The sequence below is a fragment of the Haloplanus sp. HW8-1 genome, assembly GCF_023703795.1.
Lineage (GTDB): Archaea > Halobacteriota > Halobacteria > Halobacteriales > Haloferacaceae > Haloplanus > Haloplanus pelagicus.
Map to the genome: position 1 here is coordinate 3,349,216 of NZ_CP098518.1, position 57,671 is coordinate 3,406,886.

At 60.5% G+C, this 57,671-nt stretch carries 47 protein-coding genes and 8 pseudogenes (2 of these 55 only partly in view); 27 read left to right on the top strand and 28 right to left on the bottom strand.

Annotation, left to right across the window (positions count from 1 at the left end; all coding sequences use genetic code 11):
• The 3 genes from NBT82_RS17600 to yciH all read left to right on the top strand — a co-directional run.
• Positions 1-761, top strand: the 3' portion of a protein-coding gene (locus tag NBT82_RS17600; protein WP_251329401.1) for a DUF58 domain-containing protein. The gene continues 367 nt to the left of window position 1, outside the view; only the last 761 of its 1,128 coding nucleotides appear in the window; its start codon lies beyond the left edge, outside the window; the stop codon is at positions 759-761.
• Positions 758-2,947 carry a transglutaminase TgpA family protein gene (locus NBT82_RS17605; RefSeq protein WP_251329402.1) on the top strand — a complete coding sequence of 730 codons (2,190 nt, stop codon included), beginning with the start codon at positions 758-760 and terminating at the stop codon, positions 2,945-2,947. Before NBT82_RS17600 ends, NBT82_RS17605 begins: the two co-directional genes overlap by 4 nt.
• Positions 2,948-3,020: 73 nt before the next feature.
• The gene (gene yciH, locus NBT82_RS17610) at positions 3,021-3,314 is read left to right on the top strand and encodes a stress response translation initiation inhibitor YciH (protein WP_049935096.1); all 294 of its coding nucleotides are present in this window, start codon (positions 3,021-3,023) and stop codon (positions 3,312-3,314) included.
• A 48-nt stretch (positions 3,315-3,362) separates the two neighbouring features.
• On the opposite strand, the gene NBT82_RS17615 is transcribed toward yciH, so the two are convergent.
• Positions 3,363-3,731: a rhodanese-like domain-containing protein gene (locus NBT82_RS17615; protein WP_251329403.1), complete on the bottom strand. Its 369-nt coding sequence runs from the start codon at positions 3,729-3,731 to the stop codon at positions 3,363-3,365.
• 139 nt (positions 3,732-3,870) lie between these two features.
• Here NBT82_RS17615 and NBT82_RS17620 point away from each other — a divergent pair, with 139 nt between their 5' ends.
• From NBT82_RS17620 to NBT82_RS17630, 3 genes are all read left to right on the top strand, one after another.
• Positions 3,871-5,643, top strand: a complete 1,773-nt coding sequence (locus NBT82_RS17620) for a methyl-accepting chemotaxis protein (protein WP_251329404.1) — start codon at positions 3,871-3,873, stop codon at positions 5,641-5,643.
• Between the two features lie 254 nt (positions 5,644-5,897).
• Positions 5,898-7,319 carry a sodium:solute symporter family transporter gene (locus NBT82_RS17625; RefSeq protein ID WP_251329405.1) on the top strand — a complete coding sequence of 474 codons (1,422 nt, stop codon included), beginning with the start codon at positions 5,898-5,900 and terminating at the stop codon, positions 7,317-7,319.
• A gap of 210 nt (positions 7,320-7,529) precedes the next feature.
• Positions 7,530-8,309: a 5-formyltetrahydrofolate cyclo-ligase gene (locus tag NBT82_RS17630; RefSeq protein WP_251329406.1), complete on the top strand. Its 780-nt coding sequence runs from the start codon at positions 7,530-7,532 to the stop codon at positions 8,307-8,309.
• Between the two features lie 238 nt (positions 8,310-8,547).
• Here the strand turns inward: NBT82_RS17630 and NBT82_RS17635 are convergent, their stop codons facing one another.
• Positions 8,548-9,747 carry a transposase gene (locus NBT82_RS17635; RefSeq protein WP_251329407.1) on the bottom strand — a complete coding sequence of 400 codons (1,200 nt, stop codon included), beginning with the start codon at positions 9,745-9,747 and terminating at the stop codon, positions 8,548-8,550.
• Between the two features lie 170 nt (positions 9,748-9,917).
• Between NBT82_RS17635 and NBT82_RS17640 the strand changes: the two are divergent.
• From NBT82_RS17640 to NBT82_RS17655, 4 genes and pseudogenes are all read left to right on the top strand, one after another.
• Positions 9,918-10,232 (top strand): annotated as a pseudogene (locus NBT82_RS17640) (ATPase, T2SS/T4P/T4SS family); the annotation flags it as partial.
• 63 nt (positions 10,233-10,295) lie between these two features.
• Positions 10,296-10,670 (top strand): winged helix-turn-helix transcriptional regulator, encoded by a 375-nt coding sequence (locus NBT82_RS17645; RefSeq protein WP_251329408.1) that lies wholly within the window; start codon positions 10,296-10,298, stop codon positions 10,668-10,670.
• Between the two features lie 144 nt (positions 10,671-10,814).
• A complete protein-coding gene (locus NBT82_RS17650; RefSeq protein ID WP_251329409.1) occupies positions 10,815-11,756 on the top strand; it encodes an NmrA/HSCARG family protein in 942 nt (313 codons plus the stop codon).
• Between the two features lie 107 nt (positions 11,757-11,863).
• Positions 11,864-12,457, top strand: coding sequence for a hypothetical protein (locus tag NBT82_RS17655; protein ID WP_251329410.1), 594 nt, complete (start codon positions 11,864-11,866; stop codon positions 12,455-12,457).
• Positions 12,458-12,809: 352 nt separating this feature from the next.
• Here NBT82_RS17655 and NBT82_RS17660 read toward each other — a convergent pair whose 3' ends face one another.
• From NBT82_RS17660 to NBT82_RS17675, 4 genes are all read right to left on the bottom strand, one after another.
• Entirely contained in the window at positions 12,810-13,052 is a 243-nt protein-coding gene (locus NBT82_RS17660) for a hypothetical protein (RefSeq protein WP_251329411.1), read from the bottom strand.
• A gap of 23 nt (positions 13,053-13,075) precedes the next feature.
• Entirely contained in the window at positions 13,076-13,378 is a 303-nt protein-coding gene (locus NBT82_RS17665) for a hypothetical protein (protein ID WP_251329412.1), read from the bottom strand.
• Positions 13,375-13,767 carry a DUF8122 domain-containing protein gene (locus NBT82_RS17670; RefSeq protein WP_251329413.1) on the bottom strand — a complete coding sequence of 131 codons (393 nt, stop codon included), beginning with the start codon at positions 13,765-13,767 and terminating at the stop codon, positions 13,375-13,377. The genes NBT82_RS17665 and NBT82_RS17670 overlap by 4 nt, the downstream gene beginning before the upstream one ends.
• Before the next feature lie 548 nt (positions 13,768-14,315).
• Positions 14,316-14,966 (bottom strand): hypothetical protein, encoded by a 651-nt coding sequence (locus NBT82_RS17675; RefSeq protein WP_251329414.1) that lies wholly within the window; start codon positions 14,964-14,966, stop codon positions 14,316-14,318.
• Positions 14,967-15,750: 784 nt separating this feature from the next.
• Here NBT82_RS17675 and NBT82_RS17680 point away from each other — a divergent pair.
• Positions 15,751-16,635: an NAD(P)H-binding protein gene (locus NBT82_RS17680; RefSeq protein WP_251329415.1), complete on the top strand. Its 885-nt coding sequence runs from the start codon at positions 15,751-15,753 to the stop codon at positions 16,633-16,635.
• Here NBT82_RS17680 and NBT82_RS17685 read toward each other — a convergent pair whose 3' ends face one another.
• Positions 16,636-17,064, bottom strand: coding sequence for a hypothetical protein (locus tag NBT82_RS17685; RefSeq protein ID WP_251329416.1), 429 nt, complete (start codon positions 17,062-17,064; stop codon positions 16,636-16,638).
• 61 nt (positions 17,065-17,125) lie between these two features.
• Between NBT82_RS17685 and NBT82_RS17690 the strand changes: the two are divergent.
• Positions 17,126-17,596 (top strand): annotated as a pseudogene (locus NBT82_RS17690) (ATPase, T2SS/T4P/T4SS family); the annotation flags it as partial.
• A 535-nt stretch (positions 17,597-18,131) separates the two neighbouring features.
• Here NBT82_RS17690 and NBT82_RS17695 read toward each other — a convergent pair.
• Complete coding sequence (locus NBT82_RS17695) at positions 18,132-18,950, bottom strand: IS5 family transposase (RefSeq protein WP_251329417.1); 819 nt, start codon at positions 18,948-18,950, stop codon at positions 18,132-18,134.
• 276 nt (positions 18,951-19,226) lie between these two features.
• On the opposite strand from NBT82_RS17695, the pseudogene NBT82_RS17700 reads away from it, so the two are divergent.
• Positions 19,227-19,866 (top strand): annotated as a pseudogene (locus NBT82_RS17700) (IS6 family transposase).
• 22 nt (positions 19,867-19,888) lie between these two features.
• On the opposite strand, the pseudogene NBT82_RS17705 reads toward NBT82_RS17700, so the two are convergent.
• From NBT82_RS17705 to NBT82_RS17715, 3 genes and pseudogenes are all read right to left on the bottom strand, one after another.
• A pseudogene (locus tag NBT82_RS17705) lies at positions 19,889-20,527 on the bottom strand (IS6 family transposase).
• Between the two features lie 37 nt (positions 20,528-20,564).
• Complete coding sequence (locus tag NBT82_RS17710; protein WP_345780664.1) at positions 20,565-21,416, bottom strand: transposase; 852 nt, start codon at positions 21,414-21,416, stop codon at positions 20,565-20,567.
• A 224-nt stretch (positions 21,417-21,640) separates the two neighbouring features.
• A complete protein-coding gene (locus NBT82_RS17715) occupies positions 21,641-22,927 on the bottom strand; it encodes an ABC transporter substrate-binding protein (RefSeq protein ID WP_251329418.1) in 1,287 nt (428 codons plus the stop codon).
• A 419-nt stretch (positions 22,928-23,346) separates the two neighbouring features.
• Here NBT82_RS17715 and NBT82_RS17720 point away from each other — a divergent pair, with 419 nt between their 5' ends.
• Entirely contained in the window at positions 23,347-24,792 is a 1,446-nt protein-coding gene (locus tag NBT82_RS17720) for an aldehyde dehydrogenase family protein (protein ID WP_251329419.1), read from the top strand.
• Positions 24,793-25,188: 396 nt separating this feature from the next.
• On the opposite strand, the pseudogene NBT82_RS17725 reads toward NBT82_RS17720, so the two are convergent.
• A pseudogene (locus NBT82_RS17725) lies at positions 25,189-26,075 on the bottom strand (IS1595 family transposase).
• Between the two features lie 139 nt (positions 26,076-26,214).
• On the bottom strand, positions 26,215-26,988 hold the full coding sequence (locus tag NBT82_RS17730; protein ID WP_251329420.1) for an IclR family transcriptional regulator: 774 nt from the start codon (positions 26,986-26,988) through the stop codon (positions 26,215-26,217).
• Between the two features lie 135 nt (positions 26,989-27,123).
• Between NBT82_RS17730 and NBT82_RS20355 the strand changes: the two genes are divergently transcribed.
• Positions 27,124-27,225, top strand: a complete 102-nt coding sequence (locus tag NBT82_RS20355) for a DUF7108 family protein (protein WP_425601759.1) — start codon at positions 27,124-27,126, stop codon at positions 27,223-27,225.
• A gap of 38 nt (positions 27,226-27,263) precedes the next feature.
• Here NBT82_RS20355 and NBT82_RS17735 read toward each other — a convergent pair whose 3' ends face one another.
• Positions 27,264-27,623 carry a PadR family transcriptional regulator gene (locus tag NBT82_RS17735; RefSeq protein ID WP_251329421.1) on the bottom strand — a complete coding sequence of 120 codons (360 nt, stop codon included), beginning with the start codon at positions 27,621-27,623 and terminating at the stop codon, positions 27,264-27,266.
• Between the two features lie 338 nt (positions 27,624-27,961).
• Here NBT82_RS17735 and NBT82_RS17740 point away from each other — a divergent pair, with 338 nt between their 5' ends.
• From NBT82_RS17740 to NBT82_RS17750, 3 genes are all read left to right on the top strand, one after another.
• Complete coding sequence (locus tag NBT82_RS17740) at positions 27,962-29,317, top strand: aspartate aminotransferase family protein (RefSeq protein ID WP_251329422.1); 1,356 nt, start codon at positions 27,962-27,964, stop codon at positions 29,315-29,317.
• A gap of 179 nt (positions 29,318-29,496) precedes the next feature.
• Entirely contained in the window at positions 29,497-30,675 is a 1,179-nt protein-coding gene (locus tag NBT82_RS17745; protein WP_251329423.1) for an arginase family protein, read from the top strand.
• Between the two features lie 237 nt (positions 30,676-30,912).
• Positions 30,913-32,274: a glutamine synthetase family protein gene (locus tag NBT82_RS17750; RefSeq protein ID WP_251329424.1), complete on the top strand. Its 1,362-nt coding sequence runs from the start codon at positions 30,913-30,915 to the stop codon at positions 32,272-32,274.
• A 904-nt stretch (positions 32,275-33,178) separates the two neighbouring features.
• Here the strand turns inward: NBT82_RS17750 and NBT82_RS17755 are convergent.
• The 8 genes and pseudogenes from NBT82_RS17755 to NBT82_RS17805 form a co-directional block, all read right to left on the bottom strand.
• Positions 33,179-34,222, bottom strand: coding sequence for a dipeptide epimerase (locus NBT82_RS17755; protein WP_251329425.1), 1,044 nt, complete (start codon positions 34,220-34,222; stop codon positions 33,179-33,181).
• Entirely contained in the window at positions 34,219-35,229 is a 1,011-nt protein-coding gene (locus NBT82_RS17760) for an N-acetyltransferase DgcN family protein (RefSeq protein WP_251329426.1), read from the bottom strand. Before NBT82_RS17760 ends, NBT82_RS17755 begins: the two co-directional genes overlap by 4 nt.
• A 277-nt stretch (positions 35,230-35,506) precedes the next feature.
• Positions 35,507-37,151: pseudogene (locus tag NBT82_RS20360) on the bottom strand (IS1634 family transposase).
• A 376-nt stretch (positions 37,152-37,527) separates the two neighbouring features.
• The gene (locus NBT82_RS17780) at positions 37,528-39,879 is read right to left on the bottom strand and encodes a N,N-dimethylformamidase beta subunit family domain-containing protein (protein WP_251329429.1); all 2,352 of its coding nucleotides are present in this window, start codon (positions 39,877-39,879) and stop codon (positions 37,528-37,530) included.
• Complete coding sequence (locus tag NBT82_RS17785) at positions 39,863-40,264, bottom strand: N,N-dimethylformamidase alpha subunit family protein (protein WP_251329430.1); 402 nt, start codon at positions 40,262-40,264, stop codon at positions 39,863-39,865. Before NBT82_RS17785 ends, NBT82_RS17780 begins: the two co-directional genes overlap by 17 nt.
• A 113-nt stretch (positions 40,265-40,377) precedes the next feature.
• A complete protein-coding gene (locus tag NBT82_RS17790; RefSeq protein ID WP_251329431.1) occupies positions 40,378-42,096 on the bottom strand; it encodes an ABC transporter permease subunit in 1,719 nt (572 codons plus the stop codon).
• Positions 42,097-42,099: 3 nt separating this feature from the next.
• Positions 42,100-43,164, bottom strand: a complete 1,065-nt coding sequence (locus tag NBT82_RS20085; protein WP_256476651.1) for an ABC transporter ATP-binding protein — start codon at positions 43,162-43,164, stop codon at positions 42,100-42,102.
• A 232-nt stretch (positions 43,165-43,396) separates the two neighbouring features.
• A pseudogene (locus NBT82_RS17805) lies at positions 43,397-44,236 on the bottom strand (IS5 family transposase).
• Between the two features lie 176 nt (positions 44,237-44,412).
• Here NBT82_RS17805 and NBT82_RS17810 point away from each other — a divergent pair.
• From NBT82_RS17810 to NBT82_RS17820, 3 genes and pseudogenes are all read left to right on the top strand, one after another.
• Positions 44,413-44,601 (top strand): annotated as a pseudogene (locus NBT82_RS17810) (hypothetical protein); the annotation flags it as partial.
• Positions 44,602-45,443: 842 nt separating this feature from the next.
• On the top strand, positions 45,444-46,721 hold the full coding sequence (locus tag NBT82_RS17815; protein WP_251329432.1) for an RNA-guided endonuclease InsQ/TnpB family protein: 1,278 nt from the start codon (positions 45,444-45,446) through the stop codon (positions 46,719-46,721).
• 121 nt (positions 46,722-46,842) lie between these two features.
• Positions 46,843-47,013 (top strand): hypothetical protein, encoded by a 171-nt coding sequence (locus NBT82_RS17820; RefSeq protein ID WP_251329433.1) that lies wholly within the window; start codon positions 46,843-46,845, stop codon positions 47,011-47,013.
• A 149-nt stretch (positions 47,014-47,162) separates the two neighbouring features.
• Here the strand turns inward: NBT82_RS17820 and NBT82_RS17825 are convergent, their stop codons facing one another.
• Positions 47,163-47,681 (bottom strand): DUF4188 domain-containing protein, encoded by a 519-nt coding sequence (locus NBT82_RS17825; protein WP_251329434.1) that lies wholly within the window; start codon positions 47,679-47,681, stop codon positions 47,163-47,165.
• 196 nt (positions 47,682-47,877) lie between these two features.
• Between NBT82_RS17825 and NBT82_RS17830 the strand changes: the two genes are divergently transcribed.
• Together NBT82_RS17830 and NBT82_RS17835 are read left to right on the top strand one after the other, a co-directional pair.
• Positions 47,878-49,266 carry an MFS transporter gene (locus NBT82_RS17830; protein ID WP_251329435.1) on the top strand — a complete coding sequence of 463 codons (1,389 nt, stop codon included), beginning with the start codon at positions 47,878-47,880 and terminating at the stop codon, positions 49,264-49,266.
• A 156-nt stretch (positions 49,267-49,422) separates the two neighbouring features.
• A complete protein-coding gene (locus NBT82_RS17835; protein WP_251329436.1) occupies positions 49,423-50,559 on the top strand; it encodes a site-2 protease family protein in 1,137 nt (378 codons plus the stop codon).
• Between the two features lie 86 nt (positions 50,560-50,645).
• Here NBT82_RS17835 and NBT82_RS17840 read toward each other — a convergent pair whose 3' ends face one another.
• On the bottom strand, positions 50,646-51,926 hold the full coding sequence (locus NBT82_RS17840) for a hypothetical protein (protein ID WP_251329437.1): 1,281 nt from the start codon (positions 51,924-51,926) through the stop codon (positions 50,646-50,648).
• Positions 51,927-52,062: 136 nt separating this feature from the next.
• Between NBT82_RS17840 and NBT82_RS17845 the strand changes: the two genes are divergently transcribed.
• Entirely contained in the window at positions 52,063-53,367 is a 1,305-nt protein-coding gene (locus NBT82_RS17845) for an acetamidase/formamidase family protein (protein WP_251329438.1), read from the top strand.
• Here NBT82_RS17845 and NBT82_RS17850 read toward each other — a convergent pair.
• A complete protein-coding gene (locus tag NBT82_RS17850; RefSeq protein WP_251329439.1) occupies positions 53,364-53,624 on the bottom strand; it encodes a ubiquitin-like small modifier protein 1 in 261 nt (86 codons plus the stop codon). The two genes, NBT82_RS17845 and NBT82_RS17850, sit on opposite strands and share 4 nt — an antisense overlap.
• 104 nt (positions 53,625-53,728) lie before the next feature.
• Between NBT82_RS17850 and NBT82_RS17855 the strand changes: the two genes are divergently transcribed.
• Positions 53,729-53,875, top strand: a complete 147-nt coding sequence (locus NBT82_RS17855; RefSeq protein ID WP_251329440.1) for a hypothetical protein — start codon at positions 53,729-53,731, stop codon at positions 53,873-53,875.
• A gap of 2 nt (positions 53,876-53,877) precedes the next feature.
• On the top strand, positions 53,878-54,084 hold the full coding sequence (locus tag NBT82_RS17860) for a hypothetical protein (RefSeq protein ID WP_251329441.1): 207 nt from the start codon (positions 53,878-53,880) through the stop codon (positions 54,082-54,084).
• Here NBT82_RS17860 and NBT82_RS17865 read toward each other — a convergent pair.
• Both NBT82_RS17865 and NBT82_RS17870 read right to left on the bottom strand, forming a co-directional pair.
• A complete protein-coding gene (locus NBT82_RS17865; RefSeq protein ID WP_251329442.1) occupies positions 54,081-54,863 on the bottom strand; it encodes a metal-sulfur cluster assembly factor in 783 nt (260 codons plus the stop codon). The genes NBT82_RS17860 and NBT82_RS17865 overlap by 4 nt on opposite strands.
• Positions 54,863-55,927: an amidohydrolase family protein gene (locus tag NBT82_RS17870; protein WP_251329443.1), complete on the bottom strand. Its 1,065-nt coding sequence runs from the start codon at positions 55,925-55,927 to the stop codon at positions 54,863-54,865. Before NBT82_RS17870 ends, NBT82_RS17865 begins: the two co-directional genes overlap by 1 nt.
• Positions 55,928-56,027: 100 nt before the next feature.
• Between NBT82_RS17870 and NBT82_RS17875 the strand changes: the two genes are divergently transcribed.
• Positions 56,028-57,071, top strand: a complete 1,044-nt coding sequence (locus NBT82_RS17875) for an NAD(P)-dependent alcohol dehydrogenase (RefSeq protein ID WP_251329444.1) — start codon at positions 56,028-56,030, stop codon at positions 57,069-57,071.
• A gap of 4 nt (positions 57,072-57,075) precedes the next feature.
• On the opposite strand, the gene NBT82_RS17880 is transcribed toward NBT82_RS17875, so the two are convergent.
• On the bottom strand, positions 57,076-57,671 hold the final stretch of the coding sequence (locus NBT82_RS17880; RefSeq protein ID WP_251329445.1) for a receiver/sensor box histidine kinase. It continues 1,156 nt past the right edge of the window; 596 of the gene's 1,752 nt are visible here — the last part of the coding sequence; its start codon lies beyond the right edge, outside the window; its stop codon occupies positions 57,076-57,078.

Sequence of the window (57,671 nt, forward strand, 5' to 3'; positions counted from 1 at the left end):
CAGTGACGGGGCTGATCGGGAGAGAGCCGTTCGCCTACACGGTGACCTACCGCGAACGTGGCGCACACGTGCTCGGCCCCACCACCGTGAGCGCCCGGGACGTTCTCGGCCTCGCGCGGCGCACCTTCGTCCTCGACCGGCGGGACACCGTGCTTGTGTATCCACGGGTGTTCTACCCATCGGCACCCGTCGGCGAGCGGTTGCGGGCGCTGGCGCACCCGGATCGGGGTGTCGAACGCGGCGCCTTCGACCACCTCCGGGAGTACGCCCGCGGCGACTCGCTGCGCGACGTCCACTGGAAGTCGAGCGCCAAGCGTGAAGCTCTCGTCGTCCAGGAGTTCGCCGATGACGGCGACCGGCGGACGGTGACCATGGCGGTCGGTGCCGCATCCGGCCGGGCCGACGCGATGGCGGAGGCGGCCGCCACCGTCGGCTACGCCCTCCTCGACGAGGGGATCTCCGTGTCGCTGACGACCCCCGACGGGCGGCTCAGCCTGACACCGGGGGACGCCAGTCGACTGCTCGCTCACCTCGCCCGCGTCGACGCCGGTGACGTCGGGGCCGACGCCGACGTCGTCGTCCACGCGGACGACGAGGTGACGGTCCGTATCGACGGCACGTTGCAGCCGTTCGATCCCGGTCGGCGTCGGCGGATCGGGAGCGGCGACGGCGACGGATGGGCGGACGGGGACGGGGACGACAGCTCCCAGGGGACGCGCGCCGCCGACCGACCGACGTCGATCACGGAGGTGCGGGCGTGAGCGTCGAGGCCGGCCGCGGCGACGGCGTCCTCCCGGGGTCGTTCGACCCGGACTTTCGGATCGCCGTCTACTGCTCGCTCGCCGTCCTGACCGCCTCGTACGGGCGCGTTCTCTATCACGTGACGGACGTCGTCGGTGGAGCCCAACTCATGCTCGCGACGCTCGTGGGGTCCGTGGCACTGGGGGTGGCGGCTGGGTGGTTCCTCCGAGTCCGGACCGCACTCGTCCTGACCGCCCTCTTTCTCGGCGGCGGGTTCGTGGTGTATTTCCTCTCCGTGCCGGAGAGCCAGCGGGCGCTCCTCTCGGCCGATCGACTGCTCTCCGACACCGCCGCCCTGCTCACCGGGCTGTCGGTCCTTCGGCTGACCCAGGCGAACGTCTGGGCGCTCTCGGTCGCGCCGACGCCGGTGTTCCTCTCGTGGTATCTCGCCGTCAGGCGGCGGTACGTCGGGAGCGTCGCCGTGGGCGGGGCGGCCCTCTCGCTCGTCGTGCTGACCGGCGACGCGGGGACCGTCACGACGCTCGCGGGCGTGGCCGCGGCGGCGGCCGTCGTCGGCTTCGGCACGCTGGATCGACACGGCGGGACGGCCGCACAGGTCGATACGCTGGTGATCCTGCTCGCGGCCATGGTGGTCGTCGCGGCGACGCTGTCCGTGGTGCCGGCGACGCGGGCGGACCCCGTGCTCCCCGACGGCGGCTCGCCATCGGGCGTAACCAGCCTCGTCAACGCCGAGGATCGGCTGGAGGTGATCGGCTCGATCAGCCTCTCGCCGCAGGTGCAGTTCACCGTCGAGAGCCGGGTCGCCGCCTACTGGACGACGTCCACGTACGATCGCTACACGGGGTCAGGGTGGGTGCGGTCCGGTGACACCGAACCGTACGCCGGGCAGTTACGGGGGCCACCCAGCGGTGGGACCGAGGTCGAACAGACGGTGACCGCCGAGACGGAAGTGGGCGCGATGCCGGCGACGTGGCGACCGGTCGCCGTCGAAGGGCTCCCCGCCGACCGCGTCCAGGTGACCGCACAGGGGACGATCCGGCCCACGACGACGCTCGATCCCAACGAGAGCTACACCGTGACGAGCCGACTGAACCGGCCGGACCCCTCCGACCTCCGGGTCACCGGCGACGACTACCCCGACTGGGTGGTCGAGCAGTACACGCAGCTTCCGGCGTCCACCCCGGAGCGCGTCGCGGAACGCACCCGGGCGGTGACGGCGGGGGCCGAGACGCCCTACGAGAAGGCGGTTGCGATCGAGTCGTATCTGGAGTCGAACAAGCGCTACTCGCTGACCGTCGACCGCCCCGAGGGGAGCGTGGCCGACGCCTTCCTGTTCGAGATGGACGCGGGCTACTGCACCTACTACGCCACGGCGATGGTGACGATGCTGCGTACGGAGGGTGTGCCAGCGCGCTTCGTCACGGGGTATACGACCGGGGAGCGGGTCGGCGAGGGGAAGTGGGTGGTCCGTGGTCTCGACTCTCACGCGTGGGTGCAGGTGTACCTCCCCGAGACGGGGTGGGTGCGGTTCGATCCCACACCGGTGTCGGCGCGTGAATCCGCCGAGTTCGAGCGTCTGGTCGACGCTCGCGAGAGCGGTGAGGCCGGCGTCGACACGGAGGGGACGCTCGAATCGACGCCCGTGGCACCCGCCGACGGCACGGAGAGCGGGGACGCCGCAACGACGCCGACCCCGACGCCCATCGGCGGCGAGGAGTCGGTGGGAACGCAGTCCGCTCCCGCCGGCGACACGGAGGCAGTCGCGTCGGCTCCGACTGACGCCGGTCCGGATCTCCCGTCGACGGAGACGCTCGTACTCTGGGGGGTGGTGCTCGTCGGCGTCGGCGCGGCGGTCCGGCGGACCGGGGCCGGCACTCGGGCGGTGCGGGCGGTGTGGCTCCGACGGCGCGGACCGCGTCGCGACCCCGACGCCGCCGCGGTGCGGGCGTTCGAGCGCCTGGTCTACCTGCTCGAATGCCAGGAGCGGCCGCGGCGGACCGGCGAGACGCCGCGGGCGTACGTCGAACGCGTGACGACCGACGACCGCACCCGGCTGATTCTGCGGACGTACGAGCGCGCGCGGTACGGTGACGGCGTCGGCCGGGTGGCGGCGGACGCGGCGACCGACGCCGTCGGCGAACTGGTCCGCGAGCGGACGCTCCCGACCCGGCCGTTCGTCCGCTGATCGACCGCCGGGAGTTCCGTCCCTTGCCGTCCCGACACTGTTTAATAGCCCCGTCCAGTAGCTTTACCCTGTAATGTCGGAAGTCTGCTCGACGTGCGGGCTCCCTGAGGAACTCTGCGTCTGCGAGGACGTCGCCAAGGAGTCTCAGGAGATCAACATCCGCATCGACGAGCGCCGCTACGGAAAGGAGGTAACGATCATCGAGGGGTTCGATCCGAAAGACGTCGACATGGACAGCCTGTCGTCGGATCTGAAGTCCAAGTTCGCCTGCGGCGGGACCGTCGAAGACGGCTCCATCGAACTCCAGGGGAACCATCTCGGCCGCGTGGAGGACTTCCTCCGCGACAAAGGGTTCAACGTCGCGTGATCGGCACCTAGCCCGCCCGTCGAGCCACTTTCTCCGCGGATCGAACGTTCAGAACGGCGAGTCGGGGGTTTCGGCCTCGCCGCCGGCCACCGTCCCGTTCGCCCCGCCCGCGTCGAGCGGACCGTCCCACGCCTCCAGGCCGCCGGCCATGCTCTCGACCCGGGCGTCGCTCGCTCCCGCGTCGGCGACGAACCGTGCGGCCTGCACGCTGGCGTTGCCGTGTGGACAGACGGTGACGATGCGGTCGGCGCCGGCGAACTCCTCGACTCGATCCGGCAACTCACGGAAGGGGACGTTCTCGCTGCCCGGAACGTGTCCCCGGGCGAACTTCCTCGGCGAGCGAATGTCGATCACTCGCAGTCGGTCGTCGCTCTCCAGCAAGTCCCGGAGTTCGTCGGGGGCGATCTCGCCGTCCATACCCCACCGAGGGGCGGCGGGGACGAAAAGACCCGTGGCCCGAGTCGGGTGGCGTACCGCTGTCGGGCGCGTCGGCGTTCCTATCGACTGATAATCGCACGCGTTTTCATGAGGTGGGACGATCCACTAGAAGCTAGCTATGTTGCTGGACCAGTACCGACGGGCACTGTGGGGCACGATGGACCTCCTGGGGATCACGGAGTCCATCGAGCGAAAGATCGTCGCTGCGGTCCTCATCCAGTTCGGCGTCGCGGTCGTGCTGGCGGTCCTCCCGTTCGTCTTGACCGGGACCGTCCGGGTTGCCGTGACGGTCGCGCTCCTCACCGGTGCCGCCGTCGCGTGTGCGAACACGCTGCTCATCGCCCGCCGGGATTTCGTCGGACCGGTGCGGATGCTGGAGGACGCGGCGACGAGGGTCGCCGCCGGGGAGATCGACGAGGCTCACATCGATGCCCACGATCAGGACGACGAGATCGGGGGGCTCGTGGCCGCGTTCGGCGACATGCGAGCGTCGCTCGCGACCGTCTCCTCGCAGGCTGACGCCCTCGCGAGACAGGAGTTCGACGCGCCCGTCCTCGAAGAGTCGGTCCCCGGATCGTTCGGCGACTCCCTCGACCGGATGGCCGACAACCTCCGGACGAACACTCGCGAACTGGAGGCGCTGACCGACCACCTCGAACGGACGGCCGACCGATACAGCGACGTCATGGCCGCGGCGGCCGACAAGGACCTCTCGGTCCGGATGGATCCCGACGAGGAGAGCGCCGCCATGGCCTCGATCGCCCGCTCGTTCAACCGGATGCTCGACGACCTGGAGGAGACGGTCGGCGAGGTGTACGCCTTCGCCGACACGGTCTCCGAGCGCACCGTCGACACCTCGGCCGACCTCGACGAGGTGGCGCGGGCGAGCGAGGACATCAGCGACGCCACCGGTGACATCTCGACCGACGCCGAGGAACAGCGCGACCAGCTCCAGCGCATCGCGGCCGAGATGAGCGATCTGTCGGCGACGATCGAGGAGATCGCGGCCTCGGCCGACAGCGTCGCGGAGGTGGCCACCCGCACCGCCGAGATGGGTGACGAGGGACAGGAGGCGGCCGTCGCGGCCCTCGACCGAATGGACGACATCGAGGCCCACGCGACCGAGACGATGGAGCAGCTCCGCGAACTCGACGACCGCATGACGCGGATGGAGGACATCGTCGCCACCATCTCCGACATCGCCGAGCGGACGAACCTCCTCGCACTCAACGCCTCCATCGAGGCCGCCCACTCCGGGGAGGGCGCGGAGGGCTTCGCCGTCGTCGCCGACGAGGTGAAGTCGCTGGCCGAGGAGGCACAGGCGGAGGCCACGGACGTCCAGGAGATCATCGACGGGGTCCAGAGCCAGACCACGACCACCGTCGAGGGGATGCGGGAGACGACCGACGAGGTCGCAGACGCGGTCGAGACCGTCGAGGCGGCCATCGAGTCGCTCGACCGTATCGCGGAACTCGCCCACGAGACCGACGAGGGTATGCGTGAAATCTCCGACGCGACCGACCAGCAGGCGGCCTCGACCGAGGAAACCGTCTCCATGATCGAGCAGATCGAGACGACGAGCGAGGAGACGGCGGCCGAGGCAACGAGCGTCGCCTCGGCCGCCCGGGCACAGACCGACTCCCTCGGCGAGGTGTCCGAACGCGTCGACAGCCTGGCCACGGAGGCCGACACGCTCCTCGGCCTGCTGGAGGCGTTCGACCTGTCGACGCAGGACGCTGGCGACGCCGACGGCGGGGCCCCAGTCGAGGGGACCGAGACGGACTCCCTCGTCGACGGCGAGGGTGACGGCGTGCCCGGGGCCGAGGTCGACAGCGAGGGTGACGGCGTTCCCGAGGTCGAGGCCGACGGCGGCGTCGCGTCCGACCCCTGATCGCGCGGCGCCGACGGGAACGCCGTGGCTGTCGGCCGTGGGACCGCACACGCGCCGACGAACCACGGAGCGGCAGGTTCCTCGCGATACAGGAGCCTCTGTAAGTCATCGCACACCTGATCGCACACAGTCCGGCGATCAGGTGTGCAAACGGTTCCAAACGCGACTATCGTACGTGATGATCTAGCAGAACCATGCACAGTTTTTGCATGGATGCTAGTTTTCTTGTAGATCGACCGGAATCCACCGACGCGATGGCTACACTCTCGCTTACGATCGGTGTCATGGTACTCACACTCGCGGCCTTCCTCGTCGTCGGGGTGTATTACGGGCGACGGAACCTCGGCGGGGTCGAGGATTTCCTCGCGGCCCGCGGATCGACCGGCGTCTCGCTGGGGCTCGCGACGTTCATCGCCTACGCCGCCGGCTCGGGACTGCTGTTCAGTCCCCCCGAGTCCGGCGCACGGCTCGGCATCGCGGCGGTCATCGGCTACGGTGTCGCCATCGCGACGCCCTTCGCGCTCTATCTGACCGTCGCGCCGAAGATCCGCGAACGGATGCCCCAGGGACACACCGTCGTCGAGTACGCCCGGGCGCGCTACGGGCGACCGATGTACCTACTCACGCTGTTCGTCGCGCTGTTTTACATGTTCATCCTGATGACGGCGAACCTCACGGGCGTCGCGCTGGCCATCGAGGCCATCGCCGGCGTCCCGTTGCTCGTGACGCTCTCCCTCGTCGGGGGCGTCGTGATGCTCTATACGATGCAGGGCGGCCTGCTGTCCAGCATCTTCACGGATCTCGTCCAGACGATCCTCCTCGTCCCGCTGCTGGTCGGCACGGCGGTCGTGGCCGTGTTCCAACTGGGTGGGCCGGCCGAACTCTTCACGCAGATGCAGGCGACCAACCCCACGGCCGTCAGCCTCACCAACCCCGCAGGCGTCCGGTTTGCCGTCTACATCGTCATCGCACTCGTCGGCGCGGAGATGCTCAACCAGTCGCTCTGGCAGCGTGCCCACGCCGCCCGCGACACCCGATCGTTGCGCCGGTCGCTTGCAGGCGCGGCCGTCGCCGTCGTCCCGATGACGATTCTCGCCGGGCTGTACGGCGTCATCGCCAGCGGCCTCGGCATGGACTTTGCCTCCCCGTCCGCGGCGCTCCCGACCGTCGTGCAGGCCACCTTCGGGACGGGCCTGCAACTGGCCTTCGTCGTGCTCATCCTGCTGGTCATCGCGAGCACGCTCGACAACGCCCTGTCGGCCATCGTGAGCATCCTCGCCGTGGACGTCGTGCCGCTGTTCGATGCCGACCGGACGGGCCCGGAACTCCTCCGGCTCTCGCGGATCCTCACCGCCGTCATCGCCGTCGTCGGCGTCGCCATCGCGTCGACCGGACCGAGCGTCCTCTTTCTGTTGCTCCGGGCGGACCTCCTCGCGTCCGCGACGGTCGGCCCCATCCTCATCGGCCTGTACACCTCCCGGCTCGGCGGAACGGCGGCGTTCAGCGCGGCCGTCCTCGGCATCGTCGCCGGGGTTCCGTGGTTCCTCGCGAGCAACTACCTCTACTCCTTTACGAGCGCCCTGCTCGTGAGCAACGTCGTCGCCGTCGGCTGGCTGCTCGCACGCCCGGCCGACTTCTCGTTCGACGAACTGACCGACTTGGAGAGCCTCGAATGACACACCTCGTCACCGACAGTTACGCCATGACCCGCACGCGCCCACCACGACGTCACGGAAGCACCGACCGATCGACCGCCGACCCGACGGGAGGTCGCCGATGACGCCGCTCACGTTCACGATACTGTTCGGGACGTGCGTCGTCGTCTCGACGCTCGCCTGGCTCTATCTCGTTGGAGTTACGGTCCGGGAGTTCGGACTGTCCCGTACATGACGGACGAGCCGTCGATCCGGAACGAGGTTCGCGAACGGGTCTGGTCGCAACTCCGCGAGGTGGCACGCCCCGACTCGCGGTTCGCCTGGGACTTCGGCGAGTTCATCGCCGACTACGAGGGGAGCGACGCGGGTGCCGAGCGACTCCTCGACCTCGCCGACGACCACGACTGCGAGTCGTGGCTCGTGACGCCCGACAACAACCTCGACCCGCTCCGCGAACGCCTGATCGAGCGGCCGACGCCGTTTCTCATGCCGACCTACGGCATCCGACGGGGCTTTCTCTCGCTCGACCCCGCCGACGTGCCCGACGGCGCGGCCGCCTTCGCGTCGGTCCTCGACGGCATGACTCGGTTCGCCGAGCGGGCCCCGCTCGACGCCCTCGAAGCCGACCACCCGCCGCTCGACGTCATGGTCACCGGCGCGAGCTTCGTGACGCCGGACGGCCTCCGGATGGGCAAGGGCCACGGCTTCTTCGATCTGGAGTGGGCGATGCTGCGACAGGTCGGCCTCGCCACCGAGGACACCCTCGTCGTCGCCGCCGTCCACGACGTCCAACTGCTCTCCGAGACGGCGGCCCCCGAGGGGATGGTCGCAGACCACGACACCGTCGTCGACTACGTGGTCACGCCGACCCGCACCCACCGAGTCGAGGGCGACCGGCAGAAACCGTCGGGCATCCACTGGGGGTTGCTCACCGAGTCCGAGATCCGGGCCATCCCGCCGTTGGAGACGCTGTGGAAGCGGGCCGGGCGGCCGGCGACGAAGGAGGTGTGACACACCTCGGGGCGCCGTCGCTCCCTTCGTCAACCGGATCGCCGGTGAGCGCTTCGCCGGGACACCGTTGACTTCGTGGGCTTCGACGTACCGGTGATGCTCTTGGCGATGTGATCCGCCGCCAACAGAGCAAGGAACGAATGCGATATCCGCGCCTGCATGAGGCAGACCATCCCGCACAGCAGGATGTACGGCGCTGGCCGATTGCAGTTTCGGGACGGCGCCACGCGTCTCACTGTCATGATGGACTCGACGTGTGTGGTCCCGTGGCACTATCGCGGGTGCGCCCATCCCGTGGCGAGTCATCGCTGTCCGATTTCCAAAGACAGCTCTCTCCCCGCGGGTCACCGCGACGCGCGATGTTCGCCGCGGCGTTGATGTCCGCCTGAAACGTCGTAATGTGACACTCCTCGTTCTCGCAGCGGAACTCCCCCTGTGAGGGCCGTGTCCCGATTCGATGACAGGCGTGACAGATCTGACTAGTGTACGCCGCTGGGACGTAGGTGACGGGGATACTCGCTTCAGCAGCCTTCTGTTCAATTCGCCGCTGGAGTTGACCGAACGCCCACGAATGCAACCGCCGATTCATGAACGTCCCGTACTCGAGTTCCCGAACCCCGTCGAGGTCCTCCATCACGAGATACGGCTCATCGTGTTGCGCCGCGTAGTCGACTGCCTCTCGACTCGCCTTTTCGATGATGTCATGCAACGCGTTCTCATACTGCCGTGCCTGTCGTTGTTGCCGCCACGGTGCAGCGTCCCGTTCTTGGAGTCGCTGAAGGGTCGTACTCCGCTCTTTTCTAAGCTGTTTCGCACGGCTCCCACTGACGCAGAACGGGTTCGTTGGCGTATCGCGCGTTAGGGCACAGCCCGTGACCAGCGCTGTTTCGCCGACATCTATCCCGATATACGTGGGATCGGTTACGTCCATGATGGTGGAGTTCCACTTTGCGGTCACATGGAGTAGCCAGGCTGACTGTCTTCGGACTAGCTGGAGTTCACCGGCTGTCACGTCCTCTTCATGCAGTAGCCGCTCCCAGAGGTCCCGTTGCTCCGGATTGATCTGGAGTGGATTCCAGAAGTTCGTTCCCCGTCCCGCTTGGGGAACATTCCAACAGAACTCGTGCGTTCGCTCCTCGTCGTGATCGAACTTTGCTGCCCGGTTCGACAGCCGAACCGGATGGTCCTCGGCTAATTCAGTTGCCTCGTACTCGTTCAGGAGACGCGGTACGAACGGTTTGAGTCCATCTTTCGCCTGATACGGCAGTTCGTACGATTTGACGATCTTGTTGACCGCGCTCATCGTCCCTGCTTTTGCGTTGAATGCAGCTTCCAGCGCCTCTTGATACGTCTCTTGGAGCTGCTGGAGTTTCCGCTCTTTGTGGGCTGTTGGCGAGACTAGCTGTGCTTCAAGGGTCCGTACGATGGTTATGGCCATAGATCATCCGGCTGGAAGTGTCGACCGCTGCACCCGATTTGGTCTCGTCATCGTATTTGAGTCTCAGGACTACCGGGTCGTGCGGCCACCTGTGTCGTAACAGCCGGCACCCGTGCCGGCTGTTTCCATAACCAGACCTGCTGCGAACAGGTGGCACGTCGTTCATGGGCTCCATCCGGAAACAGGCCGGCGACGCCATGGCGTCCGTCGACCTGCTCGAACGCGACGCCCTCTCGACGGAACTGGTCACCCTCCTCTGGATGCTGTACGAACACCACGGCGTCGTCCTCTTTTCCGGCCCGACCGGCGTCGGCAAGACGACGCTCATGAACGCCGTTTCCCGAAAAGTCTCTCTAGGTGTACAGTCACTACACCTCCAAAATACTAGTAGTAGGTCTCCAACGCCCATAAGACGATCATCGATATTCCGTCAAAAGCAATGTGCTGACTCGATAGAAACGCTGCTACCCCAAAAACAGGAATAAGCATAGGAATCGACAGAGATGCGGCATAGCTTTTTATCGAGTTGTGTGTTAACATCTAACTATATGAGTTGCGATGACCTCCCCCCAAAACCAGATCCCGACGACGACGTATTCGAAGTTTGTCCGGTTGCTCGGGCGTTCGAGATTGTGGGGTCAAAGTGGCGACTCACCGTCCTCAGAAGTCTCCACCTGTACGGCGAACAACGATTCAGCGAACTGCAAGAAACGACGACGGCTGATTCAACGACCCTCTCTCGCGTGCTTGAGAACCTCGAAGAGCAGAATCTCGTTACCCGACGCTTGGAGGACCGGCCGATTGCAACGTACTACGACTTGACGGAACGAGGGGAATCACTCACCGGCGTCTTTGACGAATTCGAGGAATGGGCATTCGAACACACCGCCGCGGAGATGCCTGCCGTCGATCTACCCGAGTAGGTCGAACTGATCGGTGCTATCCGGTTACAAAATGTTACTTGGTTATACAGCAATAACCGACTCACACACATATCACAAAAATTATAATTCTTCCCGAAGGTAATATCGTCATCGTGGCCACTTCGGCCACGGAAGCTGATAGACATGGCAGAAGCACCAGCGGATACCGAAGACAACAGAGAAAAGACCGTCCTCGTGGTCGGTGCGACAGGAAACCAGGGTGGCGTCATTATCGATCACCTCCTCGCAGCCGAGAGGAAATTCACCGTCTGCGGTCTGACGCGAACGCCGGACAGAGAGGCCGCACAAGCACTCGCAGACCGCGGTGTGGACGTCAGACGGGGTGACCTGAACGACAAGGCGACACTCCGACCCGCTATCGACGGTGTCGATGCTGTCGTCATCGTGACGAACATCTGGACAGCCGGATTCGAGGAATCAGTCCGCCAGGGAAAGAACATCGCCGACGTGACCGTTGAAGGCGGGGTTAGACACATCGTGTTCAGCGGCGCTGGCTACCACGACCAGGACCTCGGAATCACCGCCTTCGAACCAGCTGGAGAAGTCGAGCAGTATATCAGGTCGCTGGACGTGCCCGCGACCTTCCTGCGACCGGTGTGGTTCATGCACAACCTCGAACCCGCCTTCGAGGATATCCTCAATGGCACGCTCGCCCTGCCCATCAAAGAGGGCGTGACTCTCCAAATGATCGACGTTGACGATGTCGGCCGGGCGACCGCGCGGGTTCTCACTGATCCCAACGAGTTCGCCGACGAGGGATTCGACCTTGCAGGTGACGAACACACACTCTCCGAGATGGCCAGGATCCTCTCCGAAGTAACGGGCACTGACGTTCAACCGTTCTCCGTTCCTATCGAGGACGCCAGGGAAGAGATGGGCGACGCGATGGCCGAACTGTTCCAGTGGTTCAACGACGAGGGGTACTCGGTCGATATCGAGAGCACGGAGCGACGGTTCGGGTTCGAGTTCACCAGTTTCCGTGAACACCTTGAGAATAATAATTGGGCTGACAAGCAACAACCGAGCCGGATCCCGGGCCTCGTGAAGGCTATGATGCAAGGCTGATGCCATTATGCAAAACACGACTACAAGGGAACCAGACCTTACGGTCGCTACGGGGGTTCATCGGAACGACATCGACGGCGTCAACTGTTATCTATCCGGGGTGACCGATGGCGTCGATTGACCAGCCAACGTCGCATCGTGAAGAACTCGGGTTGATCGTTGATCTCGCTGACCAACAGTTTGCCATCGTCGCCGTTCTCGTCACGATCGGGGCACCGGTCGTCGCGTACCTGTCGGGCATCGCATCGCTCATGTTCTACGTTCATGTGGCTCTTGGAGCGTTCTGGTTCGGACTCGACTTCTTTTTCAAGTTCGTACTCGGACCCGCTCTCGATGCTGCACCAGAGGATGCTGCCGGATCAGTCAATCACCACCTAATCCCGAAGATAGTCGCGGTGGCTGAACCGCTCAGCGTCGGTGTAATCGGGTCCGGCATCGGCCTCGCATTCATGTTGGGGTATTGGGCTAATCCTTCGATTTGGCTGTGGGGAGCGCTCGTCATCGGAGTGTTGATGCTCATTAACGGCTTCGGGCCACTACACCTCGTCACGACGAGGATGGTGGTTGAGCTCAACAAGGAGGACCCGGATGGCGAGCGACTCGACGCGTTGTTCGGCCAAGCCATGCAGTGGGGGCTCCTCCAGACTGTTCTTATGTTGGCTATCATCGTGATGATGGTCGGCCTCCGTGGCTTGCTCTAATCACACTCGTCTCGATAATGCAAACAGTAGAACGAAGAGGGCTAATGAGGGACAGGACGGCATCATAAGACGAGTCGAATCCGAGGCAATGACCGATCGATTATCTCCCGTGTCTCCGAGTCGGGGAACGCGAATTCAGGTCAGCAACGACCCCTGAAACGACTCGTAATGAAATCTACGCGAATTCAGGATTGATATGCTGAGTAGGTAATAACTGTGGAACGCCCACATACCCTTCTCCCTACGACGACCGATCGGTTTCCGGTGCCTGTATTCTGGCGCGTAGCACGAGACACAATAACGCCGTCAGCTCTGTTGAACCCCCAGCAACTGCTGGGAGCTACACGCTAGCTTACTCCCGCAGCCGCTTCGCGAGGTCATCGATCTCGACATCGCCGGTCTCGACCGATTCAGTCCCGTCTTCCGTTTCAGTTGCCGGCACCGCAACCTCCTCGTCAACGACCGGTGTCTGTCCCTGTCGGTCATGCAGCGTGCGCTCGGCATCCCCGAACGTCCCTGGCATCGACTCACCGATGATGTGTCCGTCTCCGCCTCGGTATCCCCAGCCGTTCGCGTCCGTGTTGTCGTGATGCATGATGTGTGGTTCCTGTTGGTCGCTTACTCTCGCCGCCAGAACTCGTCCGCCCAGGACTTCTCGTAGAGCTTGAGCTGGATCTCCTCGCGCTTCTCGTAGGTGTCGTCGACGCCGCCGAGGTAGTAGCCGACACCCTCCTCAAGCTCGATATCCTCGGTCCAGACGGTGCAGATGACCGGTTCCGATACCGTATCGTCGCCGAGCGCCACGCGCTGATACGGCTGGTGTGAGGCAACGTCTTCGATCCAGTTGACGAACCCCTTCGTCCTGACCCAGCCGTGCGTCCCGTCGAGGTCGCCCAGCTCCACGAACGGCGGTCCGCTCATCGCTGTCCACCGCCTGAGACCAGCGTCACGCCGCCCGTTATCCGCTGGTCGGGGAGCACGGCGTCACACCAGGGACAGGTCCTGCTCGCTCGGAGCGGATCGTAGAGCTCGTCGCACGCCGAACACACGGAGAGCCCTTCCGTGTCGATGCGGCCATCGTTGATGAGCTCCGTCCGGAGCAGGCCGCCTCGGACGACGAACAGCACGTTGTAGGGCGCGTACAGACGCGTGAACCGTGCGTTACACTCGGGGGCGCGAACGGGGATCGCTGCCTTCCATCCCTCTTCGAGGGAGATCTCCGCAGGCGTGCGTTCTTCCCACATCTCGGGGGCATGCGGGCGGTTGATGGGCGGGACGTACGACTCGTCGTGCGTGTAGTGGTCGAACATTATGCAGTGTTGATTCCCTGTCTACCGACGGCGGTACTCAGCCAGATCTCGCGGTATCGCTGGACAGCGTCGCCACTGAGCGTGGGACGCAGACTCTGAGAGAACAGCCGCTATCGACGACTGCTGGTCGTCGAGTCAGTCACGACTCCTCAGAATGAGGACGGTGCTGAGTACTGACCGTCGAAGACTTCGAATACATCGCGCGGGAATTGGCGCGCGTGTTCAGAAGAACGGTCCGCGGACAGTTGGTGACCTCTCCGATGGAAGACTTCCAAAGGATGAGCCCTCGCCGGAAACCCTGCTAAGGGCTTCCTTCGTGCGAGCGTACTATTCTCCGAGAGCCAACACTCGAAGGGGACAGCACTTCTCGAAGTCTTATGACTTCGGGGGTCGCCAATTTCGGCCGCGATAAGGGTCGGCCAGCGGCTTCCCCTTACGGGGAACCACACTGACCGAACCGCCTCAATTACGCATATTGTCGCAAGAAGTAGTTAAAGGGGCGAGTATAGCCTTCAGCGATGCGCTAACGGCAGAAATCAACAGGGAGCCTACTGCAGTGGCTGGTTCTCCCGCTCGAAGTATCCGATTCGCTTGAGTTCCGCTTTGACGAGCTGGGTCACGCTGTAATGGTCATCATCGGAGACGCCATGCTGGGCGCAGAGATCCTGGAACTTCGGATGTTGGCTGAACCGATCCGGGAACCTCTGCTGGCTCGCCTCTGATAGATCCACTTCTGTCGGGTCATTTCCCTGTAAAAAGTGACGCCGCCGCTCACGATCGACGACGATGCCGATCGTACAGAGGGCAACCTTCTCGATCCGCTTTTGTTGGCCGAAGCGGTCGAGGTTCATCTGGCTCATCGCAGCAACGGCCCGTCGCTGCTGGTAGGTGGGAACGTCAAGGGCTGTACAGAGCGACTCCGTGATGCGTTTCTTGTCGCGTGCAGCCTCGCGGGTGCTGTGATTGCCGTCACTATGGTGACGACCCTCGTTCAGTCGGATGAGTTGCTTGATGTTCCCGTTTGCCGTTCCGATCCCGACGCGTGTCTCTCCCAACGGATCGTATCCGGTCGTGTACGCGTCGGGCTGGTGGTCGCGTAGCTGCTGTGCGGACGGAACCAGTTCTGGGTCATCATCGATCTCATGGTCAGTCTCCGTCTCGCTCGTCTCTTCGGTCGCCTGCACGCGTTCTTCGGCCATCGGTATCTCGTCGCTGTCTGGTGGAATTACCGCAGCCCATTTAGTCTTTGAGTCGATTTTGGTCCGGTCTGTACTGCGGCCACCCGTTTAGTCTGGCGACCATGTTCATAATCGGATCTAACGACCGAAAGCCGACGATACGCTGTTTGAACGGGGTTCCATCTGTTTCGTCCCTGCCATACTCGAACCCCACCCCCGCAAGAAGGAATCACACCTTCCGAAAACTCTCACTATGAGCCTGTCGACGCACCGACCACAGCAAGTGGTTCATCCGACGCAGACAGGAACAACACGTCTGCGACGCGGAGATTGCGCGAACCGAGCGACGCGATAGTGACTGCCCCGCTGTTCATCAGAGCGTTCATAATCGGTTGCTGTCGGGCGATTCGGAGGTATAGATGATAGCGACTGCGTACGGGCTGCCTTCGGTGGGAGCGACGATACAGCCGAAATCGGTAGGTTACGCACTGGTTGCTGGGCAGGCAGGGCTGTGTGCGCGTGGTCGTGCGTCAGGCATACTTGCAGGCCGATTGCGGGAGCAGATCTATTCTTGCGGGTCTACAAGCCGATTATGAACAATAAACCGCCGCCGCTGTGCGTCCAAACGACCGTATGCGGCGCCCTCGCCCTGTTCAGCCGACTATGAAACGAGACTTGTCCGCACCAGAACCCACTGCCCATTCTTCATGTGGGGCCTCCGATTCAGGTGACCCCGTTCTGCACGAACAGAATTTCCCAGTAAATCGACCGAACACCCTTCGGGTAGCGTCCCGTATACCCCACAATGCGTGTCCTCGTCGTTGGAGCAACCGGGTTCGTCGGTGGCCGACTCGTCGAGTCGTTGCGCTCGGCCGGCCACGAAGTCGTCGCCTTCTCAAGGAGTGCGGGTCGGTCGAGATTTCCGGACGATGTCGAGCTATTCGAAGGCGACCTTGCCGATCCGGCATCGCTGGAGGGACTCTGTGACGGGATTGACGCGGCCTACTACCTCATTCACTCGCTGACAGCCAAGAATTTCGCGGAGCTGGATCGGACCTACGCCCGCCGGTTCCGGGAGCTGGCGTCGGCGGCCGGCGTCGACCGGGTGGTCTACCTAAGCGGCATTAGCGGCGACGAGCGAAACCTCTCGCCACACCTCGCCTCCCGCCGGGAAGTCGAGTCGGTCCTCGAAGCGGGAAGCTTCGATCTAACCGTCCTCCGGGCGGCGATCATCATCGGTGCCGGCAGCGCGAGCTTCCGCATCGTCGACGACCTCACCGACCGGCTGCCGGTGATGACGGTCCCGAAGTGGGTGAGTACGCCGTGTCAGCCGATCGGTATCGACGACGCCGTCGCCTATCTCATCGGTGTCCTTGACGTTGAGGAGACCCGTGGCGGCATCTACGACATCGGTGCACCGGAAGTGTGGTCCTACAAGTCACTGCTGCAGTTGACTGCCGAGGAGAAAGGCAAACGCGTGTTTATCGTGCCGGTGCCAGTGATGTCTCCGGGCCTCTCTTCGCATTGGCTCCGACTGACAACGGACGTCCAGTACGCCATCGCCCGTCCGCTGGCTGAGAGTATGCGGAACCCCGTGACAGTCGACCCCGAACGAGACCTGCAGTCGGTCGTTCCCATCGAGCAGACGCCGGTCCAGGTGGCGGTCCAGCAAGCGCTTGCGGACGGGTGATCAGGGTTCCTCGGTGGGGACCTCCTGGACAGGTATCTTCTGGACCTGTCGAAGATCCGTGAGGTGGGATGCGGCCGCCGCCGACAGCGGGAACGTCCCGTCGAGGTCCGCCACCGTTCGTCCATGAATCAGTCGGCCAACCGGGGCGCCGCCGGCCGCATAGGCTCGCTTCAGCCCAGCAACCAGCGGGTCAGCAAGCCCCATTCGACTGAGCATCCGTCCGACGGTCTCCGTGCCGACGTGGACAGACTCGCCCTCGACGAGGATGAACGCGAAGGGGTGGGAATCAAACTGTGCTTCGAGGAACGCCTGTATTGGCCCGGCGTCCCAGCGGACGGCCACGATGCCGTCTGCTTGGCGGGTCGCCGCCTCTGCGGCCGCACGAAACACCGAGTTGCTACCGTCGTACACGAGGAGCGACTGTTTCACGTCTCCGTTAGCTGCTTTGGGGATTTGAGTGTTTGCGAGCGGCGCGGTCGTATCGCTTGACCACGGCGTCCTCACCGTTCCCGTCCGCGACCCGCATCTGGAGGACGTGGAGGCCAACCGCGTCGACGAGCGCGTGAAGGTGATCCCGCGGGCGGTCGAACTCCCCGTGGGTCGTGTGCCGACCAACCTCGCGTTCGACGACGAGACGGCCTTCGTCAACGTCGTGACCCAACTCGCGGCGAGCGACGGGACGGAACTGAGCGCGAGTCGGCCGAGCGCGAAGGTGAACCTCGAACCGCCGGGCGTCGCGGAGACCATCCGCTGTGCCGTTGCCCTCCCCGTCATCTCCGAGGACGGCCCTCACGTCTCCATCCGGAAGCAGGCCGGCGACGCCATGACGCCCGTCGACCTGCTCGAACGCGACGCCCTCTCGACGGAACTGGTCACGCTCCTCTGGATGCTGTACGAACACCACGGCGTCGTCCTCTTTTCCGGTCCGACCGGCGTCGGTAAGACGACGCTCATGAACGCCTAAAGTCAACTTCTATTAGTATAGACTGTCTGTGGCGATGATTGCTAAAACAAGGGTAATCCTACAACAAGCAACTACGGTGCTATCAAGAATGCAGACAGCACTCACCTCAATCTACTCGTAGTCCGCTGATTCGTGAAGAATCTGTTTTCCTGCGTTTCAGTGCTTTTAGAGCCAGAATTGAATTTTTCAGATCGCCTTTGAACACCCGCTGAATTTTCGGAATCCATGCGGATCGTATGCGGCTCCCGTTTCCGTCCGGGACTCCGTACAAATCTAAAATGAAGAGGTGATATACTGTGGCCAGCTTTTTGTTCATTCAATGCCTCGTTGAATCGAAAGACTGCGTCGGGGTAGGGTTAATCAATCACAGTTTTACGGTGTCACAGACGGGTTTCGAACTCAGAATATGCAGTAGCCGCTTCTCCCGGCATTGCTGAAGAGTCAGAACTATGGTATTTAGCGTTCTTGTTTCGATGACGACGGCGACGCCTCTCCCGGATACGCCCGGAGAAGGGGGAGCAGGCGGCGAGCCCTAACTCGCCGCCTGCGTTAGGTTATGCACGATACACTTCCGTGTCAGCTCCCGGAACTGGCCATGCCAGCTCCGGGAGCGGAGCTTCTCGCCGTCGTCTTCCTTCAACTGCGAGAAGCCCGTTTCACTCATCCAGCGCTGGTTGTAGTCATTAGCGTCCATTCGGGCGTTGTGAGCCTTCTGCAACGGTGTCTGTTCCCTGTGCTTGATCAACGGGCGCGTTGACTCGGAGCGACACTCTTCACGGAGTTCTCCCCACGAGTAGTTCGCGTCAGCAGACAACACACGCAGGTCTTCCGCGTTCCGGCGGAAGACCTGCATCCCAATATGCCCGTCCCACGCCTTCTGCGTCGTGAAATGAACGTCCTTGATCGCTAAGGAGTTCACATCGGTCAAGATCGTCGTCTTCATCGACTGGAACGAGAAATCAGCGCGGTCGCGGTAGTGGTAGCTGGTTTGATCGCGCTGGAAGCCACTTGCATCAATTGCGGCTTCACCACTCCAGCCCGCCTGCTCCGCCGACGCGCGGAGCAGGCGGCGGAGTTCACGCATTCGGTACTCATCTTCCCACCGACAGAGCGAACTGTAGTGCGGAGCCTCGTCAAGATCGAACACGGCGAGAATACCAGACATCTCGTTAAGGTAGTCTTCAGTTTTGCGGAGGCTCTTCTCCAGTTCGACACGGTACAGAATTAACGCGATCTGGACCCACTCAGCGTACCCGTCCGCGCCATCCGGCGCGGCGGGTACGTCCGGATCGCTAACGTGCTGTTTGGCAAGGTTTCGACACATCCAGGCAAGCCGTCTGAGCGATGCCATATCGCCAGACGGCGTCCATTTCCCGGTTAATCTGGCGGAATATCACCGTGAGAACGTCTGAGGATACCCTTAGTCGGCGGCAAAACAAGGCAAGCTGACAACTATGAGTACTGTCCCCACTGCGGCGAAGAGACGGTTGAACCAGTAGAGTGATCTTCTGGCCCGGAACTTCCCGTCGTTGGGTATCGATCGATCTGTTCATTCCCTCTTAACGCCTGTTCCGGTCATCGTGGTCGCGTTAAGTTAGAGAATGAGGCGGACGAGTTCTGAGTGTCTATGGCAGAATTCGACCGCCTCAACGGATGTATCGAGTGGATAGACTTGTCGTTTGTGGAGCGACGACGGACTCCCGAGTGGGCGATTCAAGTGGGGCATCCGATGTCATCTAGCGGGTATGTCACTTCGGGATGCAAGTCAGTTTCTTGAGGAGTAGGGGGTCCAACGCAGTCATGTTTCGATCCATAAGTGGGTTCACAAGGCCGATCTACAGCCGATTTCGACGGTGACTGCGAATCAACTCGCGGTCGACAAGAAAATGATTCGCCTCCACGGACAGCAGTTTTGGCTGTACGGTGCTGTCGATCCCCAAACAAACGAAATTCTCCACGTCAGTCTCTTTCCGATAGCAACGAAACAGACGACACGGTGGTTTCTAGCCGAGCTTAATCATCGGTATCAGCTCACCGACGTGCTGTTTCTCGTCGATGATGCTGATTATCTTGGTCCAGTTCTGGCCGAAGATGGCTATCGATTTCAGACTCTCGCACATGGAAATCGGAACGCTATCGAACGTATCTTTTGGGAAATAGAACGCCGAAAATCTTCGTTTGCAAATAGTTTCAGCCATGTCGAGCTAGAGACAGCTCAAAACTGGCTCGAAGTCTTCGCCGTCCACCACAACTCACGCCAAAGTTAACGCGATAGAACGATAGGTCGCGTTAACTTTGGCATCGATTCCACCAGACGGCGAGGGCTTGGAGCCACGATTCTGCGGTCGTCGGCTCCGCGTGGCTGAACGTATTTGAAAACGAATATGTTCGTCGTTTTACTTCTCTAAATATACGTTCGACAGCATTCCGATTGCCATGGAGTTCGTATCTGCAATCGAGGCCGTGTCGGTCGAGTGCGGTTTGGAGTCACTGAGCATCGTCGACGAGAAACACGGCGGTTTCGACATCGTGTTTCTCGCGTAACTCGCTCAGGAAGATTTCTGTAAGGCCGGTCGTATACGTGCTAAAGAGCCGAATATGAAGGAATTTGTTTGTTTCAGGGTCGATGGCGACATACAGCCAGTATCGCTGATCGTTGATTTGAATCACGGTTTCGTCGAGCGCAACGTGATTTGGGCTCGCACCGCCGTCGGGCTGTAGATCGGCCTTCTGCACCCAGTTGTGGACGGCTGTTCGAGAGCGTTCGACACCCAACCTCTCAAGAATTGAGATGGTATTCGAAAGTGATAGTCCAGCCACGTGCATCTGAATACCGAGCCGCATCGCGAACTCGGGTGTCCGCTGACGCTCCACAAAATCTAATTCGATCCAGCCGCTATCATCGCTGAGGCGTGTGATTTCTGGCATAGAGCACTACGAAATCATCACGCCTCACTCTTTACGCTTAACTTGACACGACCGAACGATAGGTATCAGCTGTACCTCGCCATCGACGATGCGCAATTCGACGGCCTCTGCCGTTGTGGGATTGACACCGATATTCCGGAGCTCTTCGGGAGTGAAGAACATCGCTGCCCCGATCGGCTCCCCATCGCCGTCGTGAGCGATACGCGCTGTTCGACCGTCTGGGTGCGTGCGGATGATGGCTGGAATCTCGTTGCCCATCACCTACGCCGATTGTCTCCGGTGGTAAATACCGTCCAATTAATTGGGATTGGTGGAATTGGTAGAATTGGCGACCGGAGTAGAATAATTGGTGAATCCGATTCGGAGACGATGACGTTTCCAGCAGCATACGTTTCAGCTTCGTGTCGTGTTCGCGCTCGATACAACAGTGAACGTCCAACACCGCTAACGACTCTGTATCGGTCAGCGTCGCCGCTTTGATCGTCCTGACACTTCGCCCACAGCGCTGGAGGTAGTGCTGTGAAGCTTGTTCCCGTTCGAAAAATGTGCTGTCCAGTGCAACGTGGCCGGATTGCGGGTGTTGCTGCGCGGAGATGCGCAGCAACGCCCGCCAGATGTACATGGCGTAGCGGTCAAACGAGTGGTAGAACGTGGTCGGGTCAGGCGGCGCATCTGGGTTGAGTCCGAGCCGCTCACACACCGCCGGCATGAGGCTCATCCGATCAACGAGTTCGGGGTAGGTGTGCCCCTCCTCCTTGTGAATACAGTGAGCGACGATGTGGGCTTCGCGGGCAAGCCCGCCTGACTCGGGCTTGCCCGCTCGCTTTCCCAACGCTTGTTTGGCTACACGCAGTGCTGTCTCAACGTGGTCGAGAAGCGCGACTGCCATAATCGACTTCTTGACCTCATCTCCTCAAACCATTACGGAGTTATCCCGCTGTCGTCCGCCATTTTCAATAGAGCACAAAAAACGTATCCGAGGGCACTGAGGAAAGCACGATTATGTAAGAAATCTGAAAAATCGAGCCGGAGCCGACCGGACCTGCCGGTAGCTGTCAGGGGCCGTGATCCCCGAACGGTCGGTATCGTGTCTCCAATTCGAGGACGATTTGATCAGCTTCCCGCTGCCGACTGCATTTCGCGCCAGATCGACATCATCTCTTTTTCATCAAACAGTCCCTCGTAGAAGACGCTGCGTTCCAGTGCAGTGTCGAGATATTCCAGATCCAGTACGTTCTTCGTGTTTTCACTGTATTTTTCTCGAACGCCCGCGTGTGGAACCGTGACTGGTGTCTGAACGGACAACTTGTAGGCAACGTCTGGGCTCATCATCATCGCTGCGTAGTTGTCGCTAATCCGTGGGTGGTTGCCCTTTACGAATGCGGTTGTTTCGACCCAAATCACACCCTGCTTGACACCGTCAACCGCCTGGGGCACGTACGTCCTGAAGTTCATTGCGCCTTCGTTTCGTATGATGTTTGCCACCAGGTTGGGGAACCCGATTGCAATATCGAACTCACCGGCTGACATCGACTGTGCCACTGACGGATACGAATCGAGAACCGAGGCGTTCTCGGCCAAGGCGAGCCCTGCTTCCCGAATGTCTTGTATTTCTTGTTCGCTGTGACTCTTGAACGGATTGATGCCCTCCCTCTGCATGACTGCAATCATGTTGAAAAAGAAGGACCCACCGTTCAGGACGACATCGTATTGGTCCGAATACGCGACATCGTACCCTTGGTCTGCAATTTCTGCGTCACCGACGGTATCCCGGTTGGCAATGATACCGAAGTATCCGAACCGTTGCGGGAATCCGTAGAGTTGTCCGTCCTGGTCGAAGGTCCAGTCCTCCTCGTTGACGAAGGTGAACTTGAAATCCGAGTTATCCGGGTGGAAAGCATCGAGCAATGGGTCGAAAATATACGGTTCCCACGTCTCGTAGTCCATCGGGCGAACCAATCCGGCTTCTGCGAACCGTGGCAGCCAGGCATTGTCGACGGTGACGTGGTGCCAGTCGCTCCATTCACCTGACTCAAACCGGTTGAATACCTCCGTATCGCTCAGGTGGAGCTCAACGTTACTCTCCATATTGAACGTGTCTTCGATCGGGCTCTGCACCTCCTCTACCTCGTATCCTGCCCATGTCATATGGTTGATAGTTTCCGAGTTTTCCTCCTCCCAACTGCTCGGTTCGTACAGGATCTCGGATTCGTCCGGAGCCACGACCGGTGACGATTCTTTGTCCATCCAAGGCATCTTCCCGCTGGTCGAGTAGTCCGCCTCGGTCTCTCCGCCATTGTCTCCTCCGTTGCTGCCCAGGCATCCAGATAGCGCGAACGTCGCCGCGCCGAGACCTGCTGCTCTCAAACATGACCGCCTTGTTACATTTTTCTCTGTCATTTTCAATTCTCGATTTACTGTTTCGATTGTGCTACAGTAAGCACTTTATAATCCAATTACAAATAGGTTTTGGTCATATTTGTGGCCAATTGCACATGTCTACAATCGTTAATTAGACATTTATTTGTGTGCCCGTAACTCAGGACGGATCGAGCCGTTCGGACCGTCGGAATTCCATCCCCACCATGGCGGCCAGAGACTCCCTCAGAGCCTCAAGAGGACCGTGGTGTTTTGAGCCACCGAACTGCCCGGCCTGTCGTCAGGCCGGGACTGACGTAGACGGTCCGTATCAGTCACGATGACCTGAAAGCCGCCGAATTATGGCTCCTGGCCTTCGCTTGCTGGCACGATATAATGAACTAAACACTAGCCGTGCAATCGTCGAAAACGTTATACAGACCGGTTCAGTACGAATTTCTGTGCACTATCCACTTTCAATAGGAGGACGACAACGTAGTGTTGATCGTCGGATCGATGTCGAGAATCCGGCCACTGGTGAGATCGTTGGATCGGTTGGCAGCGGTAACCGAAAAGATGCCGTGCAGGCAATCGAGGCTGCAAGGGACGTAGCTCGCACGTGGCAACAAAGCGACCCACACGAGCGCGAACGGGCGCTGCACGCCGTGGCCGATCGGATCGAGAACGACGTCGAAGAAATAGCCCGTCTGTTGAGCAGGGAGACGGGCAAGTGCCTCGGGACAGCCGAAGACGAAATCAGAGAAACTGTCAGCCAGTTTCGGTTCTATGCGGGAGTCACCGACAAAATTAGGGGGAGTACGATACCGACGCCGACCGACCGGTTCAATTACACCCGGCGCGCACCATACGGTGTCACCGCACACATCGTGCCCTGGAATTATCCCGTGCTTATCGGGTCACGAAGCATCGCTACCGCACTCGCTACGGGGAACACAGTCGTCACGAAACCGCCGGGCAGTGCTCCACTGAGTACGATGTGGTACGGCGAGTATCTCGTCGACGAGTTCCCCGACGGGGTAGTCAATATTGTTCCCGGTCCCGGGAACGAGGTGGGGGCCGAACTGACGGAGAACGGTGACGTAGACGCCATCAGTTTCACCGGATCGAACCGTATCGGTCAACGTGTAATAGAGTCGGCGGCCAAAAACATCGTCCCGGCAGATGTAGAACTCGGGGGCAAGTCGCCAGCGATCGTTCTCCCCGACGCCGATCCGACAGAGGCTGGCGTCGGAATCGCGACGGGCATTTTTTCGAACACCGGCCAGAACTGCGTCGCCACCTCCCGGCTCATCGTTCACGAAGAGATCAAACAAGCGGTGGTAGAAGAAATCGTCAGGCAGGCAGAGTCGATCGAACTTGGACCCGGAACCGATCCGAGTACCGGTATGGGACCGGTCATTTCTGCGTCAGCACAGAAGGACATGCAAGCGTACGTTGAGATGGCCAAAGAAAGTGGAGCAACATTACTGACCGGCGGCACGATACCCAACGATCCCGACCTCAGCGATGGGCACTTCTTTCAGCCGACCGTGTTCGACGACGTGGAACCGGACGACCGCATCGCAAACGAAGAGATATTCGGTCCGATACTGTCGGTCATTTCAGTCTCAACGGTCGAAGACGCAATCACTGTCGCCAACGACTCCCGGTACGCTTTGGCAGCGAGCCTCTGGACGGAGCGTCTAGAGGCAACCACCATAGCCGATCGGCTTGATCACGGAGTGGTCGCGGTAAACTCTTTCCCGGTCACGATGCCACAGAGCCCTTTCGGCGGAAACAAGGAGTCGGGTATCGGCAGAGAGGGGGGACTGGAGGGTGTCAGGGCTTTCACCACCGTCGATAGTGTCATCGTAGATCACAGTGAGATGGGAACAGGGTACCGATGATCGGTGCCAACTGCGTTCGCAATGTGCAAACGCCGTTGCTCGCATGCCAACCTGTTCATCGAGTTCAACGATCCATGCCGGCCAACAGTACGAGAGCCGGCCCGGAGCTCGGGAATATCAGTCGGTGAGTGAAACTCTGCACAGGATCCTCCGACGGGAGTTTCCTGACAGAGAAATCGTGCACGGTGTCCCGAGACATGTCGAGAACGTTATATTCAGAGTAATTCCGCCAGCTATCTCGGGCAATCACGATTCAACTCCCACTACAACATCCGCTTCAGTATCGGGAGCTTGCCTTTCTGTCGATACGCTCGTCTGTATATAACGAACAGAATTCGAATTGGTGCACAGTTATGATTTCAATTACAACGCTCTCGTGAATCTCGTTGTTAATTTTCAGAGTGCAGCGTCGAGAGCATGTTTGAGTGCTTCATCTCCCGGCTTTCTGTAGATGTCTCGACGTAAATGAAGCGCTCTGAAGTACAGCGTAAGCCGTGTTTTCGAGATACCTCGATGAGGCGAGAGCCACCGTCGCGCCAGCGACGCGTGGCTCTCGCAGCCATTTACGTGAACATCGCCGTCAACGTACTCACCGTTGCCGTGAACGACGTATTCACGGTCGTAGCTGTCGTCATCTTCGAGTGGATCGTGCGCTCGCAATCCGTCCGTGTAGACGGTCAACGACTCCTCCTCGTGGTCATCCAGCAGGAGTCGAACCGTCGATTCGTCGGTGGATTTCGCTGGCACGATGTACCCCTGGTCCGAGCCGCGATCCACGAGCGTGAAAATCGGTGCATTGTCCTGGTTAAACGAGCCGAGCCTGTGCGTGGACAGCCCACGCGAGCGCGACTCGTGATCGTCGCGCTCGCGGCGCTTCATGCCCGCAGAGACGTACAACTCGTCGATTTCGACCAGGCCAGACAATTGCATCGATGGCGCGTCGAGCGCTCTGGTAAAGCGCTCGACGCGCTCTCTGAGCGTTCTGAAGGACACATCGAGTTCAGCCTCGATCTGGCGAATACTGGTGTTGAACCGCAGAAACACGTAGATCGTGAAGTACCACTCCGTCAGCGAAAGCTTCGAGTGGGCGAAAATCGTGCCGGTCTTGTCGTTGAACGTGCGTCCGCAATCCTTACACAGATACCGTTGATAAACCCGATAGCTGCCGTTCTTGACCGTCCGGTCAGAACGGCAGGGGGGCAGTACACACCATCACGCCAGCGGACCTGCTGCAACAGGTCCGCGGCGACCGATTCCGACACAAATCGGTCTACTGTGAACATATCTGGCACCGCTGGCGCGGTGCGCTTGCCCTCTTCGACTTTCAGCGGCAGCTCTGGCTGTCAACAATCTCCGTCACAAGAGCGCAATCACAAACATATGGTTGTTATTGGAGCGGAGTACTGAATCGATCGGTTGACGCTACTGGCGCTGGTATCGGTCGTAACCCTCGATCACCCGTTCGATTTCCTCAACGAAATCGAACAGCTTTTCGGGAATATTTTGAAAAAACATCTCCTCATCGGCACGGTAAGTTGGCTGTCCGAGACTGACGCCACCGAGGATCCCCCCCTCCGAATCGTGTATGAGCATTCCAATGGCACGGAACCCCTCGTTCAGTTCCTCCTCGCTGACACCGAATCCACGTTCACGCACTTCGTCCAATTCCCGCCAGAGTTCGCCCTCGTCCGTTATCGTCTTCTCCGTTTGTTTCGGTAGACCCCATCGATCAATGATGGCGCGCACCCGGTGGTCGGGGTATTCCGCCAACATTGCTTTGCCGACTGCTGTGGTGTGCATATAATAATAGTCGTATATCGGATCGTTATCAGGACCGACCTCGGTGAGCAAGGAAATGAGACGTCCGTGTTCTTCGACGTTGAAATCTGCTTCGTCGTATGGGTTATCGACAAGATTGTGTAACCGTTCCTCAACGGCCTGATAGCGCCGATCCTGGGATTTTGCCTCGGTTCCGACACACAGAAACTTGAGTCCGAGGTGATACTCATTCTCCTTCTTGACGAGGAATCCGTGATATCTCAACGTCGTAAGATGTTGGTGAACTGTTGACTTGGGCATATCGAACGTCTCGGCCAGTTCCGTTACCCCGACGGGACCGTGGTCCATTAGATAGTCAACGATCTCTAGTGACTTCCCCGTCGTGCTCAGCGTTCGTCCAATGTCGAGATGTGTCATGTGTTGGCCCAGGATGCGCGTAGTTATATACGTTTGTATATTACGAAAAAATGTACCCCGGGAAAGTAAACGCCCCAGCTGTTCCCACTGTTGTCGGATACCCTCGTCGTGGGGTGTTGGCCCCACGGACTGGAGATGGCGGAACTCTTCGTCTGGAACGCGTTCCCGAGCGACGATCAGAAGGCACTCCTCGAGGAGTCAGTCGAACTGATCGTCGAACTGACCGAGATCCGTTGAGTGCAGCCGCTATAACGAGCATATTGCCGTCGGGCGAGCTACCGAAACTGGTCGACGAGGTCCTCGTTGTCGTCGGCGCGGTCCGAATCCACGATGAGCTTGTCGAACGACCACGCGAGCTGGTCGAGTAGTGCCTGGTATCCGTCCTCTGTCAGTGCGTACTGGTTGGTCGGTTTGTCGAGTTCGCTCTTCTTTACCAGCCCCATCTCGACGAGATCGTCGAGGTTGGGATACAGCCGGCCGTAGTTGACGTCGTCGTCGTAGTAGGTCTCCAGTTCGCCTTTGACCACGAGACCGTAGCGAGGCTCCTCGGCAAGTATCGTGAGGATGTTCCGCTGAAACGCTGTTAACTCTCGGGCGATACCCAGCGTCTCGACAACTGTTTGTCCCTCTGACATACAAGAAAGCATTTCACCAGTGTACTCAACGTTTGGCAAAACCGAACGACGGAGTGGTAGATTCTCGGATTCGGTTCCGGGACAGTCGGCAGTAAATATCTATTCCGTACGCGGCGGATCAGGGTCGCTATGGCCTCTGTGTACGCGCTGGGGTGAGACCGTGCTGTTCGAAGTTTTCAACTGCTGCCGTCGAGATATCCGGCGTCTCGACAGTGAAAACTCGATTGGCTTTGTACCTCGGAAGTTTGTCCGTCTCGATCAAAACGAAGGGAAGGTTTATAATATCACGAGCGTAAGGCAGGCACAAGTGGCTGAACAGTAGAGCCACTGGAATAAGCATGAGCGATACTGAGACTGAGAGAGACCTGACCGGAGGCGAGACAGAGAGAGAAATGACCGAAAGCCAAAAGCTCCACGAGGAGGCACATTCAATCTTTCCTGGTGGGGTGTCCCACGACATACGGTGTGACTTTGACCCGTATCCGTTCTACGTTACGAAGGCAACGGACTCCCGAGTGTGGGACGTTGACGGAAACGAATACGTTGATTTCTGGAACAACCACCACGCCAGTGTTCTCGGTCATTCCTACCCGGATATTGTCGAGGCAGTCAAAGAGCAAGCCGAGAAGGGACTCCACTACGGGTTCACAAACGAAAAAGCACTCAGATTAGGCCAAAAAGTCAGGGAATATGTTCCCTCGGTCGAACAGCTACAGTTTTGTGTCACGGGCACCGAGGCGACCATGTACGCAGCGCGGCTCGCCAGAGCACACACGGGCGGTGATTACATCCTCAAGGCGGAAGGGGGATGGCACGGTGGTAATTCGGAGTTCATGGAAGCTGTGCATGTCCCGTTCGACGAACCGACGACGAACGGGCTAGCGCCGGGTGTGGCCGAACATCTCGAGTCATTCCCGGTCAATGATCAAGAGGCCGTTCTAGAATTCCTTGAGGCCCACCGCGGGAATGTCGCAGCGGTTATTCTTGAGCCGATGCTGGGTGGTGGAGGCGGATTGGAGTGTGACGAGGAATTTCTGCAGTTCCTCGAAGACGCAAGCGAGGACTTCGGGTTCGCATTCGTATTGGACGAGGTAGTCACTGGGTTCCGGACGTCGCCAGGTAGCTACCAAGCACGGGTAGGAGTCTCGCCCGACCTCACGACGTTGGGGAAGTTCCTCGGTGGAGGGCTAGCTGTCGGGGCAGTAGGGGGTCGTAGTGAGTTCTTTGAGGCGGCTCGACCAGACATTGAAGTCCCCGCCGAGGAACGTGTGAGTACCGGCGGTGGGACCTTCTCAGCAAATCCATTGATGGCAGCAGCGGGACTTGCCGGACTCGAAGTCGTCGAAACCGAACCCGTCTACGAGTATATAGAGTCACAGGGCGAACGGATCCGCGAGGGTCTGCGACGCATCTTTGACGACCTGGGTGTTGAATGTCGAGTTCTCGGGATGGGTTCGTTCTTTATGCCACATTTCAAACCGGAGACGTCCCTGGATACCGTCTACGATATCGAAGCACGGACCGATCGGAGGGCAATAAAGGAGTTCCACAACCGCGTAACTGATCGTGGGTATGCGATTCTTCCCGGTCACCTGGGTAACGTCTCGTATCAGACATCCGAAAAACAAATAGATGGGTTCCTCCAGACAGCCGAGGCCGTCGGTCGTGAAATGAAAAGTGAGGGCATCTTGTGACCGTCGCTCCCGAATCCCAGCCGCGGTGACCCCGCGAAATCCAACGGTGTAAACAGAGACGACTCGGTTGCTGGGGAGCATATAATAACAGGCCTGTTGCCTGTCGGAGTGGCCGAAAGCGGCGGATTTTATTATAATCTACCGCAACAAATATAAACAGTGGGGATGGTGAGCAACGTATGGACGAAAAAACGGAACTGAGCGTCTACTGTGACGATGTCTGTCTGGAGCATACGATACCGGAGGGTGTCTCCTACAGGGGATCTACAGACATCATTCCGGTGAATTCACCCCATCCGGACCAACCGGACCGGATAAGAAACATCCGGGGAATCATCCAAAACACGCTCTCAGAGTACGCAGTGTGGGAAGATATAACGCCCGCAACTACTGAACAGCTCGGTACTGTCCATGACCCCGACTATATCGAATCGGTAGCCAGGTTCTCCGAACAGGGGGGTGGCTGGTTCACAACTGATGGCACGGGCGGGAACGAAAAGACATACTTGGCAGCAAAACACGCTGCAGGAGGAGCTATTCAGGCAGTACGGCAAGCAATTCAGGGGGATGAGACTGCCGTGCCGTATGCTCTCGCTCGTCCATCGGGCCACCACGCACAGCCCTCGCAGGCGGACGGGTCCTGTTTTTTTAATAATGCAGCAGTCGCAGCGGAGATTGCATTGAACGAAGAATCAGCCGAGAGAGTTGCCATCCTTGACTGGGACGTGCATCACGGTAACGGGACTCAGGAGATTTTTTATGACAGGGACGACGTTCTGTGTATCAGCATTCACAACGGACACGGGTCGTGGAACTCTGTGTCTCACCCCCAGACCGGCCGCCCAGCAGAGTGTGGAACCGGTTCGGGTGAAGGATACAACGTGAACATTCCGGTGCCGTTCGGAACCGGAAATCAGGGTTACGGGTACGTGTTCCACTATCTCGTTGAACCGATCATATCCGAATTTGACCCGGATATACTCATCGTCAGCAGTGGAACCGATGCGGGGTGTATGGACCCACAGGGGCGGAATCTGGTTACGATATCGGGATTCAACCAGCTCGGACGAATCGCAAGACGGTTGGCACGGGAGTATGCCGGGGACAATCTGGCGATCATCCAAGAAGGGGGATACAACCTCAACCAACTCGCATTTGGCACATTGGCTGTACTTGAAGGGGCACTCGGGATTACTCTGGATTTCAGTGATGAACCCGAAGACTGGCACGACGATCCCTTCATGTTTTACGATCATGAGAACCTTGATGGAGTCGTCGAGGCGGTTCATGACGTTGGATCACAGTATGCAAGATATTGGCCACTCGTGTTCTCTTCGAGAGAGACGTCCTGTGGATGACGGCCCCCGGTACTCCGGTCAGGAGTGTGAAATCGGGCGTATGAATGGTCCTGATTATGATGCTGTGTTCGGGCCGGACTGGCACGACTCGGCCCGAAAATATCAAAAACCACTGGACAGGACCTGATCCGCGATGGTACTGTGGCTGTAATTTTTGCGGGTCAAGACCGGGTTTGCCCGGTGGAAATACTGCGTCTAATACAAAAATATAAATATGTATATCGAGACTGTTCGTCCATGGGCGACGATGAAAAACCTCCGATAGTGGAAGGGGAGAATGGAATATTACTACAATTTCACGATCTGAGTGGATTTCCACGAGGTATGTATATCAATGAAGAAGAGTGGGAACAGGCACAGACAGACGGTTTCAGTTTCGGACCTATGGTCACGGAATGGGTGGAGAATTACAATACCAGGGGCGTCGTCGAACCGATGCAATTCACCGCAAACGAGGGCTATATGAACGCGATAGCCGACCCGGACACGCTGGTTTCGGTCCCGTGGCGGGAAGGGAACTGCCGGAAGGCGATATGTGATCTGGAGAATACAAACGGTTCCGATTTCGAACTGTGTTCCCGATCAAAATTGGCGAAAGCAGTCGACAGTTTGGCGGAACTCGGTTACGAAGCGAAGGTCGGATCGGAGATTGAATTCAATCTGCTGACCGAGTTTGAAACTGATCGATTACGGAGGGAAGGAACCGATTACATCGAAGAAGCAGCCACTTCCGATCTGGGTGCTGTCTATCACTTGCGGCCCTTAGAGGAGCGAAGCAAGTACTTGAGTGAACTGAACGCCGTAATGAAACAGATGGGGTATAAAATAGAGGGGCTCCACAAGGAAAGTTCGCCAGGGATGTTCGAAGCACTTCTTCGATATACGGACGCTGTCCACCAAGCTGACGCAGTAGCCACATTCAGATTGTCAGCCCAGGCGATCGGGCGACGTCACGGCCTCACTCCGATTTTTATGCCGATGCCGATGTCGGATTACGAAGGCAACAGCCAGCACTATCATATCAGCCTCTGGCAACACGGTGAGAACGCGTTCTACGATCCGGACGGATCCGAAGACGTAGCGGATGTGGCATACCACTTCATCGGTGGCGTTCTGGAACACGCAAAGGGGATTACAGTTCTATGTGCGCCGACAGTCAATTCCTACAAGAGACTCCAACCCGGGATGTGGGCACCTGTCAACATAAATTACGGACACGATAACGCATCCACCATGATCCGTATTCCCACACCCAGAGAGGAGGGAACCAGGGTGGAAATCCGAATCCCGGACAACTCTGCGAACCCGTACCTATCCCTTGCCGGAATACTCGTAGCCGGTGCTGACGGAATCAAAAACCGGATCGATCCGGGCGAACCGTCCGAGGAAGACGTGTACGAAGCAGAGTCGGATGACTACCGGCAACTCCCGGACTCGCTCGGTGAAGCAGTGGACGCACTGAACGAAGATACGTTCCTGTGTGACTTCCTGGGTGAAGAATTGATCAACCAATTTTCTCGACTTAAGAGGGACGAAGCGAGGCGTTACAACCAAGCAGTTACCGATTGGGACGTCCGGGAGTATATAAATAGAATGTAAGACCCCGTCGGAAAAACATCGATCGATAGCGTGACTGTACTCACCTATAATAAATGTCAATAGTTGTTATTAGCTTAATTCCGTCTATGTATGCAATCTACACGAATGAGCCATGATTTTATTGAATGTAATCAAGATCAGCAGCATCCGCTCCCGAAGGGCCTCTCCGAGTGGGTTGAAGAAGACAGCTTCGAACGGTTCCTTTCCGCAGTACTTCCAAGGTTTAGCTTCAACAAGTGATCTTCCATTGTCGAAGTCATCTATGACGATATGATTCAAGAGACGAGACGTGCTCAGGCGGAAGGAATACAATTTCTCAACAATACTGGACAGCATTCACAACACGGACAGACGGCTCTACATGGGCAAAGTACGAACGGACGTGGCAGAATGCAGCTCGGTACTTCCGGGGCGCAGTGAGCCCAGGAAGTCCCAACACGGTCTCCGACATCGCTGACAAGATGCACGTCGATACCGAACGGCTTTAACGATTCGTCCGAGAAAACCCGTGGGACGATGAAAGTGTTGAGCGAAAGCTTCGGGAAACCGTTCCCGAAGCGATCCAAGGTCGGTACTTCACGAGCAGCGTAATCAATCAGAGGGATTCGTTGGATTGACCACGATAAAGTGTCTGGACCCGGATGTGTTCACCCTACCCGATCCAGACGGTGATCTTTCGGCGGCGGACGTAACTGTACTTCTGCGGTTTAATTTGAACGTGTAGCACGGTTCCCACTCACGGCAGTCGCCTCTATCGGTTATGAGCCGCCTGGGTAAATGAGGTACGCGACAGAGAAGCAAATCCGCTTGAGATCGGCGAGGAAGCCCACGACCAGACCGGCCGGATCGTCGACATCAATCAGACTGTCGACGACCTGTTTATTGACCTCGACTGACGGCAGGACTACTCCGCATGGTGGACCCCGGTTCCCGGCCGCTCGAAGCCAGTGAGATCGATTGCTCCCTCGGGCATCGGCACCCCAGCAAAGCGATCCTCGGCGAGCAACAGCGCCCCGTCGAGGTCGGCGTAATCGAGCAACGGCGCCAGGTGTGCACCCGCCGAAAGCAGGGCGGTTGTGCCGAGCATACAGCCCAGCATGACCGCCAGTCCCTCGGCGCGGGCGGCGTGGATCATCCGGACTGTCTCCCGGATGCCGCCAGCCTTCGTGAGTTTAATCGTGGCGATGTCTGCGATCTCGCCCACCTGAGGGACGTCCGCTAGGCGGACACAGGACTCGTCGGCAGCGACCGGCAGGGCTCCCTGTTCACGGACGAGGGCCATCCCGTCGGGATCGTCGGCTGGGACGGGTTGTTCGACGAACTCGATGCCGTACTCGTCAAGCCACTCGGTGTTCTCAATGGCCTCGCGGGGTGTCCAGGCTTCGTTGGCGTCAACGCGGATGGTCGCCTCGGGGGCTTCCTCCCGGATCGCGGAGACGACCTCTCTATCGCGGTCCGTGCCAAGTTTGACCTTCAGGATGGGGTAGCCCGCCGCGACAGCCTCGGCGGTCTTTTCGCGCATCCGCTCGGTGTCGTCGAGACCGATCGTGAAGGAAGTTGTGACAGACTGTTCGGGATCGAGCCCCAGGTAGCGGTACAGGGGCAAGCCAAGTTGAGTCGCCACCAGGTCGTGCAGGGCGACGTCGACGGCACAGAGGGCTGCGCCGTTGTCGCCGATGGCCGCGCGGCCCTCGCGCTCGATTTGCTGTAGTGCGTGGGGGTCGCCGACCGATTCGACGACTGCGAGCAGGTCCGGCAGGATCGCCTCGACCGTTGCGATGGTCTCGGCGTAGCGCGTCGATGGGGCAGCGGCACCGACGCCCACCCGACCCTGGTCGTCTTCGATGCGGACGAGGACGTTCTCGGCGCTGGATTGCGTGCCCCGCGAGATGGTGAAGTCGTGTTCGAGCGGTAACGAGACGCGCTCGAACTCGCAGGTCAGGCTCACAGCGCGTCCAGCACCTCGTCGGCGTCGAACCGCACCGGATCGGTCGCAGGCGCGTCGATTGCGGCCCCGTACTTCTCGACCGCTTCCCGGGCCTGGTCGTCGCCCTCGATGAATCGGGTATTGAGTGCACCCGCGACGATGTCGGTCTCGTGAAGTGGCGCGGTCAAGCGCTCGTAGAGGTCGACGTACTCGGTGGGGTGAGGGATGGGGAACGACTCGTACTTGCGGATGTTCTCGCGGCCGGCCTCGTGACACAGCACCAGCGAATCGGGCATCGACCCGTGGAGGATGGAAAGCGTCACCCCCGAGTACGCGGGGTGGGTGATTGATCCCTGTCCCTCGACGAAGAGGTAGTCGTGGTCGGCGCGCTCCTCGACCATCCGCTCGACGGCGCCGGCGGTGAAGTCGCTGATGGTGCGGTCGACGACGGTGCCGCTCCCCTCGACCATCACGCCCGTCTGGCCCGTCGGGACCGCGGCGGCGTCCCAGCCACGCTCCCGGGCCGCCTCGAGTAGCGACCACGTCGTCGTCATCTTGCCAGTTGAGCAGTCCGTTCCCACCGTGAGGACGATCTCGGCGTCAACCTCGCGGGCAGTCCCGTCGGCGACGCCCAGATTGGCTGGTGGCTTGCGGACGTCCCACAGCTCGACGCCGTGCTCGTCGGCCAGCCGGGAGAGCTGTTCGTCTTCGGAGAGAAAATAGTGGAGGCCCGCGACGACGTCGGCGCCCTGTTCGATGGCACCGTTGATGTCGGGACGCCAGCTCTCGTCGAGGCCGCCGCCGATGGGTGCAATGCCGATTATCAGCCGGTCGATATCGCCCGGGACGTCCTCGATGCCGGCGACGACCGGCGAATCCTGGACATCCGGGAGGTAGTCGTGAACCCTGTTTCCAGCGGTGTCACGGTCAAGCACCGCTGCGACATCCTGGTCCCCGTACCTGAGGACTCCGGCCGCCGTCTTAGCGTCGTCTGGGAACTTTTCATGTGCAAGGATCGCTACGCGCATATCCGTTTTACTTCAGCAACTGTCTTAATTGTGGTCTTAATTACCGTCGTGGGCTGCATCGAAGATTAAATAGCATCTCAGTGTCTTCACCTCTCACTTTCGAGACCCGGTTGAGCTAGAGTGCATATTTTGTTGACACCGATTCTTTAGAGCCGTGGCCAAGATGAAATAATATCACGAGACACACATTCCACGCCTAGTTCCAGATAGCAATATAAGTTCGGCAATTTCGAAGACTGAAATAAGTAAATCGGCAAAAAGAGGCCGTTTGAAGGACTTACTGTGCTTTATCGACCCCGTAGATCTCCACATCGAGATCAAGCAACTCAAGAACGTGTGACGGAATATCAACATTTTCTGGAAGCACACGCTCGCCGTCGACACGACTGACGAGCATGTTCTCGAACCGCTGGAGGACACGGCGTCCGGTGGACCGATAGGTACTCGGCCCATCGGACAGTTCCATTGGTTCATCTCCGTCCATGAGAGCGAGTCGCGCACGCCGTTCGATCAACGAATACACCAACAAAGCCATGACCAGCACGTATCCTAGCGCTTCGATCCGCTATTCATTCTTCAGGTAGACGGCTCCAACACGCTTTGGATCTTTCACCACCGGAAAGCACTGTTCGACGGTGATCTGCTGTTTGTACTCTTCAAGCACACGCTCATCCGGCCACTCTTGTTTATTTTCGAGGCTCGTAACCAGCACGTAGCAACTCTCTCGTTGTTTGTAAGTGGAGATCGCCGCCGCGTCCCGCTGGACGTCGGCGGCGATTTTGTACTCTGTCTCGTAGGGATCCCACTCCTTCGGCGGCCGACCAGGTTTGTCACGACTCTTTTTTTGCTCGGTCTCAACGACTTCTGCCTCAATCTCGAAACACTGCTCTTGATGATCCGTGAGCCACGTCTCACGCTCCTGTTTTGCGTCTCGCTCACACGCGAAGACGCGGTCTGAAAGTTCTTCAGCCGCGTCTTTGAGTTGTTCTTCGGTGGTATCTAACTCCTTGTCGATGCGCTTCTCGCTCCGTCCATCGATTGTGGACGGTTTCACGACAACGCAGCGCATCTCTTGATCGGAGATCGTCTCGGTGAACGAACGGATTTCGTGAGAGACAGCGTCCTCCTGTTCTGCGACAGGGCCGATGTCACGCCAGTCGCCATTGTCCCACGCGCGGTCGATGAGTTCATCGACCGCCGCGTACATGCCGGGAAGGCGGGAGATGAGAGGCAGTTCCTGCTCGCTTGCTCGGGCGAGGTTCTCAGCAGTGACAGCCTTGCTGTCTGCGACATAGACGATCGATTCGTCAGTGGGCAGGCACTGACGAATCTCAGAGATAACTTCTTTGTTCCAGGTCGTGTCAGCACCGTTTCCGTCAAAAATGTCGTCGACAACAGGAACGCCACGATGTGTCACACCAAGGCCGATGTTGAACAGTTTGAGTTGGCGGTTTCCGTCGCGGCTGTATCCTTTCGCTATATTTAGATTTTCTTGCGTTCCGTCCTGTTCGTACTCACCATGGACCGACTTGGAAGTTGCGTCGGCGTGGACAACGCCGATGTCCACGCCTTCTGTCGTGATTGCTTTAGCAATCTCAGAGTTGAGAACTTGGCGTGGTCAAGCATCCGAAATTTTGTCCAGTGCCCACCCAAATCGCTGATCATAGAGGTCCTCCGGAGAGATATCGTCACCAAAGAGGTTCCCCGGATTTTTGTTTTCAAAAAAGTCGGAGAGCCGATACATCGGCTCTCCTTCGGTCAGGAAATTCATCACGAGACCAGCAGTCAGCAACCCCGGAGAGATATCTGCCTGCTCTTGATCCCACTCAACACTCTCATCAATTACTTCGATAATCCCACTCCTGACAGATCGCGTGAATAACCGGCAATGGACCGGGTGCGAAGTTCTCTAGCCTAGTCACCAATCAAAGGTTTGTGAACCAGGAGTTAGAAATTCACGGTTGCGTGGAAAAAAGCAGCTGGTGACGAACTCGGGTCTCGAAAGTGAGCTCGAACAGTAAGCGGCTCACATACCACTGGACCACTCGTGATTTTGTACATGACATCAGGGGCTTGGATGTACAGATTCGGAAATCGGGGTCTGTCGTCGGGCAACCGTACGGGTGAGTACAACCTGGTCTGGCCTGCCCTCGCTAGATACCTATCATAGTACTTACATTATTAACAGTTGTCGTGCAAGATGGAGCCCGCATATCTTGCACGGGGTAGATCGGAGTTAGCAGGATGGCAATCGTTCGATACAGGCCGTTCACAGTGTCAGTGGTTAGTTTGGGACGCCTACGGGTTCGATTCTGTGGGGAGAGACCCATCACTCATGAATTCTCTGAGAACGTTTTCCGTAATCTGTGACACGCTGTTGTCCGTTCCATCGACCAACAAGGATTCGATCCACGCCATAGACCCGACCGAGAAGACCCCTCCATCTTCGGGAGTCCGATAGTAGACGATATCGGCACGAACTTCAGGATCGGTTCGACCGTCACGGTAGGGAACGTTGCACTGTAACTCCTCTATGACACGGTGACAGTTCTTTGAATGGCCAATCGAGGCGGCGAGCACGTACGCGTCTTCGGGTGAGCCCAGCGCGGTGTCGTATCGGTCGACTTCACCGCTAGCTGGACCGGTGGGCTCGCCCCCGCCATCCCTCTCGCTAGTGTCAATCGTATCACTGTCGATACCCTGGAATATGAACGAAACCTCGCGCCGATAACTATCTGGAAGGCGATAATAGGGCCGTCCATTGATCTCGTACTGGCCACTGAACCCAACACCGACTAACTTCTGTGGCGCCCATCCCCGTTTCGTCCACAGTCCGCCTTTTTTTCCCGTGAATTCGTGATAGCGTTCCCCCGGTTCCGGTATCCACGCCTGTTCCCCGACCTCCCCACGACGCACTTCGATGATGGGTTTTTTTGAATGATAGCCTGTGACCCAGTAGAATCCGTTCCCCCCGAGATACATGAATCGACCACCCTGTCTCTGGTACTGTTCTATAGATGTCATTATTCTGCCAGTCGGGTACTCGGGATGGTGACCACTGACCACCACCCTGTACGGGTTCAATATTTCCTCTCCGTGTTTGTGGATGTCGTCGTCGGTAACCACGTCGTACTCGAAACGTTTCGTTTCGAGCCACTCCAGCAGATACAAATCGACGTTGATACCCAGTTGAGAGACTGTCTTGCTGGGACCGGAATCGCTTTCGAACGACGGTGCGATGTTGATCAACGGTCGACAGCGAGACGAAAACATTGATCCGCTACCGTCGACATGTGTGTCATAAACAGACAGGCCGTACTCCCGGTGGGAACTCAAAAATAGATCATCCTCGTTCAGTACGGGCACCATCCCCGAAAACGTCTCGCCTCCGAAGTCTTGGTTCGCGTCTACGGTTTGGAAGTGGTCATTCGCGTATGCAAGGTACGTGTTGGTAGGCAGGTACACTGCGATGGGTGCAGTTGCTTCTCCGAGACGGGATTTGACAAAAAACTGCACGAAATACTCGTCGTGTGGCGTCATCAGACGGGCGGCGTAGGCGCCGCTGTCGAAGTCCTCCGGGACCTGAAACGTGAAGTCACTCTCCCAATCAGCGTCGGTCATATCGTCTTCGTGAAACCGGATCGCGCCGTACTCTTCGGGTGCCGACGTAAAGTCGACAGACTCCCCTGTCCAGTTGTGGCCCGGTACTGCGCGTGCTGGCAGATTGACTGCATATCCGTCGAGACCGTGGGGTCCTGTGTCTACGACTGTTTCTACCGAAGTGAACCCGTCTTCAGTAACGTTGGCAGTAAAGTCCCAGACTGCTACCGTCGATTCCGTAGAGCGAGCGGGGACTTCGGGATTGGGGGTCGCTCCATCAAACGCGTCTATCGCCTCGTCCAGCACACGTGGGGATTCTATTTTCCCCGTGAAATGCCCGTCAACGCTGGGCGTGTCTACACCGCCCTCATGGACGTAGCCAGCCATGACGAGGGGCGTCTCAGAACAGGCAACTGTCCCAGTTGGAATGGATGTTTGCGTCCGATGATTCCGCTTTTGGTCGGGAGTTACTGACTCGTGTCCCGTAATCAATTGCTCGCACGACAGCGTCAACCGACCCCCGTCCGTATCGACGGACATCGACACGAAATACCAGTCGTCTTCGGACAGAGGGGCGTCAACGCGAGCGCGCTCAATACGCCCGTCTTCGAGCGACACCTGTGCGACCAAGCAACCCTCCCCGTTGACGAACAGACCGTATCCTCTCTCCGTCGTGCTGTTCCACTTTGTCAACAGTCCGTCTTTTCCCGCCCCGAGGTGTGTTGGACAAACCAGTACCTGTAGGGTGAACGTTTCCTTGAACTGCAATGCGGGATCATGTGGAACGACGACGTGAGAGCCGGATTCGATAGTTCGAACGGTCCCTTCGTACATTCCACTCACGTGGGTCTCGGTGACGAGTGTCTCGGAGCGAGGGTCGGCGACACTTTGGTTGGTGCGGGTGAGTTCCACGATATCGGCACGGAATCTGTCCGGCTCACAACTCACTCTGAAAGGAAGTGTTTCACCCGGGGCGACACTCCACTCGTCGCAGTACCCGACGACTTCCCGCTCGGAGAACGTTGACTCTAGTTCAGTGGCTTCTGTCATACTCGTTTTCGTCCGCGAACGTGTCTTTTAGCTGCTCGATTCGCTTGAGGAACACCGCGTGTTCAGCCTCTTCCCAGGAACCGTACCGTTCTTCCTCGAGAAGTTCAGGTCGGTCACCGCGAACGCCGCTCAATCTGCCAAGTGTGAACTGCCCTGGAGGGGTTGCGACGATCACCAGTCGTCCCTCGACTGGTTGCCGCCGGAGGAACGTCAAGATGCGATGAAGTTCGGTAGAGTGGTCTCCGAACGGGTCCTCTCTGTGCTCTTTGATCAACTCCTCAGAGAGTTTTGGCAGGATATCTTCTCGGGCGATTCGCTCATAGGCTTCGTTTTTTATTTTACGTTCCGCCTGAGTACCTTCGTAACTGTAATTTGTTGTATCCATTCTTAATTATATTTTGTGTTATACGTGTATTTTTGTCACTGTCTGTTTTAGATTATTTTGTACGACTGATATACGTGAGTTATGGTATGCATTTCCGTTTTGGTTTAATATAATTAATCTTGCTTTTTATCCCTTACTTCTAGTATAAATACAATAACAATGAATGGTATTATAGAATAAATGATCATAGCTGTGAACGCCGAAACGACTGGGTCGTACCCGAACGCAATCTGTCCTCGTATCCAGGTCGTGACCGTGTCTGTGGGCCCAGACAGGTAGGCGGATATGTAGTAGTTATTCCAAGACAGGATGAATGCAAAAAGAGCACCCGAGATGAGTCCATTAGAGACGAGGGGGAGGGTAATCTCCTTGTATTGCGTATAAAACCCGGCACCAAGGTCCTTTGCTGCTTCTTCGACGTGTGGGTCAATTGCGATGGCTTTCAGAACTACGACAAACATGACGATGGGTGACATCCAGGTCGTGTGACCGAGGATGGTAGCGAGAATACCTCGTTGTATTCCCAACAAGTCGAACCAAAGTGCCATCGCAAGGCCGGTCAGCAGCAAGGGGAAAAATATGGGAAGCAGGGCACCAATTTTGAAGGCTTCCCGCCCTCTGAACTGGTAGCGAGCGTATCCGATTCCAGCGGCACCGCCGATGAGAGTGGACAGTATCGTTACCGGGATGGCGATCTTGAGAGAGGTACCAACGGCGTCGTAGACAGCCCCCGATGTCACGGCTGCCATGTACGATTCGAGAGTGAATTTGTAGGGGAATGTGAACGCAACCCCATCGTAAAATGACGCAGTGATGACACCAAGTATCGGCAGGTTCAGAAAGACCACAGTCAGGAGTACGTATCCATACCAGACTGCTGATTCAGCACGCGAAGTGTGCTGATCCGTGGTTTCAGTTGCACCGCCAGAGCGGACGGCAATCTCTTCAAGACTCACGATGCGTAGAATCACCACACCCGCCACGAGTGAAACTAGGAGCAAGAGTATCGCTTTGGCGGATCCCATCGGCCAGTCCTGAACGAATCCGAACGAACGCTTGATGTCGGTCGCGACCGTTGCTATGGCGTTTCCTCCCAGCATGGACGCCTCTATTTCCGCGCCCGTGGAGAGGATGAATACGAACAGTGTCCCGATTATTACCCCCGGTTTGGACTGTGGAAGTATGATCCGGCGAAACGTGACCAATTTGCCCGCTCCCAGATCACGCGCAGCCTCGATCACTGAGGGATTTATATTGGCAATTGATAAATATATTGGGAACAACATGAACGGCAGATATATGTAGGTTGTGCCCAGAATCGTAGCCCCCTCGGTGTACAGGAGTGATGGCATTGATCCCGAAAAGAGCGTGCTATAGAGGGTCGAAATTATACCGTCTTTGACGAGGAACACCGTCCATCCGTACACACGCATCACGACGCTGGTCAACAAAGGCATGATCAACAGCATCAGAATGGGTCGACGGAACCGAGTGATTTTCCGTCCGAGTGCATATGCTGCGGGATAACAGACGAGCAGAGAAATACCGGTAGTGATCACTCCAATCCGAAAGCTGTTGAAGAGAAACTCCTTGTACAGCTTGCCTTGGAATATCTCCACGTAGTTGCTTACCGTCCAATCTGCCAATGTGAATGTGTTACTTGGCTGTAGGGAGTACAGAGCCAAAATAGTCATCGAACCGACAAATACGGTCGAGATCAAAAGCACATATGATGATAGCAACAGATGATGAGTTTCCGTTTTGTCTCTGACTACGTCGTAGACCCTGCTTTTCTCGGATACTTTCCTGTATAGGGATTCGATCGTGCTCATATATTACTCCGTTGTCAGGATAGCCGACTCAGGATCCCACTGAATATAACACTCATCTCCCTCGGACAAGCCCCGCTCGTGGACGCGATCATATGGCATCTCTGAGACGTATCTGTTGGCCCCGTCCAGGGACGTCGTCTCCACGATTGCGTTATTTGATTTGAACATTATGCTATCTATTTCGACAGCGAGGGACGTCGCCTCTGTTGGGTCGGGTCGTACCTCACACTGGGTATGTCGTACAACCATATGGGTGAACTCGCTGGCAAGATCACTTCGAGCAGACAGTTTAATTTCGGTATCCAGGCTGTCGCTAATTACCTCGATGTGTCCGTTCGTTCTGCTTTTGACGCTGATGGGGAAGATGTTGGCATCGCCCATGAAGTCAGCAACAAAGCGCGTTTCTGGCTGATTGTAGATCTCGCTCGGAGTTCCTTGTTCGACTATAGTCCCCTGATTCAGAACGATAATACGATCGCTCAAAAGCATCGCGGCCTCGAGGGAGTGAGTGACGTATACGAAGGTGCGTCCCAATTTGGTTTGGAGCCTGGTGAGTTCACGCTGGAGTTCCTTACGAAGGACATAATCGAGAGAGGCCAGAGGTTCGTCCAGGAGCAAGATGTCCGGTTCGTACGCGAGAGAGCGTGCAAGCGCCACTCGCTGTCGTTCCCCACCACTCAACTCAGCCGGGTTTTTATCGGCATACTCTTCTGGATCTAATTGGACTCTTCGTAGCCACTTGTCCACCTGCTGGGCATCCCGATCTTGGAGCCGAATGGGAAACAACACGTTTTCCCGGACGGTCAGGTGAGGAAACAGCGCTAGAGATTGAAAGACCTGACTGGTTGGCCGTTGTTGTGGAGACGTGTCAGTGATATCTTCCGACCGCAGTTCTATCGTGCCGTCTGTTGGAGACAAATGACCAGAGAGAATCCGGAGAATCGTCGTTTTGCCCGACCCGCTAGGCCCGACTAGCGAAACGAACTCCCCTTGGTCTATGTCGAAAGAGACGTCACTAACCGCTTCTGTCTTTCCATACTGCTTGGTTAGGTTCCTTATTTGTAGCATTACTTGTGTAGTGAAGTATTGAACGCAACGAGTGTATAAAATTTTCCCTCCATGGTTTATACATATGGATTGCACAGTCCGAGAGTGAGTCAGAAAAGCAATTCGGAGCTGCCGAGAGCGCACCTGTTTGCTATCGGTCAGCGGTCAACGGATCGGTGCGAGTAGCCGGCGTCTGCCGCCCGATCAAAGACAGTGTACAAAAAACTGCTCGGCGTTGTTTAGACGCCAGCGTTCAGCGGTCAGCCATCTCGATCGCGCGTTCGATGTTTCGCATCGCTGATTTCATGACAAGTTCGCTGAATTCACCGAACCACGTTCTCGCCCACAGCGTCTCACCGTACCGCTGCCGCAAGCCGAAAAACACCGATTCAGCGTTCGAACGCTGGTTGTACGCCCGATTGTGGATGAGTAAGTTTCTCGCCCATCCTCGGAAATCTGGATCGCGTTGCGGAATCAGCGGTGTGATACGTTCAGCACGTAACCGCGTCCGAAGTCCTTCCCAATCATATCCTTTATCCGCCGCTACAGCCGTCAATTCGTCGAGATTCCGCACCAACACCTACCAACTGACCTGGGTATCGTGCGGTTGTTTCATCGAGCAGTGTATGTCTAGAATCGCACTCGTTTCACAATCGACGAGCAGCGTGGTCTTCACCGCCTCGAACGTGTAATCCGTCCGTTTCGCGTAGTGCTGGCTCGCTTGGATACGATCCACGCCGGTTGCGTCGATTGCTTGGACATCTCCGAGTTCGTACAGTTCGACCGACGCGTCGAGGATCGCCCGCCACCGCTTCATCGGAATCGCTTGCTTCCGCGCACACACGGTCGAGAAGTGAAGGAGTGTCTCAACCGTCAAACCGAGCGATTCCGCGACTCTCGGTATTTCTTGCAGAACATCCATCAGCTTCCGGTAATCGTGGTTGAGATACTCTTTGAAACCCTGAACAGCGAGAATCACCCAGTCGGCATACCCCTCTTTCCCGGGTCGGTATGCCGGAGCTGGCTCGCCAGCGACGGCTTTTTTGGAGAGCGAGACAACCATCTCTGCGAAGCGGGAGGTCTTGGTTTGCATACCCAATCCGTCCCGCTTCACTACCTAGTAGATTTGGTACTTCGTTGGAACTACTAGTATAGGAATACTAGTGCAACAACCTTCAGACTGATCGAGTCTCACTGCCTAGACAAGGCCGATCCTCTCTGTTCAGCATATGGCTTCTATCAGCTTCGGGGGACTTCAACAGGAGCCTCACACGCCACGGCGTCATCGACACCACCCACGCCGAGGACGTCGAGACGCTGATCAACCGTGTGATCAAGCAGGGACTCGCCCCCTATCTCCTGCACGAGATCGACCTCGTGGTCTTCCCCCACCACGTCGACGGCGACCGCTACGTCGCCGAGGCGGTCGAACTCCTGAGCGAGTCGGAGTACGAAGACCTAGACGACGGGCCATCGTCTCGCCCTACACCTGCTTGATCGTTGGAATCCACACTTTGTCACACTCGGAATAATCGACTATAGGCGCTCGAACGGGTGTGTAGGCCGTGCTCTGCCCCCTTCAGTAGGTTCATAATCGGTGATTGTGGCCGGAGGAAGCCCCTGTGGCGCAGTATGAACACGAGTGTGACCACTGGCGTTGGATGATAGAGAATGTGCGGAACTTTGATTCTCGGTCCATAACCACCGCTCCCGTCGATGTTAGCGACGCCAGGAGGACAGCCAGAAACTGTCCCGCGACAAGAGTTCGTCTCCTCATCTGCATATCCGATAATCGACAGACGGCAACCGTGTATGATGGCTCTCGGATCGTTGGCATGACCCGGTCGGCTACTAACACCGTCCCGCCTCCGTGATGAATCGTCTCCGTTGGCCTCGCTCGCTGCCGATTTATACAATTCCGATGGTACCGACTGTATCTTGAGCGTGTCGGACTACTGTTCCACACTCTGATTGAGGTGGCCGTCTGGCCGTCTTTTCCGGGCTAAGACCCGATTATGAACACACGACGAGCGGTCATCTCACGTCAACGCCAGCCGTACGCTGCTCTCTACTCGTCTCACCGATTGTGATCACCAGTCCTAGCTTGAGTCGGTAACTAACGAGGTAGTAGGTTTCCCAGAGACTGCTCGCTGTCGGCTTGCTACTTCGATGGTCAACCGCGATATACTCACGTAATTCGTCACAGGCAATCACGGATGCATCTTGTACTGTGATTCAGAGCATCCGAGTGTTTATAAGTAAATCCGAAGCAACACCGCCTGCCTGGAGAGGCTACATCCGTGACCGACGCGCACGCTCTCGTGAAGACACTGGTTTTTCAACTCGACATCCAGAGTGACAACGAGGGCTTGCTCAAAGACGCCTGTCTCGACGCACGCCGAGCGTACAACGAAACCATTCGTCTCGCCAAACAAGGCGCGGCTTGGGGTGCGATCCCCGACCGAGTGGCCGAAGACGTAGCCCTCGTGAAGAACACGACACAGCGGATCGTTGCCAAGGCACTCGACGCCATGGAAACCTACCACGAGTACGACGACTTCGGGCAACCAAGTCACACGAAAGTCGGTCCATACCCGCTCCGGGCCAACTACGGAGAAGGCTACAATTTGTCACGCACTGACGACGGCAACATCGCGTTCCGAATCAGTGCGAAACCCCACCAACACGTTACGGGCACGCTCGAGGGTTGCGACGCTCACATCGATATTCTTACGACTGCCCTCACGACCAGTCGGTGGCAGCTGACGACTGCCGAAGTTCTGTGGTGTGGTGGCACACCCGAGTTGCACGTCAACGTCACCAATACCACTCGGACGGTCCGTGACAAGCAGGATTCACGAACGGTCGTTGGCGTCGACGTGAATGAGGACAATGTCGCCCTGGTTGCACTTTCGGAGGACGCCATCGAAGAGACGCTGGTCATTGAGTTTCCCGAGATCAAGTCGGAGCGTCACCGCTACTTCACCATGCGAAAACGCCTGCAGAAGGCAGGGAAATCGAGTATTCACGACACGCTTGAAGAACGAGAGAACCGGTTCGTTCGTGACCGACTGCACAAACTGTCTCGGCACATCGTGCGCTGGTGCCAGCAGTTCGTGGCTCCGTGCATCGTCTTTGAAGACCTCAAAGGGATGCGTGAGGGTCTCGACTACGGCTCACGGATGAACAGACGCTTGCACCACCTCCCCTTCCGTGCGCTTCAATCCTACACGTCGTACAAAGCCGCATTTGAAGGGATCCCAACAGCGTGGATCGATCCGGAATACACGAGTCAGCGGTGTCCACAATGCGGCCACACTGCTCGATCAAATCGCCGACGGAAGCGATTCACATGTGGGGCCTGCGGGCATCACGATCATGCTGACCGGAGTGCAGGCGTCAATATCGCCGTGAAGAGTATCGAATCGCAGCAGCGTTGGACTGTGCCTGCTCTCAACAGCCTTCCCCAAGTTCGGACGGTGCGACGGCAGGCATCGGGGGCCGTGGACGCCCCGACCGTGACCCACTCTACCGACGGAGGGTCCCAGACCGATGGTAGCGTGGGTGTGTTAGACTAATCCACGGGAAGTCTGGGGGAGTGACCCCGAGGCAGTTCACTGGAACGTCGTCGCCCGCCGCAACTCCGAGAGGCGATTCAGCCTCGACTACGCGCACCACCACCTCGACGACGGGCACCGGATGCGTGTGCGCGGCGCAGTCCGCCGGCGTATCCACGAGGCCGACGCCCCGTCGGCCGCGTACGCCAGCGGCGGCGTCGGGACGCGGCCGTGCGCCGTGACCGCCTCGCTCGTCCCGTCCGCGACCCGGTGGGTCGTCGCCCGTCCGTCCGCCGTCACGACTGTCCAGTAGCTCGTCGTTCCCGACTCACGGATCCCGAGGAGCCACGCCGGCCGGCCGTCGACGTCGACCGGCGAGTCCCGTCACCGCTGCCAGTAGCGTCCGCCGATACCACATCGACCATCCCTTCGCACCGCCGGTCAAAAACGCCGCGGCCCGGGCTACTTTGAGTGCCCGTCCGCATCCACAGGCGCGTCGTCGTCCTCGGTCCGGCCCAGCCGTCCGGACGCCGTCTCGGCGCGCCCGGACGCGGGGACGATGTCGCCGACCGTGCCGAGCCCCGTCGGGGGCATGTTGTTGTAGACGGCCTCGTACTCGCCGTCCCTGACGAGGAACGTCTCGTGCCAGATCCCCACGTCGCCGCCCTCGCCGACGCGCCGGTTGAACGCCTTCCACGCCGGGAGATGTTCGCCCTCGGTGTCGCGGGCGTACGCCTCCAGGTGCTCGAACGACTCCCAGTACTGGACCACCACTGGCGCTCGCAGCCCAAACCACGCCCGCGATTCGAGCAGGCCGCGTTCCGGTTCGGCGTCGAGTTCGCGGAGCATCCGCGGCATGGCGAGCATGACGGGGAGCCACTTGTGGACCTTCCACAGCGAGTTGATGCGCATGCCGATCAGGAAGACGACGAAGTCGCCGTCGACCCGCGCGGTCACGCGTTCGGGGACGAGTTCGGACATCTCGCCTCCACGGTATGGTCGCTCCCGAAATAGGTGTTGGTGAGCCGCCCCCGCCGCGTGCGGCGAGCGTTGGTCTCCGCCGTCGAGACCCCCATCGGCGACTGCGGCGGCACGCCCGTCGCGTGTCGTCGTGCCGACCGGGGACCGGCTACCCGTTCCCTGTACCTTCATGCCCGTCCACGTCCCAGGGACGCGCATGCGCGAGCGGTGGCTGTACGCGTGGGGGCTCGGATCGGTGGCCTTCGGCGGTGCCTCCCTGCTCGTCCCGCTGTACATCGTTCAACTCGGGGGCTCGGCGGTTCAGCTCGGTCTCCTCGCGGCGACGGCCGCGGGCATCGGCGCGCCGGGTGCGATCCTGTTCGGCCGTCTCGCCAACCGCATCACCCACCGCCGGCCGCTCGTGCTGGTGACGCTGCTCGTGGGCGGCGTCGTACTCGCTCTCGTGCCGACCCTGACCGACATCACGGCGGTCATCGTCGCCAACGCGGCACTCTGGCTGGTCGTCGGGTCCATCGCGCCCGTGTTGACGATGCTCGTCGTCGACGACGCCCCCGAAGCCGTCTGGGACGAGCGCATCGGCCTGTTGAACGCGTACCAGGGCTACGGGTGGGCGGCCGGCCTCGTTCTCGGGACGGTCTGGCCGCTCGTCGGGAGGCGAGTCTTCGACACGGCGACGGTCACGCCCGCGCTGTTCTGGCTGCTCGCCGGCTGTGCGGACGCGAGCACGGTGTGGGCGGCCCGATCGCTCCCCCGTTCCGCCCCGACCGATCACGTCACGAGCGCCCGGCAGGCGCGCCGGATCGCGCGGCTGCTGTCGGCGTCGAACCGCGGCGTCAAGACCGCCACCTTTGCGTTCTCCCCGAACCGGCTGTACTGGACGACCCGTGGGCTCCACCCGCGTCGCCTCCTCGACCGGGACCGGCGCCCCCCGGCGCTGACGACGTACCTCGTCGCGGCCACCCTCTTTTTCACCGGGTTCGCCGTCTTCTGGGCGCCGCTCCCGCTCTTTCTCACCGACGTGGGCTTCGACTCCGGGACGATATTCGGCGTCTCCCTCGCCGCGAGCGCCGCCTCCGCGCTCCTCTACCGGCGCGTCGGGACGGTCGCCTCGCGGGTCGACGTCCGCCTCCTGCAGGCCGGGGCGCTCGCCGTCCGGGGGGCGCTCTTTCCCGCGATACTGCTGGTCGCCGGCGTCGGCGGCCTGGCGCTCGAACTCGGGATCGCGGTCGTCGGTCTCGCCGCCATCGGCGTGACGTGGGCGGTCATCGCGGTCGTCGGGACGGCCATCGTCACCCGCCTCGCGCCGCCCGCCGTCCGGGGCGAGGTGCTGGGCGTCCACACGGCGCTCGGCGCCCTGGCTGGTGGCGTCGGGAGTGTTCTCGGCGGCTGGGTCGCCACCTTCGGCTACGCGGCGGCTTTCGGCGTCGCCGGCGGTCTCGTCTTTCTCGGGGCCGCCCTCGTGTTCTCGCTCCGGGCGCTCTCCGGCGGGGAGCGCACGACTGCGAGGCCCGACGGGGCACAGTCGGCCGACCCCCCGCCCGTCGCTCTTCCCACCGACGCGAGCGAGGCGGGTCGATTCGGCTGACGGTAGCTCACCCCGCCGCCACCCAGGTCGGTCCGGCCCACGCCGCGCCCGGATCCCGGTCGGCGCTCGACTGCATCTTCCGGATCGTGTACACGTCGGCGTGTACCGATACGAGTCCCTGCCCACTACTAACTTACCGTGGGTCGTTCGACGACCATGCGAAGTTTCACCATCACTCGCATCTGGGGTATCCCCATCCGGATCAACACCTCGCTGTTGATCTTCCTGCCCATCCTCGCGTGGCTGATCGGGAGCGGACAGCAGATCGAACTGTACGCCGGGCTGATCGAGGGACTCACCGGCGTCGGCTTCGACCTCGCCCGTCTCCGTGCCGGGTCGACGCCGTGGCTGATCGGCATCGTGGCGGCGGTCGGCCTGTTCGTCAGCGTGACGATCCACGAACTCGGGCACTCGTGGGTCGCGATGCGCTACGGCCTCGAAATCGAGTCGATCACGCTGTGGATCCTCGGTGGCCTGGCGGCGCTGAAGACGTTCCCGAAGGAGTGGAACCGGGAGTTCTGGATCGCCATCGCCGGGCCGGTGTCGAGCCTCCTCGTCGCCGCGGTCTGTTATGTGGGCGTTCTCCTCGTGCCGGCCTCGCTGCAGGTCCCGCGGTTCGTCATCGGCTGGCTCGCGATCGTGAACGTCACGCTCGTGGTGTTCAACCTCCTCCCGGCGTTTCCGATGGACGGCGGACGCATCCTGCGTGCGCTTCTTGCCCGCTCGCGCCCGTACGGCACCGCGACCCGCATCGCCGCCCGGATCGGCGTCCTCTTTGCGTTCCTCTTTGCCATCGTGGGCGTCCTCAACTTCCAGATCATCCTCCTGCTCCTCGCCTTTTTCATCTACGGAGCGGCCACGACCGAGTCCAAGACGGTCCTCCTCGACGAACTCTTCGAGGGCCTGACCGTCGGCGACATCATGACTCGGGATCCGGCGACCGTCGCCACGACGACGGCCGTCGACGAGTTCGGGACGCAGATGCTCCGGGACCGCCAGCCCGTCCACCTCGTGGTCGACGCGGACGGGGCGCCCGTCGGGGTCGTCACGCTCGACGATCTGAAGAAGGCCCGCACGCAGGATCGAACGACGGCCGTCGGCGACATCATGCGCGACGTAGCGCGCGTGGCACCGACCGACGACGCCTTCGATACGCTCGTGGAACTGCAGGGGACCGGTGGTCTCGACGCCATCGTCCGGCAGGACGGCGAACTGGTCGGAATCCTCTCCGAGGCCGACTACGCCCACGCCATGACGATCCAGCGGGGCTTCCGGAGCGGTGTTGGCGGGTGAGTTGGGGTCCCGCCCGACCCGGGACGACTCCCCGCTCGGTGTCCAGTCTCCCGCGATCCGACGGCTCGAGCGACCACGCCGTGGGGTCAGCCCTGCCAGACACGGACGCCGTCGGGGGTCCCGGCCCCCACCGCGACGCCGCCGTCGTCCAGAGCGACTCCACCGACGTTCGTCGCCAGCGACCCACCGAGGGACAGCGACCATGCCGCCGCCGCGCCGTCGGCCGTCCGGCGCACCGCCTCGAGCGTCCGACGGTCGGTCGTCGGCACCAGCAGCTCCGTCCGCCCGTCGGCATCCAGATCGGCGGCGAGTCCGCCATCGAGGTTTCGCGATCCGTACGTGTGGGTGGCGTACCCCTCGGTTGTCGCGGTCACCCGCAACTCGCCGTCGACGAGCCGGTAGTACTCCAGGGTCCGGTCGACGTGTGGCTTCCTGACGACCGCGAGTTCGGGTGCTCCGTCGGGAGCGAACGGCGCGACACAGAGTTGGTGTCTCCAGCCCGGGCCGTAGACCGGGCCGGTGGCGAGTTCGTCCCCGGCGGCGTCGTAGACCCTGATCCGCGCGCCGCTCCGGGCGTCGGCGACGGTCGTCACGAGTTCGTCGTCGCCGTCGCCGTCGACGTCGGCGGCCAGCGGCGACAGCCCCTCGAACACCGCCGGCGCGTCGAGGGTCGTGGTCGTGACGAGTCGCTCGTCGGAGACGTCGACGACCGCCAGTTCGCTCCCCTCGATCCGGTCGCCGAGCGCCCCGTGTCGGTATCGATCAGTCCGTCCGCCGTAGAGAGCGTACCGGCCGTCGCCGACTCGGATGGGACGGGCGTCGCTCGGTGCCGCTACGTCCAGTCGGGTCCGACCGTCGTCGCGCCTGATCACGGCGTCACCGTTCCCGGACACGTACAACAGGCCGTCGTCGGTCACGACCGGGTGCGTGTGGGCGGCACAGTCTACGGGGGCCGTGAGGAGGCCGACGCGGTCGGTCCTGTACCCGGACGGCGGGACGGTCACGCGGCCGTGGTCCGCGACCCGGGTCGCCGTTCCGCTGCCGACTCGGTGGGTCGCGGCCGTCCCGTCGGCGGTCACAACGGTCCAGTAGCTGTCCATCCCGCCGAACGCGAGGAGCCACGTCGGCCGACCGTCCACGTCGAGCACGGTCGGGGCCGCGTCCGCGACGTCGCCGGTCCCCGCGACGACGCGGTTCCCGCTGGCCCGCAGGTGCGTGAACGCGTCCGTCGCCGTCGACGGGGGGAGTAGCGCCCGACCGGTCGGTGCCGACGACGCCGTTCCCGTCGACGGCGACCGGGTCGCACAGCCGGCGAGTCCGACCGCCGAGAGGACGGCTACCCCTAGATCACGGCGTGATAACGGCATCACTCCACCCGTTCCGCCGCGACGTGTAAAAGGCCCCGCCCGGCGAGCACCGTCGCTCTACGGGCGAGCGCGGACGCTGCGGAGGATACTGTCACATGCTAACAATTATTGTGACACGTCCCGACCGTTCGACCGTATGTCCGAACAGATACAACAGGAACTCGACGTCGACCGGTTCACCCTCGGCCTCGTCGGGCCGGACCAGGAGTGGGCTGGCACCGTCGCCGACGGCGGGACGGTGCGCACTCACACGCCGCCGGCGTGCTGGGGGCCGATGATCACCCCCGAGTTTCGCGGCGGCCACGAGGTGACCCGGCCGATCCGGGTCGAGAACGCCGAACCCGGCGACGCGCTGGTCGTCCGGATCGTGGACGTCGACGTAACGAGTGTCGCCACGAGCACCGGGAGCATGGCCGAACGCGAGGGTGCCTTCGGTGACGATCCCTTCGTCGATCACCGGTGTCCCGAGTGTGGTACGGCGTGGCCCGAAAGCGTCGTCGAGGGTATCGGCGAGGAGTCGATCCGGTGTGCGGAGTGTGGCGCCAACGCCTCCTCCTTCGGCTTCGAGTTCGGCTACACCGTCGCCTTCGACGACGACCGCTCGGTCGGGCTGACCGTCGGCGAGGAGGGGGCGACCGATCTGGCCGAGCGGGCCGCCGAGGCGATGGCCCTGCCCGAACACTCCCGGCAGCATCCGATCTTGCTCTACAGGCCCGACGAGATGCCGGGAACGCTCGGGCGCCTCCAGCCCTTCATCGGCAATATCGGCACGACGCCGCCCCGGGAGTTGCCGGACTCCCACAACGCGGGCGACTTCGGGCAGTTCCTCATCGGCGCCGGCCACGACTGGGGCCTCCCCGACGAGGACGCCCTCGCCGACCGCACCGACGGGCACATGGACTCCAACGACGTGCGGCCCGGTGCCGTCCTGATCTGTCCGGTGAAGGTCGACGGCGCCGGCCTCTACGTCGGCGACCTGCACGCCAACCAGGGCGACGGCGAACTCTCCCTGCACACGACCGACGTGAGCGGCCGCACGGAACTGGAGGTGGAGGTGATCAAGGGCCTCGACGTCGACGGGCCGCTCCTCCTCCCGACCGTGGAGGACCTGCCGGACATCGCGAAGCCGTACACGGACGCCGAACGCGAGGCGGGCGCCGGCCTGGCCGCGCAGTACGGCGTCGACGAGGTGACCGACGCCGCCCCGATCCAGGTGATCGGCTCCGGGGCGACGATCAACGACGCCACGGACAACGCCTTCGACCGCGCGGGCGACTTGCTCGACATGACAGAAGGCGAGGTGCGGGCACGCTGTACCTTCTCCGGCGGGGTCGAGATCGCGCGCCTGCCGGGCGTCGTCCAGTTGTCGATGCTCGCCCCGATGGACCGCCTCGAAGCCGTCGGACTCGCGGACGTGGTTCGCGAGCAGTACGACCGCTAGCCCCCACGCATCGCCGGGAACACGGCTACCTCTGCGTCCGGCGGACAGTCGTCGTCGATGGCCGCCCGGTCGCCGTTCACGGTAACCCGCACGCTCGGTCGGAGGTCCCCCGCTTCGTCGACGAGGTGTGACTCGGCGCGCGGGTACTCCTCGAGGAGGGCGTCGAGGACGGCCCGCACCGTCGGCCCACCCGGGTCGACGCCGATCCGTTTCTCACCCGTCGCCGACCGCAGGGGGCCGTACACCGTGAGTTCCATACCGTGGGATCGGCCGCCCCCGGCAAGTAGCTGTCGTGGCCCGGATCCGTTGCCCGCCCGCTGCCGACGACAGGCTTAGGAAACGGCTCATGGTACCATCGGACATGGGTACCGAAACCGTGTGTCGACGGTGTAGCGAGTCGTTCGACTACCGCGAGTCGACCTGCCCACACGGCGGGTGGAGTCGCGGGGAGTGGGTCGCCGACTGGCGCTACGGACTCGGCCGCCCGGTACGGGGGGTGCACGACTGACGATGGGCGCGGAAAACGAGTGTCTGGGCTGTGGCATCGACGTCGACTACGACGAGGGTGCCTGCCCCGAGTGTGGGTGGGATCCGGCCGACTTCGCCGCCCGCGGCCGCTACGGGCTGGCGAAACCGGGCCACGGCGAACCGAAAGAGGGGGACCACGACGGATCGGGCGGGCCGCCGCCGGGGCCCGGTGGCCTGCTCGGCCGCTAGTCCGATCGCTTCGACAGCGGCGGGCGGTCCTCGGCGCGACGTGACTCGTGGAGCGCGTCACAGACCGACCCCTGCCCGCTCATGTTCACGCCGGCCAGCCGCGTCCGGTGGCGCACCGTCTCGAACCGGTCGGGCGCGATCGGGTCGCCCTCGGGCGTCCGGAACAGTTCGTCGTGTTCGTCGTCGAACAGACCGGTCGCCTCGGCTTTCTCCAGATACCGCTCTATCGGGTCGGCGCCGACGGTCACCGCGAGACCACCGTCGCGGAGCCACACGCGGGCGCGACCTCCGTCGAAGTCGGTATCGAGGTCGTCCCGTGTCAGCCCGACGACCTGGTCGCCGTCGAGTCCCGCGTCGAGGAGCGCCCCGGTCGCGTCGTGTTGCCGGGCGACCCGCGCCTTTTCGTCGAGTTCGGCGCGGACGGGCGCGACGTCGCCATCGGCGTCCGGGAACGCCTCGCCGAAGGACAGGCGCTCGTTGACGCCGCGGTTGATCTCCGAGTCGTGCATGTGTTCGCGCAGTTCGACCGTCGCCCGGGCGACACCCGGCAGGGCCTCCACCTCGTCGCGGGCGTCGGTCGCCATCATCCACGCGAAGGCGGGCGAACACCACGCCGTCGGGAGGGTGACGGCGACGTGTACCTCGCCGCCGTCGATCCGAACGGCGTCGATGTACTCCAGTTCGACGATCGAGGTGTCGAGTTCGGGGTCGGTCACCCGGTCCAGCCGCTCGCGGACCCGGGCGACGGTGGGGCCGTCGTCGAGTGAGTCCGTCGACATCAGTCGTCTGCGGGCGTCGCACTCGATCCGGCGTAGTGGTCCCCGAGGCCGAACTTCTCGGTCACGTCGTCCGAGCGGAACTGCTCCTTTTTGGCCTCGATGTCGATGTCGTACAGCCGGGCGGCGTTCTCGCCCATGATCTTCTTTTTGACCTCCAGGTCGAGTTCGACGCCGTACTCGTCGCGCTGTTCTTCCGTCAGTTCGGCGTTCATCACCACGTCGACCAGCCAGTCGGGGTTCCAGAGTGCGTAGTCGGAGCCAAAGAGGAGGCGGTCCTCGCCCAGCCAAAAGAGGAGTTCGCCCATGATCTCGCCGAACTTTCGTGGTCGGTGGACCGCCATCGGGGCCGCGACGGCGAGTCCGCCGTAGACGTTCGGCTCCTGGGCGGCGATCCAGCAGAAGTCGTCGAGGCGCGGCAGACCGACGTGCTCGACGACGAAGTTGAGTTCCGGGAAGGAGGTGGCCGCGTCGTCGACGTCGGCCACGTCGAAGGCGTCGCGGTTCAGGGGACGGATCGTCGGTCCCTTGTGCGGGTGGATGTTCCGGATACCCAGTTCGGCGCACTTCTCTAGGAACCGGAACGACGCCTCGCTGTCCAGGCGCCATCCCTTCGAGTCGCCGCGCCACTCCGCCGTGTAGAGTTTCACGCCCTGCAGGTCGTACCTGTCGTTCAGTTCCTCTAGGTACGCCAGCCCCTCCTCGCCGTCCCGTGGGTCGAAGGTGCCGTTGAGGACGAACCGTTCGGGGTACTCCTCGGCGAGTTCGGCGTTCTGCTCGGCCGTGTTGAACCCTTCGTCGTAGAAGTCGGTGAGGTACGTGGGCTGGAAGATGCCCATGTCCACCGCGGCCGAGCCGAACAGGTCGTTCATCATCCGGTCGGCACCGTACTGCCGGTACTCCTCCAGTGACCACTGGCGTTCTTCCGGCGTGAACGCCGTGTGGTAGTCGTAGAAACACTGGATGAACTGCTCGCCCCCTTCGTGGACGATGTTCTCCTCGCTCGCGTCCCACAGGTGGAGATGCGAGTCGATGACGAACACGTCCTCTCCCTCGTACTCGTACATGGTACGACCGTCCGTGAGGAATGACAACGGATAATTATTATGGTTGTTCATGATTGTCGGCGGAGCAACGCTTTTGCCGCCGGGAGTGGACCCCTCGCATATGCTCGCCGCACGACTACACGAGTACACGGACGACATGAGCGAGGCGCTGTCCATCGACGAGGTCGAGCGTCCCACGGCCGACGCTCCGGACGCCGTCGTCGTGTCGGTCGAAGGTGCGGGGTGGTGTCAGACCGACAATCATATCATCGAGGGAATGTGGACCGACTACGCGCCCCAGGAGCTCCCGTTGACGCTCGGTCACGAGAACGCGGGGACGGTCGCCGAGGTGGGCGGGAACGTCGACACCGTCGAGCCCGGCGATCGGGTGATCTGTCACCCCCACATGACCTGTGGCACCTGTCGCCCCTGCCGACTCGGCGAGGACATGTACTGTGAAAACGCCCGGTTTCCGGGCCTGACGACCGACGGCGGGTTCGCCGAGTACCTCTACACGAACGAACGAGCGGTGATCCCGCTTCCCGACGGTGTCGATCCGGCCGACATCGCGCCCCACGCCGACGCCGGCATCACTGCCTATCACGCCGCGAAGAAGGCGGTGCGCGACCTCGATCCCGGCGATCACGCCGTCGTGGTCGGTGTCGGCGGCCTCGGCCACATCGGCCTCCAGTGTCTCGACGCGATGAGCGCCGCCGAGATCACGGCGCTCGACCTCAAGCCGGCGGCGCGCGACCTCGCGACCGACCTCGGCGCTCACCACACTCCCGATCCGTCGAACGTGGACGTCGCGGACGAGATCGAGGCGATCACCGACGGCGTCGGCGCCCGGCAGGTGCTCGACTTCGTCGGCGCCGACGAGACGACGGCCTACGCCCCCGACATCGTCGCCGCGGGCGGCGACCACCACGTCGTCGGCTACGGCGGCCACATCCACGAACCCGCACAGGCACTGGTCGACGGCGAGTTCGCCTACCGCGGGACGCTGGTCGGACGATACGCCGAACTCCAGGAACTGGTCGCCCTCGTCGACCGCGGTGACGTGGAGTTGCGGACCTCGCGGTACGACATGGACGCGATCAACACCGTCGCCGAACGCCTCGAACACGGCGATATCGAGGGGCGGGCAGTGATCGTTCCGCCCTGACTCCTCACTCCTCGTCGCTTTGCGGTGGCTCCGCACGCTCGTTTTCGGCCGCCGCGATGCCGGTAAACTCGAAGCGGGCGCCGCCGTCGTCGCTCTCGGTCGCGACTACCTCCCAATCGTGTGCCTCCGCGATACTCCGGACGATGTTGAGGCCGAACCCCGTTCCCCCGGGATCGGTCGAGAACCCCGTCTCGAACACCTGCCCTCGCTTCCCTTCGGGAATGCCGGGACCGTCGTCCGCGACGTAGAACCCGTCGTCCGTCCGACCGACGGAGACGGTCAGTCCTTCCCCCTCGTCGTCGCCCGACGACCCGCGCGTGAAGTCGTCACCGGCCGTGACTTCGGGGGCCGACCCGTCGTCGGACCGACCGCTCGCTGGATCACCTTCGGCCACGTCGCCGGGCTCCTGGGGCGGACCGGTCGAGGCGTGCTCGACCGCGTTTCGAAACAGGTTCTCGAACACCCGAACGAGACGCCCCTCGTCGCCCTGGACTGTGCCGAGGCCGTCCTCGAGGACCAGCGTCGCGTCGCCGGTGGTCGTCGTCTCCCAGGCCACCTCGGCCACTGCACGGAGGTCGACGGGGCGGAACTCGCTCACCG

What these genes read in the sequence shown, in the direction of transcription:
- yciH (WP_049935096.1), top strand. Translation starts at nt 3,021, where the DNA reads ATGTCGGAAGTCTGCTCGACGTGCGGGCTCCCTGAGGAACTCTGCGTC.
- NBT82_RS17615 (WP_251329403.1), bottom strand. Translation starts at nt 3,731, where the DNA reads ATGGACGGCGAGATCGCCCCCGACGAACTCCGGGACTTGCTGGAGAGC.
- NBT82_RS17620 (WP_251329404.1), top strand. Translation starts at nt 3,871, where the DNA reads ATGTTGCTGGACCAGTACCGACGGGCACTGTGGGGCACGATGGACCTC.
- NBT82_RS17625 (WP_251329405.1), top strand. Translation starts at nt 5,898, where the DNA reads ATGGCTACACTCTCGCTTACGATCGGTGTCATGGTACTCACACTCGCG.
- NBT82_RS17630 (WP_251329406.1), top strand. Translation starts at nt 7,530, where the DNA reads ATGACGGACGAGCCGTCGATCCGGAACGAGGTTCGCGAACGGGTCTGG.
- NBT82_RS17635 (WP_251329407.1), bottom strand. Translation starts at nt 9,747, where the DNA reads ATGGCCATAACCATCGTACGGACCCTTGAAGCACAGCTAGTCTCGCCA.
- NBT82_RS17645 (WP_251329408.1), top strand. Translation starts at nt 10,296, where the DNA reads ATGAGTTGCGATGACCTCCCCCCAAAACCAGATCCCGACGACGACGTA.
- NBT82_RS17650 (WP_251329409.1), top strand. Translation starts at nt 10,815, where the DNA reads ATGGCAGAAGCACCAGCGGATACCGAAGACAACAGAGAAAAGACCGTC.
- NBT82_RS17655 (WP_251329410.1), top strand. Translation starts at nt 11,864, where the DNA reads ATGGCGTCGATTGACCAGCCAACGTCGCATCGTGAAGAACTCGGGTTG.
- NBT82_RS17660 (WP_251329411.1), bottom strand. Translation starts at nt 13,052, where the DNA reads ATGCATCACGACAACACGGACGCGAACGGCTGGGGATACCGAGGCGGA.
- NBT82_RS17665 (WP_251329412.1), bottom strand. Translation starts at nt 13,378, where the DNA reads ATGAGCGGACCGCCGTTCGTGGAGCTGGGCGACCTCGACGGGACGCAC.
- NBT82_RS17670 (WP_251329413.1), bottom strand. Translation starts at nt 13,767, where the DNA reads ATGTTCGACCACTACACGCACGACGAGTCGTACGTCCCGCCCATCAAC.
- NBT82_RS17675 (WP_251329414.1), bottom strand. Translation starts at nt 14,966, where the DNA reads ATGGCCGAAGAACGCGTGCAGGCGACCGAAGAGACGAGCGAGACGGAG.
- NBT82_RS17680 (WP_251329415.1), top strand. Translation starts at nt 15,751, where the DNA reads ATGCGTGTCCTCGTCGTTGGAGCAACCGGGTTCGTCGGTGGCCGACTC.
- NBT82_RS17695 (WP_251329417.1), bottom strand. Translation starts at nt 18,950, where the DNA reads ATGGCATCGCTCAGACGGCTTGCCTGGATGTGTCGAAACCTTGCCAAA.
- NBT82_RS17710 (WP_345780664.1), bottom strand. Translation starts at nt 21,416, where the DNA reads ATGGCAGTCGCGCTTCTCGACCACGTTGAGACAGCACTGCGTGTAGCC.
- NBT82_RS17715 (WP_251329418.1), bottom strand. Translation starts at nt 22,927, where the DNA reads ATGACAGAGAAAAATGTAACAAGGCGGTCATGTTTGAGAGCAGCAGGT.
- NBT82_RS17730 (WP_251329420.1), bottom strand. Translation starts at nt 26,988, where the DNA reads ATGACACATCTCGACATTGGACGAACGCTGAGCACGACGGGGAAGTCA.
- NBT82_RS20355 (WP_425601759.1), top strand. Translation starts at nt 27,124, where the DNA reads ATGGCGGAACTCTTCGTCTGGAACGCGTTCCCGAGCGACGATCAGAAG.
- NBT82_RS17735 (WP_251329421.1), bottom strand. Translation starts at nt 27,623, where the DNA reads ATGTCAGAGGGACAAACAGTTGTCGAGACGCTGGGTATCGCCCGAGAG.
- NBT82_RS17740 (WP_251329422.1), top strand. Translation starts at nt 27,962, where the DNA reads ATGAGCGATACTGAGACTGAGAGAGACCTGACCGGAGGCGAGACAGAG.
- NBT82_RS17745 (WP_251329423.1), top strand. Translation starts at nt 29,497, where the DNA reads ATGGACGAAAAAACGGAACTGAGCGTCTACTGTGACGATGTCTGTCTG.
- NBT82_RS17750 (WP_251329424.1), top strand. Translation starts at nt 30,913, where the DNA reads ATGGGCGACGATGAAAAACCTCCGATAGTGGAAGGGGAGAATGGAATA.
- NBT82_RS17760 (WP_251329426.1), bottom strand. Translation starts at nt 35,229, where the DNA reads ATGCGCGTAGCGATCCTTGCACATGAAAAGTTCCCAGACGACGCTAAG.
- NBT82_RS17780 (WP_251329429.1), bottom strand. Translation starts at nt 39,879, where the DNA reads ATGACAGAAGCCACTGAACTAGAGTCAACGTTCTCCGAGCGGGAAGTC.
- NBT82_RS17785 (WP_251329430.1), bottom strand. Translation starts at nt 40,264, where the DNA reads ATGGATACAACAAATTACAGTTACGAAGGTACTCAGGCGGAACGTAAA.
- NBT82_RS17790 (WP_251329431.1), bottom strand. Translation starts at nt 42,096, where the DNA reads ATGAGCACGATCGAATCCCTATACAGGAAAGTATCCGAGAAAAGCAGG.
- NBT82_RS20085 (WP_256476651.1), bottom strand. Translation starts at nt 43,164, where the DNA reads ATGCTACAAATAAGGAACCTAACCAAGCAGTATGGAAAGACAGAAGCG.
- NBT82_RS17820 (WP_251329433.1), top strand. Translation starts at nt 46,843, where the DNA reads ATGCGTGTGCGCGGCGCAGTCCGCCGGCGTATCCACGAGGCCGACGCC.
- NBT82_RS17825 (WP_251329434.1), bottom strand. Translation starts at nt 47,681, where the DNA reads ATGTCCGAACTCGTCCCCGAACGCGTGACCGCGCGGGTCGACGGCGAC.
- NBT82_RS17830 (WP_251329435.1), top strand. Translation starts at nt 47,878, where the DNA reads ATGCGCGAGCGGTGGCTGTACGCGTGGGGGCTCGGATCGGTGGCCTTC.
- NBT82_RS17835 (WP_251329436.1), top strand. Translation starts at nt 49,423, where the DNA reads ATGCGAAGTTTCACCATCACTCGCATCTGGGGTATCCCCATCCGGATC.
- NBT82_RS17840 (WP_251329437.1), bottom strand. Translation starts at nt 51,926, where the DNA reads ATGCCGTTATCACGCCGTGATCTAGGGGTAGCCGTCCTCTCGGCGGTC.
- NBT82_RS17845 (WP_251329438.1), top strand. Translation starts at nt 52,063, where the DNA reads ATGTCCGAACAGATACAACAGGAACTCGACGTCGACCGGTTCACCCTC.
- NBT82_RS17850 (WP_251329439.1), bottom strand. Translation starts at nt 53,624, where the DNA reads ATGGAACTCACGGTGTACGGCCCCCTGCGGTCGGCGACGGGTGAGAAA.
- NBT82_RS17855 (WP_251329440.1), top strand. Translation starts at nt 53,729, where the DNA reads ATGGGTACCGAAACCGTGTGTCGACGGTGTAGCGAGTCGTTCGACTAC.
- NBT82_RS17860 (WP_251329441.1), top strand. Translation starts at nt 53,878, where the DNA reads ATGGGCGCGGAAAACGAGTGTCTGGGCTGTGGCATCGACGTCGACTAC.
- NBT82_RS17865 (WP_251329442.1), bottom strand. Translation starts at nt 54,863, where the DNA reads ATGTCGACGGACTCACTCGACGACGGCCCCACCGTCGCCCGGGTCCGC.
- NBT82_RS17870 (WP_251329443.1), bottom strand. Translation starts at nt 55,927, where the DNA reads ATGTACGAGTACGAGGGAGAGGACGTGTTCGTCATCGACTCGCATCTC.
- NBT82_RS17875 (WP_251329444.1), top strand. Translation starts at nt 56,028, where the DNA reads ATGCTCGCCGCACGACTACACGAGTACACGGACGACATGAGCGAGGCG.